General features: G+C 44.9%; 55 protein-coding genes and 1 riboswitch (1 of these 56 running past the window's edge). Of the genes, 38 read left to right on the top strand and 17 right to left on the bottom strand.

What is annotated here, in order from left to right:
- The coding region (gene thrB, locus JGK20_RS14450; RefSeq protein WP_293231005.1) for a homoserine kinase at positions 1 to 657 on the top strand (657 nt) is incomplete at its 5' end.
- A 297-nt stretch (positions 658 to 954) separates the two neighbouring features.
- Here the strand turns inward: thrB and JGK20_RS14455 are convergent.
- Complete coding sequence (locus JGK20_RS14455; RefSeq protein WP_293231008.1) at positions 955 to 2,337, bottom strand: NB-ARC domain-containing protein; 1,383 nt, start codon at positions 2,335 to 2,337, stop codon at positions 955 to 957.
- A gap of 177 nt (positions 2,338 to 2,514) precedes the next feature.
- On the opposite strand from JGK20_RS14455, the gene JGK20_RS14460 reads away from it, so the two are divergent.
- From JGK20_RS14460 to JGK20_RS14565, 22 genes are all read left to right on the top strand, one after another.
- Complete coding sequence (locus tag JGK20_RS14460) at positions 2,515 to 2,730, top strand: hypothetical protein (RefSeq protein ID WP_293231010.1); 216 nt, start codon at positions 2,515 to 2,517, stop codon at positions 2,728 to 2,730.
- Positions 2,731 to 2,842: 112 nt separating this feature from the next.
- The gene (locus JGK20_RS14465) at positions 2,843 to 4,024 is read left to right on the top strand and encodes an FxsB family cyclophane-forming radical SAM/SPASM peptide maturase (protein WP_293231013.1); all 1,182 of its coding nucleotides are present in this window, start codon (positions 2,843 to 2,845) and stop codon (positions 4,022 to 4,024) included.
- Between the two features lie 19 nt (positions 4,025 to 4,043).
- Positions 4,044 to 5,888 carry an HEXXH motif-containing putative peptide modification protein gene (locus JGK20_RS14470; RefSeq protein WP_293231016.1) on the top strand — a complete coding sequence of 615 codons (1,845 nt, stop codon included), beginning with the start codon at positions 4,044 to 4,046 and terminating at the stop codon, positions 5,886 to 5,888.
- A gap of 74 nt (positions 5,889 to 5,962) precedes the next feature.
- The gene (locus JGK20_RS14475; RefSeq protein ID WP_293231019.1) at positions 5,963 to 6,481 is read left to right on the top strand and encodes a phosphoglycerate mutase family protein; all 519 of its coding nucleotides are present in this window, start codon (positions 5,963 to 5,965) and stop codon (positions 6,479 to 6,481) included.
- 75 nt (positions 6,482 to 6,556) lie between these two features.
- Entirely contained in the window at positions 6,557 to 7,360 is an 804-nt protein-coding gene (locus JGK20_RS14480) for a hypothetical protein (RefSeq protein ID WP_293231022.1), read from the top strand.
- A gap of 325 nt (positions 7,361 to 7,685) precedes the next feature.
- The gene (gene fbp / locus JGK20_RS14485; RefSeq protein WP_293174592.1) at positions 7,686 to 8,759 is read left to right on the top strand and encodes a class 1 fructose-bisphosphatase; all 1,074 of its coding nucleotides are present in this window, start codon (positions 7,686 to 7,688) and stop codon (positions 8,757 to 8,759) included.
- Between the two features lie 182 nt (positions 8,760 to 8,941).
- Entirely contained in the window at positions 8,942 to 10,063 is a 1,122-nt protein-coding gene (tal, locus tag JGK20_RS14490; protein WP_293231025.1) for a transaldolase, read from the top strand.
- Positions 10,064 to 10,315: 252 nt separating this feature from the next.
- The gene (locus tag JGK20_RS14495) at positions 10,316 to 11,146 is read left to right on the top strand and encodes a hypothetical protein (protein WP_293195681.1); all 831 of its coding nucleotides are present in this window, start codon (positions 10,316 to 10,318) and stop codon (positions 11,144 to 11,146) included.
- Entirely contained in the window at positions 11,147 to 12,676 is a 1,530-nt protein-coding gene (zwf, locus tag JGK20_RS14500) for a glucose-6-phosphate dehydrogenase (protein ID WP_293174584.1), read from the top strand.
- Positions 12,677 to 12,975: 299 nt separating this feature from the next.
- The gene (opcA, locus tag JGK20_RS14505; RefSeq protein ID WP_293174581.1) at positions 12,976 to 14,340 is read left to right on the top strand and encodes a glucose-6-phosphate dehydrogenase assembly protein OpcA; all 1,365 of its coding nucleotides are present in this window, start codon (positions 12,976 to 12,978) and stop codon (positions 14,338 to 14,340) included.
- 244 nt (positions 14,341 to 14,584) lie between these two features.
- Entirely contained in the window at positions 14,585 to 16,102 is a 1,518-nt protein-coding gene (locus tag JGK20_RS14510; RefSeq protein ID WP_293189725.1) for a cobyrinate a,c-diamide synthase, read from the top strand.
- A 100-nt stretch (positions 16,103 to 16,202) separates the two neighbouring features.
- Complete coding sequence (locus JGK20_RS14515) at positions 16,203 to 16,694, top strand: ureidoglycolate lyase (protein ID WP_293174575.1); 492 nt, start codon at positions 16,203 to 16,205, stop codon at positions 16,692 to 16,694.
- Positions 16,695 to 16,864: 170 nt separating this feature from the next.
- The gene (locus JGK20_RS14520) at positions 16,865 to 17,074 is read left to right on the top strand and encodes a hypothetical protein (protein WP_293231027.1); all 210 of its coding nucleotides are present in this window, start codon (positions 16,865 to 16,867) and stop codon (positions 17,072 to 17,074) included.
- Entirely contained in the window at positions 17,029 to 18,042 is a 1,014-nt protein-coding gene (codA, locus tag JGK20_RS14525) for a cytosine deaminase (protein WP_293231029.1), read from the top strand. The genes JGK20_RS14520 and codA overlap by 46 nt, the downstream gene beginning before the upstream one ends.
- A 148-nt stretch (positions 18,043 to 18,190) precedes the next feature.
- On the top strand, positions 18,191 to 18,631 hold the full coding sequence (locus JGK20_RS14530) for a KGK domain-containing protein (RefSeq protein WP_293174572.1): 441 nt from the start codon (positions 18,191 to 18,193) through the stop codon (positions 18,629 to 18,631).
- A 19-nt stretch (positions 18,632 to 18,650) separates the two neighbouring features.
- A complete protein-coding gene (locus JGK20_RS14535; protein WP_293174569.1) occupies positions 18,651 to 18,959 on the top strand; it encodes a hypothetical protein in 309 nt (102 codons plus the stop codon).
- A gap of 17 nt (positions 18,960 to 18,976) precedes the next feature.
- The gene (locus JGK20_RS14540; protein WP_293174565.1) at positions 18,977 to 19,429 is read left to right on the top strand and encodes a hypothetical protein; all 453 of its coding nucleotides are present in this window, start codon (positions 18,977 to 18,979) and stop codon (positions 19,427 to 19,429) included.
- An 84-nt stretch (positions 19,430 to 19,513) separates the two neighbouring features.
- Positions 19,514 to 19,822, top strand: coding sequence for a hypothetical protein (locus tag JGK20_RS14545; RefSeq protein ID WP_293174562.1), 309 nt, complete (start codon positions 19,514 to 19,516; stop codon positions 19,820 to 19,822).
- Positions 19,823 to 19,833: 11 nt separating this feature from the next.
- Positions 19,834 to 20,286, top strand: a complete 453-nt coding sequence (locus JGK20_RS14550) for a hypothetical protein (protein ID WP_293174559.1) — start codon at positions 19,834 to 19,836, stop codon at positions 20,284 to 20,286.
- A gap of 100 nt (positions 20,287 to 20,386) precedes the next feature.
- Complete coding sequence (locus JGK20_RS14555; protein WP_293189727.1) at positions 20,387 to 20,848, top strand: KGK domain-containing protein; 462 nt, start codon at positions 20,387 to 20,389, stop codon at positions 20,846 to 20,848.
- Between the two features lie 68 nt (positions 20,849 to 20,916).
- Complete coding sequence (locus JGK20_RS14560; RefSeq protein WP_293174553.1) at positions 20,917 to 21,093, top strand: DUF4089 domain-containing protein; 177 nt, start codon at positions 20,917 to 20,919, stop codon at positions 21,091 to 21,093.
- Between the two features lie 14 nt (positions 21,094 to 21,107).
- Positions 21,108 to 22,571, top strand: coding sequence for an AtzE family amidohydrolase (locus JGK20_RS14565; RefSeq protein ID WP_293174550.1), 1,464 nt, complete (start codon positions 21,108 to 21,110; stop codon positions 22,569 to 22,571).
- Between the two features lie 8 nt (positions 22,572 to 22,579).
- Here JGK20_RS14565 and rpsU read toward each other — a convergent pair whose 3' ends face one another.
- From rpsU to JGK20_RS14580, 3 genes are all read right to left on the bottom strand, one after another.
- Positions 22,580 to 22,774 carry a 30S ribosomal protein S21 gene (gene rpsU, locus JGK20_RS14570; protein WP_006632476.1) on the bottom strand — a complete coding sequence of 65 codons (195 nt, stop codon included), beginning with the start codon at positions 22,772 to 22,774 and terminating at the stop codon, positions 22,580 to 22,582.
- Positions 22,775 to 23,103: 329 nt separating this feature from the next.
- Positions 23,104 to 24,214 (bottom strand): peptide chain release factor 2 gene (gene prfB, locus JGK20_RS14575; RefSeq protein WP_293174547.1). Its coding sequence is split into 2 segments (ribosomal slippage): positions 23,104 to 24,141 and positions 24,143 to 24,214, totalling 1,110 coding nucleotides; the frame shifts between segments, so codons are not numbered across the junction.
- Between the two features lie 66 nt (positions 24,215 to 24,280).
- Positions 24,281 to 25,225, bottom strand: coding sequence for a PCRF domain-containing protein (locus JGK20_RS14580; protein WP_293231064.1), 945 nt, complete (start codon positions 25,223 to 25,225; stop codon positions 24,281 to 24,283).
- Between the two features lie 20 nt (positions 25,226 to 25,245).
- Here JGK20_RS14580 and JGK20_RS14585 point away from each other — a divergent pair, with 20 nt between their 5' ends.
- Positions 25,246 to 25,470: a hypothetical protein gene (locus tag JGK20_RS14585; protein ID WP_293231031.1), complete on the top strand. Its 225-nt coding sequence runs from the start codon at positions 25,246 to 25,248 to the stop codon at positions 25,468 to 25,470.
- Here JGK20_RS14585 and JGK20_RS14590 read toward each other — a convergent pair whose 3' ends face one another.
- Positions 25,471 to 26,199, bottom strand: coding sequence for a Bax inhibitor-1 family protein (locus JGK20_RS14590; protein WP_293174544.1), 729 nt, complete (start codon positions 26,197 to 26,199; stop codon positions 25,471 to 25,473).
- Positions 26,200 to 26,767: 568 nt separating this feature from the next.
- Between JGK20_RS14590 and JGK20_RS14595 the strand changes: the two genes are divergently transcribed.
- Complete coding sequence (locus JGK20_RS14595) at positions 26,768 to 27,121, top strand: PEP-CTERM sorting domain-containing protein (RefSeq protein ID WP_293189731.1); 354 nt, start codon at positions 26,768 to 26,770, stop codon at positions 27,119 to 27,121.
- Positions 27,122 to 27,240: 119 nt separating this feature from the next.
- On the opposite strand, the gene JGK20_RS14600 is transcribed toward JGK20_RS14595, so the two are convergent.
- From JGK20_RS14600 to JGK20_RS14610, 3 genes are all read right to left on the bottom strand, one after another.
- The gene (locus tag JGK20_RS14600) at positions 27,241 to 28,437 is read right to left on the bottom strand and encodes an RNA-guided endonuclease TnpB family protein (protein WP_293174981.1); all 1,197 of its coding nucleotides are present in this window, start codon (positions 28,435 to 28,437) and stop codon (positions 27,241 to 27,243) included.
- 210 nt (positions 28,438 to 28,647) lie between these two features.
- Positions 28,648 to 30,747, bottom strand: a complete 2,100-nt coding sequence (bchD, locus tag JGK20_RS14605; RefSeq protein WP_293174534.1) for a magnesium chelatase ATPase subunit D — start codon at positions 30,745 to 30,747, stop codon at positions 28,648 to 28,650.
- A gap of 42 nt (positions 30,748 to 30,789) precedes the next feature.
- Positions 30,790 to 32,142, bottom strand: a complete 1,353-nt coding sequence (locus JGK20_RS14610; protein ID WP_366038949.1) for a HAMP domain-containing sensor histidine kinase — start codon at positions 32,140 to 32,142, stop codon at positions 30,790 to 30,792.
- A gap of 137 nt (positions 32,143 to 32,279) precedes the next feature.
- Between JGK20_RS14610 and JGK20_RS14615 the strand changes: the two genes are divergently transcribed.
- From JGK20_RS14615 to JGK20_RS14635, 5 genes are all read left to right on the top strand, one after another.
- Positions 32,280 to 33,617, top strand: a complete 1,338-nt coding sequence (locus tag JGK20_RS14615; RefSeq protein WP_293174531.1) for an SLC13 family permease — start codon at positions 32,280 to 32,282, stop codon at positions 33,615 to 33,617.
- 259 nt (positions 33,618 to 33,876) lie between these two features.
- Positions 33,877 to 34,088, top strand: a riboswitch (cyclic di-AMP (ydaO/yuaA leader).
- 99 nt (positions 34,089 to 34,187) lie between these two features.
- Complete coding sequence (gene ntrB, locus JGK20_RS14620; protein WP_293231033.1) at positions 34,188 to 35,036, top strand: nitrate ABC transporter permease; 849 nt, start codon at positions 34,188 to 34,190, stop codon at positions 35,034 to 35,036.
- A 256-nt stretch (positions 35,037 to 35,292) separates the two neighbouring features.
- Positions 35,293 to 36,720, top strand: a complete 1,428-nt coding sequence (locus JGK20_RS14625) for an ABC transporter substrate-binding protein (RefSeq protein ID WP_293174526.1) — start codon at positions 35,293 to 35,295, stop codon at positions 36,718 to 36,720.
- A 235-nt stretch (positions 36,721 to 36,955) separates the two neighbouring features.
- Positions 36,956 to 37,798, top strand: coding sequence for a nitrate ABC transporter ATP-binding protein (locus JGK20_RS14630; protein WP_293174523.1), 843 nt, complete (start codon positions 36,956 to 36,958; stop codon positions 37,796 to 37,798).
- Positions 37,799 to 37,853: 55 nt separating this feature from the next.
- A complete protein-coding gene (locus tag JGK20_RS14635) occupies positions 37,854 to 38,645 on the top strand; it encodes a universal stress protein (RefSeq protein ID WP_293174520.1) in 792 nt (263 codons plus the stop codon).
- 129 nt (positions 38,646 to 38,774) lie between these two features.
- Here the strand turns inward: JGK20_RS14635 and JGK20_RS14640 are convergent, their stop codons facing one another.
- A complete protein-coding gene (locus tag JGK20_RS14640) occupies positions 38,775 to 38,993 on the bottom strand; it encodes a hypothetical protein (protein WP_293156610.1) in 219 nt (72 codons plus the stop codon).
- A 354-nt stretch (positions 38,994 to 39,347) separates the two neighbouring features.
- Positions 39,348 to 41,324: a S9 family peptidase gene (locus JGK20_RS14645; RefSeq protein WP_293231036.1), complete on the bottom strand. Its 1,977-nt coding sequence runs from the start codon at positions 41,322 to 41,324 to the stop codon at positions 39,348 to 39,350.
- Here JGK20_RS14645 and JGK20_RS14650 point away from each other — a divergent pair.
- The 3 genes from JGK20_RS14650 to JGK20_RS14660 all read left to right on the top strand — a co-directional run bounded on the left by JGK20_RS14650 (position 41,314) and on the right by JGK20_RS14660 (position 43,073).
- Positions 41,314 to 41,466, top strand: coding sequence for a hypothetical protein (locus JGK20_RS14650; RefSeq protein WP_293174511.1), 153 nt, complete (start codon positions 41,314 to 41,316; stop codon positions 41,464 to 41,466). The genes JGK20_RS14645 and JGK20_RS14650 overlap by 11 nt on opposite strands.
- Before the next feature lie 70 nt (positions 41,467 to 41,536).
- Positions 41,537 to 42,460, top strand: coding sequence for a nucleoside hydrolase (locus JGK20_RS14655; RefSeq protein ID WP_293231039.1), 924 nt, complete (start codon positions 41,537 to 41,539; stop codon positions 42,458 to 42,460).
- 217 nt (positions 42,461 to 42,677) lie between these two features.
- Complete coding sequence (locus JGK20_RS14660) at positions 42,678 to 43,073, top strand: VanZ family protein (protein ID WP_293174505.1); 396 nt, start codon at positions 42,678 to 42,680, stop codon at positions 43,071 to 43,073.
- A gap of 329 nt (positions 43,074 to 43,402) precedes the next feature.
- Here the strand turns inward: JGK20_RS14660 and JGK20_RS14665 are convergent, their stop codons facing one another.
- Together JGK20_RS14665 and JGK20_RS14670 are read right to left on the bottom strand one after the other, a co-directional pair.
- A complete protein-coding gene (locus JGK20_RS14665) occupies positions 43,403 to 45,007 on the bottom strand; it encodes a DUF4335 domain-containing protein (RefSeq protein ID WP_293231042.1) in 1,605 nt (534 codons plus the stop codon).
- Between the two features lie 93 nt (positions 45,008 to 45,100).
- Entirely contained in the window at positions 45,101 to 45,706 is a 606-nt protein-coding gene (locus tag JGK20_RS14670; RefSeq protein WP_293122723.1) for a DUF3038 domain-containing protein, read from the bottom strand.
- Between the two features lie 379 nt (positions 45,707 to 46,085).
- Here JGK20_RS14670 and JGK20_RS14675 point away from each other — a divergent pair, with 379 nt between their 5' ends.
- Positions 46,086 to 46,295, top strand: coding sequence for a helix-turn-helix transcriptional regulator (locus JGK20_RS14675; RefSeq protein ID WP_293204579.1), 210 nt, complete (start codon positions 46,086 to 46,088; stop codon positions 46,293 to 46,295).
- Positions 46,288 to 46,836: a hypothetical protein gene (locus tag JGK20_RS14680; protein ID WP_293231045.1), complete on the top strand. Its 549-nt coding sequence runs from the start codon at positions 46,288 to 46,290 to the stop codon at positions 46,834 to 46,836. Before JGK20_RS14675 ends, JGK20_RS14680 begins: the two co-directional genes overlap by 8 nt.
- Here the strand turns inward: JGK20_RS14680 and JGK20_RS14685 are convergent.
- Entirely contained in the window at positions 46,799 to 47,740 is a 942-nt protein-coding gene (locus JGK20_RS14685; protein ID WP_293231047.1) for a DNA methyltransferase, read from the bottom strand. The two genes, JGK20_RS14680 and JGK20_RS14685, sit on opposite strands and share 38 nt — an antisense overlap.
- Before the next feature lie 210 nt (positions 47,741 to 47,950).
- Complete coding sequence (locus tag JGK20_RS14690) at positions 47,951 to 50,545, bottom strand: endonuclease MutS2 (RefSeq protein ID WP_366038958.1); 2,595 nt, start codon at positions 50,543 to 50,545, stop codon at positions 47,951 to 47,953.
- Between the two features lie 557 nt (positions 50,546 to 51,102).
- Between JGK20_RS14690 and JGK20_RS14695 the strand changes: the two genes are divergently transcribed.
- From JGK20_RS14695 to JGK20_RS14705, 3 genes are all read left to right on the top strand, one after another.
- The gene (locus tag JGK20_RS14695; RefSeq protein ID WP_293231050.1) at positions 51,103 to 52,347 is read left to right on the top strand and encodes a response regulator; all 1,245 of its coding nucleotides are present in this window, start codon (positions 51,103 to 51,105) and stop codon (positions 52,345 to 52,347) included.
- A gap of 505 nt (positions 52,348 to 52,852) precedes the next feature.
- A complete protein-coding gene (locus JGK20_RS14700) occupies positions 52,853 to 54,373 on the top strand; it encodes an aldehyde dehydrogenase family protein (protein ID WP_293231052.1) in 1,521 nt (506 codons plus the stop codon).
- A gap of 430 nt (positions 54,374 to 54,803) precedes the next feature.
- Positions 54,804 to 55,151 (top strand): DUF779 domain-containing protein, encoded by a 348-nt coding sequence (locus JGK20_RS14705; RefSeq protein ID WP_293231055.1) that lies wholly within the window; start codon positions 54,804 to 54,806, stop codon positions 55,149 to 55,151.
- Between the two features lie 254 nt (positions 55,152 to 55,405).
- Here JGK20_RS14705 and JGK20_RS14710 read toward each other — a convergent pair whose 3' ends face one another.
- The 3 genes from JGK20_RS14710 to JGK20_RS14720 all read right to left on the bottom strand — a co-directional run.
- Positions 55,406 to 55,900, bottom strand: a complete 495-nt coding sequence (locus JGK20_RS14710; protein WP_293216394.1) for a hypothetical protein — start codon at positions 55,898 to 55,900, stop codon at positions 55,406 to 55,408.
- 189 nt (positions 55,901 to 56,089) lie between these two features.
- On the bottom strand, positions 56,090 to 57,160 hold the full coding sequence (locus tag JGK20_RS14715; RefSeq protein WP_293174487.1) for an FAD-dependent monooxygenase: 1,071 nt from the start codon (positions 57,158 to 57,160) through the stop codon (positions 56,090 to 56,092).
- A 356-nt stretch (positions 57,161 to 57,516) separates the two neighbouring features.
- Positions 57,517 to 57,671, bottom strand: the final stretch of a protein-coding gene (locus tag JGK20_RS14720; protein WP_293174484.1) for a DUF2854 domain-containing protein. The gene runs 397 nt beyond the window's last position; 155 of the gene's 552 nt are visible here — the last part of the coding sequence; the start codon falls outside the window, past its right edge — the gene reads right to left on this strand; it ends in the stop codon at positions 57,517 to 57,519.

Consider the following 57,671-nt stretch of genomic DNA (forward strand, 5'->3'; position numbering starts at 1 on the left):
GATGTGATGCAGTTGGCGATCGAACTTGAGGGACATCCCGACAACGTTGTCCCCGCTTTACTCGGAGGATGTCGCCTTGCTGCTAGCAATACACCCCCCCAACCCCCCCTTAGTAAGGGGGGGCTAAGAGAACAACTCCCCCTTAGCGAAGCGGGGCTAAGAGAATCACCCCCCCTTAGCAAGGGGGGGCAGGGGGGGGGTTCCTGGCAAATTTGCGACATTCCGTGGCATCCCGATCTCGTGCCCGTGGTAGCGATTCCCGATTTTGAACTTTCTACAGCCGAGGCGCGCCGAGTTTTGCCAACAGATTACAGCAGGGCTGACGCGATTTTCAATGCTGCACATCTCGGTTTGTTGGTGCGGGCTTTGGCTACGGGCGATCGCAATTGGCTGCGTTGCGCCCTCCAAGACAAAATTCACCAGCCTTACCGCCGATCTCTGATTCGGGGATATGAAGCGGTGCAAGAAGCAGCGTTGAATGCAGGGGCTTGTGGGATGGTAATTAGCGGTGCGGGGCCGACGCTTTTGGCTTTAACGGATGTTACTAATGCTGATGCGGTTGTGAGGGAAATGGCGGCGGCTTGGGGGGAATTTGGGGTGAAGGCTGATGTCAGGGCGATCGGGCTTGATACTGAAGGAGCACAAGTCTCCAGTTAGTTGAGTAGGACTTACATGGGAGTCCAGAAACCGGGTTTTTACGAAAATACCTGATTACAGCCCTCAGATTCGGTAAAAAACCCGGTTTCTTTGGTGGCGTGCGTGACTCCTGTTAGGTTAGCTTGATAAAAAATCTATTGTACGATCGAACTCCGATACTGCACAAATTGATAAATTAGTCAATAAAAAACTCGATGCACTGGAAACTGGGTTGTTTTGCGAAAATATATACTTGCTCAATACCTGAAATCTCAGTAAAAACCCAGTCTCTTGAGTATGAACGCGCAAGTCTCAAATTTAGGGTTGTAAATTTAAACAACAATTCTTTACATATTCCTGAAAAACAGAAGACAATTTAAACAAAATTTTATCCTCTTTTATCTTCCTTACTACATACCTTTGTTGTAAAGATTGTAAACCATTAATTAAATCCATTGATGATAAATCTAAACTCTGTCTTAAATATTCTCTGGATACAGGCTGCTCGAACTTACTTAATTCTAAAACAAGTTGCTGTTCAATAGGTGATATTCTCTTAAATAACTGGTGAAAGTTATATTGCATATCCTTGGTAATAATCAAGCTATTCTCGGCTAAAAACTCAGCAACCTCACCATCAAAAATCTTTTTAATTAAAATAGCAATACTTTTTAAATAAACCGGATTACCCTCATATAAATTAATTAATTTTAACCAACAGTCCTCATCTTTTAGTCCTGTACTTTTCAGAATTGCCACATCATCTAAATCTGATAACTCTAAACATTTAATCGGATATAATTCCTCATCTAAACACTCCATTTCCGCACATTGCTCTTGACTGATTAGAATCACATTACTTTGATGCTCAGTTTCTGCAATCATGGCGAACAAGTTTTGATAATCTTGATATTCAGATTTATATTGTCCGGCAAATTGACCGGGAATAAAGATATTATGAACATCATCAAGAATAATCAAACATTTTTTGTCTCTAAAAATATCTAATAATTGTTTTAACTTATCATCTATAGTTTGTTTAGCTTCTTGTTTACAAGCATTCAATAAATCATTAACCAATAACTCTAAAGATTTAGGGAATTTTAGGCTTGTCCAGATAATTACTTCAAATTCTTGTAGATTGAGATCGACAAACCTTTTAACTAGAGTAGTTTTACCAATTCCACTCAATCCCAATACTGAGATTAAACGAGTATTGTCATTGCTAATCGAATTATAAAGGGTTTTAACTTCAGATTCTCTTGCGTAAAAGTTGATTATTTGAGGTGCTACTGTTAAATCGTGATAATGTGATGTAGATTGAGTATTTATCTCACTTTCCTTGAGCTTATTTATTGGGCAGAGTTGATTTGATATTTGTGTAGGACAAAAATTATTATTACTGCCATTTATATTGTAAATATTAGAATTGTCAGATGATTCAATATATACTCTTTCTAAGCTAGAACAAAAATTAGATTTTTTTATATCCTCACCCAATATTTCAGATAAAAGTTGCCATAATTCAGCACCTACATCACCTACATAATTTTTAGTGACATGGCACTTCTGGGCGATATCATCATAGGTTTGTCTTTGCCAAGTCCCCTCAACTACAGCCCTTTGAACATCATCTAGGTGCTTTCCAGTTCGTTCAACCACTAGCCGATCGACAAATTGTAACAGTTGGCTTACATTCACAAAAGCTATAGAGGGTAAAGGTTTTACCCATTATAGCTTAACCTGATTCCTATTTTTTCCTATCTTTTCCTATTTTTTGCTTAATATTGTGTCACAAAACTCCAGTTGAAATCCGGCTTTTTCCGATCGCACTCCCATTTTTTCCGTTACCTATAATTTATTAGGATCATTTCTAAAATGACACAAGCAAAAGAAGAATTACTAACTGATACTCACTCACAAAATGATTGTATTGTTCTGGATCTTGAAGAATTTGACTTAAGTGACATAGGTTTACTCAAAAACACAGCACTTGGTAATGTTTTGGAAAAAAACTTTTCTTCCCGTTCATCGGGTCATCCCAAACATTCTAGCTATAGTTCTTATACAAAGCATAGTAAAGGTGCTTGGTAATATTTAACAATTATAACAAGGTCAAGTAGTATTAAATAGCTACAATTTGCCCCGAATAGTAGCTATTCAATCTAGACAAAAGTTAAATATTTTATGAAGACACGATAGAGTTATGACTGAATTTGTACCTAAACCCTTACATTCACTGGTTTGTAAAGTAGTATCCCGTTGCAATCTTAACTGTGATTATTGCTATATGTATCAGCATAGCGATCGAAGTTGGCAACAGCAACCTTTTAAAATGTCAGAAGCAACTATTACACAATTAGGTAAGAGAATTGATGAACATACCCAAAAACATCAATTATCAGAATTTGCTGTAATAATGCACGGTGGAGAACCTCTCTTAGCGGGATTAGAATATATTAAAACTTTTAAAGATATTATAACCACAAATATTCTCAACATAAAGTTAGAATTTGGTATACAAACTAACGGAGTTTTGTTAAACAATGAAATTTTAGATTTTTGTGTTTCTAATAATATCAGTATCGGCTTAAGTATGGATGGGAATCGAGAAGCTAACGATCTGCATCGCTTAGACCATCAAGGTAAATCTTCATTTTCCAGTTTGGAAAAAACTCTTGAATTATTAAGTAGCGATCGAGGACGTAAAATATGGACTGGTTTTTTATGTGTGATCGATCTCAACAACGATCCTGAAACAGTATATTCGTACTTATCACAACATAAGCCTCCTTTTATTGATTTTTTATTCCCTTTACATCACCACGATCTAAGACCTTTTGGTAAAGAACAATCTCTTGATGTAAGCCCTTATGCAGATTGGTTACTTAAGATTTTTAACATTTGGTATCATCAAAAACCTCAAACAATCAAAATCAGGAAATTTGAAGAAATTATTTCGCTAATGCTAGGATTGCAAGGGAATTCAGAAGAATGGGGTTTAGACCCTGTTGATTTTGCCGTTATTGAAACCAACGGTGATATTGAAGCAGTTGATTCTTTGAAAGTTACTTATCCCGAAGCTACCAAGTTAGGAATGAATATATTTACCCACAGTTTTGATGATATTTTTAACTCGCCAAAAGTTATTGAGCGTCAAGAAAAGTGGCAATATTTGAGTAAAAATTGTCAAGAATGTAACTTAGTTAAAGTTTGTGGTGGTGGTTATCTTCCCCATAGATACTCTCGCGAAAATTACTTTCATAATCCATCAGTGTATTGTTCCGATCTCAAAAAACTGATTACTACAATTCGCCGACAAGTAATTGAAGATATGCAAACAATAAAGAGGAAAAAAAATACGGAAGTTAAGTCAAACTTCCTTTGATTAAATTAGGGTTAATGCAATGAAAATCGAGCTGAATAGTAATACGATAAAAAAATTAGTTTCTCCTACAGGGGCTTCCGATCCATTAGTTCAAGTAATTTACTTGGCAGAATATCATAGAACTTTGCTAAGGTTAAGCAATCTCTATCAAAAACTGCGATCTGAATCACCTCCGTTAATTGACGATGATACCAACTTTCGTCAATCTTTTGAGTTGGTAAAATCTTTTTCTAAAAAAGCCCAAAGAAAGATTTTACGCTATCCATCCTTTAGTATTTGGTTAGATACCGCTTGGCAATTGGTGAACCGAAAAGCTCATATTCTTTTTCCAGAAATGCACATTAAGTTTCATCTGGAATCTTTCATAAACTTTATTTTAGCAATGGCAACATATGACAAGATAGAAAATTTTGAGTGTTATTTATATACCGATAGTGCTGGAATTATTGCCATACCCGGAACTGGAATTTATTTACAGCACCCTCAACATATTGCCTTTAAAAGATTGCGTTTTACTACCACAAATAATGACAAATTTAATATTTATACAGATGACAATCAAAAGTTGGAAATGATTCAAAATGAAATACCTCATCTCAATAATGGAATTGAATTAAATGGTTTTGATAGTGACTTACATTTAGGAGGTCGCTATGATTTAAGATTTGAAGAATTAACACCAAATACCACTATTAAATGGTTATCTAGTTTAGAGGAAGCTTGGTTTTGGATAGATAGTTGTTCAAGTTTATTAGCAAGTGAAATTCTCATGGGTGTCCAATCTTTAGTCCCCGTACATTCCCATGCTATTGATGTTCATATAAGCCAGACATTTCGTGAAATACCCGGACTTCTCATTTTATCTTGGATGTCAGATACCTCAGTAATAGTAGAAGCTTTAGTCCATGAATATCATCATCACAAACTTCATGCTTTATTAAATTTAGATCCAATCCTTGTAGAAGGTAGTCCAGAAGAAATTTATTATTCTCCTTGGCGTGATGATCCCCGGCCTCTCGGTGGTATTTTGCAGGGAACTTATGTATTTCAAGCTGTTTTAGAATTTGGGAATAAACTTCTGAAAACAGATATGCCTATTTTACAGGAAAAGCGTTTGCAACAAAGAGTATATACTGTTAAAAAACAACTGCAAACAGCACTTAAAGTTTTAAGAACAAATGCAGGATTTTCTTCGATTGGTCGAGGCTTGATTGAAGGAATAGAAGAAAATATCGATCGAGTTGAACCTGAAATTCCTCAAATAGAACAACAACTGATTGACTTGAGACTAAAAGAACATCAGCGGCAATGGGAAGCAGAAAATCCTAATTTAGTGGAAACTAAAATATTTCCCATTAAACTCTCTGTTGATTTGGAAAATAAGGACATCAATACAATATTAAGTCAATCGTGTCAATGGTTAGGAATTGCCCCAAATATTGATTTACGTCCCTTAACTTATCTAAGACAACCCTTGGATCCAATTCTTGAGACTTTAGTAGCTATTTACCACGATCGAGGCTTAAAAGAATTAGAAGAGATCTTAAAATCAACTCAGTTGGGAGATTCAATTTTATTGGACTTAATATGCGGACATACTGCTTATCTCGATCGAGACTATCAGAAAGCGGCAGAATTTTATCAAAGTTGTATCGAGCAATATCCTAATGCTCCTTATTTTTGGCAATGCTTTATGTTTGCATTGAGACATTTAAACCTGCTGGAAGATTGCGAGCTAATCTTACTTAACCTCGATAAACTTGTTGCTAATAGTTTAGCAATTCAAGAAATATTACGGCAAGATTTAAGCTCTGACAACAAAGTTCAATTGCTGGTTAAATCTGTGAAAAAATTAGTCAAGTAAAAAAAATATGAATTTAGCAAATTTGAACACGCATTTAGTAATAGGCAGACAAATATTTAGCGGAGGAAAACAAAATGTATACTTTAGTTTTAATTAGACATGGTGAGTGCGTATCTAATCAACCTAAAACACTCCTTGAAAATCATGAAGAAGATGTACTTACTTTAAAAGGATGTACTCAAGCAGAACGTACTGGACAAGCCTTAAAACCATTTCTTGTAGAAAGAAGTTTTAAGTTATATTCTTCTACTCTTGTTAGAGCAAAGTTATCAGCAGAGATTATCAAAAATGAGGTTAATTCTTTGATGGAAGTTAACTATGATGAGCGGTTAATTGAAAAAAATCTAGAAGAGTCCTATGAAGAGGCTTTTAGAAGATTTAATGATTTTGTGGGCGATGTAATATCAAAAGATAACGACCAAAACTTATTTTTGATAGTTACACATGGCAACTTAATTCAATCGGTAATTGGGAACATTTTAGAAGCTAAAGATTGTTCAATAATTGAAGTAACTAACTGCGGAATTTCTGTAGTAACAGATCGACGCCTTTGGGCTTGCAATATGATACTTCATTTAGTGGGAGTTCTGTGAATCAAGTATAAAATATTGCTCATTTTTAGGTGGGGATTACCATATTGAGTTAATTTGTAGGAGCGGATTAATATAATGAGTTTGGTAGAAAAAGTCATTAACAATATTCAAAGAAAAGACTTACAATATGTTATTGATTTAGAAAAAAAGATTTTGACTTCTAAATTAACTTTAGGTTGTCAAAATTTGTTAATAGATGTGGAGGATCGAGAAACCGCCCAACAATATTTCTATCTTCACACACTACCTATGTTAGAAGGACTAGGATTATTAGAGCAGCAGGAAAATGCTATTTTTTGGGGAACTGTACAACTATGTTTAGATTTACATCTAAGATATGTCGATTACATAATAGATGATGATAAAATAGACATAAGTAGATTATTAATTACGCAAAAATCTTATGATTATTTATTCCGAGCGCAAATGCTACTAAATCAAAGAGGCTATTTGTGGCGTTCCGAGCAAATAGCTATTTATACCCAATATTTTGACTATGAGAAAGAGGTTAATTCCGATCGATTTCATGATTTTGGTAGTTTGTGGAGAAGAGTATCTCCTCTATTTGTTATTTCTGGAAGTTACTTAAAATCTTGCAATCAAATAGTTGATTTTGATTTTTATTACAAACGGTATATAAGTTATTTGTTGCTCAAAGCAGATTGCTTGGATATTATTAAGGATATTTATAAACAAAAAACTCCGATTACCAATTTAGTATATAACTACGATAGTCAAATTGATAAGAATGTAATGTTGATGGCTGACACTATTAAGTCTATTGAGGTTAAATTAGATCGAGTTTTAACTCAAATCAAAAACCACATATTTAACAAACTTCCAATTTGGGCAATAATTATTGAAAGTTTGTTGTCTTAAAGTTTCGCGATCGGGTTCGTTCTGCAAAGTATGATTTATAACTTAATTATAACATTCGTTTCGCTCGCCGATGAGATATTCCAAAAATTAAGCGTCCTCTGCGGTTAAATAAAAAATTTAGTGATTTTGAATACAATTCCCGACTAAATAGCCGATCGCACTCTTCAATTTTGTCTGGGGATCTAAAGTTCACCTAAAGTTCCATGCCCGATCGCAAAACCCTCCCTAAAATAGAAGTTGCAGGACTATCGGTCTCATCGCCGATTCAGGAACACCTGAAAAATCCCAAACTAGCGAGCCACAAGACAGGGAGAACATCAAAATCATGGTAAACGCGCCGACAGGGGAAGCCCGCCTAGGCCAAACCGAGCAGGTACAAGCCTTAGACCGCGATTGTACGACTCTATCCCGTCATGTACTCCAGCAACTGCACAGCTTTTCAGCAGATGCTCAGGATTTGAGTGCCCTAATGAGTCGCATCGGATTGGCTGCAAAGTTGATCGCAAGGCGACTCAGCAGAGCCGGGTTAATGGAAGATGCTTTAGGGTTTACAGGGGCTGTAAACGTGCAGGGAGAATCTGTCAAAAAGATGGATATCTATGCTAATGAAGTGTTTATCTCGGTATTCCAGCAAAGTGGACTTGTCTGCCGCTTGGCTTCGGAGGAAATGGAAAAACCCTATTACATTCCTGAAAATTGTCCGATCGGGCGTTACAGTCTGCTCTACGATCCCATAGACGGTTCTTCCAATCTTGACATCAATCTCAATGTCGGCTCCATATTCAGCATCCGCAAGCAAGAGGGGGATGATGAAGACGGTTCTGCTGCCGATTTGCTCCAACACGGGCACAAACAAATCGCTGCCGGCTACGTGCTGTATGGGCCCAGTACAATGCTGGTTTATTCGATCGGGCAGGGCGTTCATTCATTTACCCTCGACCCCAGTTTAGGCGAGTTTATTCTATCAACCGAAAACATCAAGATTCCAGATAACGGCCCGATCTACAGTGTCAATGAAGGTAGCTTTTGGCAGTGGGAAGAATCTTATCGGGATTACATTCGCTACGTACATCGAAATCAAGGCTACACTGCTCGGTACGGCGGGGCTTTGGTGGGAGATTTTCACCGGATTTTATTTCAGGGAGGCGTGTTTTTGTATCCCGGAACCGTGAAAAACCCCGATGGCAAATTGCGTTTACTCTACGAGTCGGCTCCTTTGGCGTTTTTGATGGAGCAAGCCGGAGGGCGCGCTAGTACGGGTATTCAAGACATCTTGGACGTGGTGCCGACTAAAATTCACGAGCGCACGCCTTTGATTATTGGCAGTAAAGAAAATGTAGCGTTGGTTGAGTCTTTTATTAAAGAGCGATCGCGCAATCCCATAACACTTGAAGAGTGAAGTTAGTTGACAGTTGACAGTTGACAGTTGACAGTTGTCAATTGATAGTTGTTAGTTGTTAGTTATTAGACCGAAGTTGGAAGATAGTAAGAGGAAAAAAGGAAGAAGGAAGAAAGTTTTCACTGCCCATTACCAATTACCCATTACCCATTACCAATTATCCAAGTTTAGGAGTTAAATCAATGACGGACCAGACAAAGAATCACCTGTTAGAAATCAAAGAAATTGGCCAGAGTATCTGGATGGACAATTTGACTCGCAATCTGATCGAGTCCGGCGAACTCAAGCAGATGATTGAAAGTCGGGGACTGCGGGGGATCACATCTAATCCGGCGATTTTCGAGAAGGCGATCGCGGGTAATGTGATTTACGATGCTGATATTGAAGCGGGCATCCGGGCTGGTAAATCTGTACTCGAAATTTACGAATCTCTGGTATTTGCAGATATCCGCAATGCTTGTGACATCTTCGCCCCAGTTTACGCAGAGTCCAAGGGTTTGGACGGTTACATCAGTATCGAAGTGCCACCGACGATCGCGAATGACACAGAAAGTACAATTAGCGAAGCCTTGCGCTATTATCAGGCGATCGGAACTGCTCAAGGTTTGCCCGCCGTAGAGCGAGTCATCAGTGAAGGGATTAACGTTAACGTGACTTTGCTGTTCTCGGTTGACAGCTACGTCGAAACTTTCTGGGCGTACATTCGCGGTTTGGAAGCGCGGGCAGCTAAGGGTTTGGATGTGAGCAACATCGCTTCTGTTGCCAGTTTCTTCTTGAGCCGGATCGACATCAATATTGACGGCAAGATTGACGAGAAACTCAAAAACGTCACAGATATTTCCACCAAAGCCAAACTGGAAGCAGTGAAGGGGAAAATTGCGATCGCCAATGCCAAGGTAGCTTACCAGAAGTATAAAGAGATCGTCGCGAGCGATCGTTGGCAAGCATTAGCAGCAAAGGGAGCCGAAGTGCAGCGACTGCTGTGGGCGAGTACCAGCACTAAAAACCCCAACTACAGCGATGTGATGTATGTGGATGAGCTAATCGGCCCCGATACGGTGAACACTTTGCCACCGAACACCGTTGAAGCTTGTTTCGATCACTGCGATGTCGCGCCCCGGATTGAGAATAACGTTGCAGAAGCTTACAGTCTGATCGAAAGTCTCAAAGATCCCGACATCGACATCAACTTGGACAAAGTGATGGAAGACTTGCTCCTGGACGGGATCGAGAAATTCGTCAGCCCCTTCCAATCCCTGATGGATTCCTTGGAAGAGAAAGTTAAGAGGCTCGCACCCGTATAGTTCGCCGATTTGGTATCGGTAAGGGCAGAAACTCTCAGGAGTCTGAACACATAATCGTTTTGGCTCCTGAATCCTGATTAAATGCTCGTCCCCAATTATTGACGCGACTGAGATTATGGAAAATTTGTGTACGAACGTACACAATTCCCTTGTCAAAGAATATTTTGTGTACGAACGTACACAATTCCCTTGTCAAAGAATATCAAGTCCGCAAATTCCTGATTTTTCATACCTGACTGCTAAAGAAGTGTTATGTTAACTCCCCATACCATTCAACAAAGCGAGGAAGTCAACGCCCAACTGGATATCGCTGAACGGGCGAGGCTTCAACAACTCGAATCGATCGTAGAACAAGGACTTCATACTTTTTACGAAGTTGGCAAAGCCCTTGAGGAAATTCGGGAACAAAAACTGTACCGGGAAACCCACAAGAATTTTGAGGCTTATTGCCACGAAAAGTGGGGAATCACGAAACGAAGAGCTTATCAGTTCATTGACGCGGCTGAGATTATGGAAAATTTGTGTACGAACGTACACAATTCCCTTGTTAAAGAATATCAAATCCGCCCATTAAAGGGATTGCCCCCCGAGGTACAGCTAGAAATTTGGCAAGAAGCAGTAGAGTCATCGCCCAACGGGATTCCTACTGGTGCAGCAGTTCAGCGTTTGGTTGAACAGCGATTTCCATCGCTAGGAAGCGGGCGAACTCCCAAGGATACTGCTTCAGAATTGGAAAAATTGCGATCGGACAATCAACGCCTCAGACAGCAAATCCGAGAGCAAAACAGAGAGAGGGATCGGCGTGCTGCTGCTGTGGCGTTGGAAATGGAGCAACTTCGAGCCGAAAACAGGCAGCTAAAAGCTGAACTGCGACAACGAGATAAAGATTGGGAAGTTCGACTAGCTGCTGAAAGGGTTAAAATCCGGGCGGAAGTTATAGCGGAACTCAGAGAGGAAATCCGGGCGGAAGTCAAAGCCGAATATGAAGGGCAGATCAACTCTCTGACCCAGCAATTAGCAGAAATGACGGCAAATTATCATGCTGTACTGGCAAGATTAACAGCACTAGAACAAGGAAAATAAATGGTAACGATACTTGAAAATCCACTGCGGGTTGGTTTGCGAAAAGAACGGATGCCGGAACCGCAAATTCTGGTGATATTTGGAGCTTCCGGCGATCTCACCCAGCGCAAACTGGTACCAGCAATTTATCAGATGAAGCTCGATCGGCGTTTACCACCAGAAACTACCGTCGTGGGTGTGGCCCGCCGTCCCTGGAGTCACGATTACTTCCGAGAACAAATGCGGGAAGGCATCGAAGAATTTGGCGGCGGTATTAGCAATGAGGAATTGTGGCAAGATTTCGCCAAAGGTTTGTACTACTGTCCGGGCGACATTGACAACCCCGAAAGCTATCAAAAACTCAAAGCTTTCTTAGCCGAACTCGATGAAGAAAGGAGAACTCGCGGCAATCACATATTTTATCTGTCGGTTTCCCCGAACTTTTTCCCCGAAGCAATTCGGCAACTCGGCGCCGCTCAACTGCTGGCAGATCCAGTCAAACACCGCTTGGTAATTGAAAAACCCTTCGGCCGCGATTTGAGTTCGGCAAAAGCTCTCAACCGTGTGGTGCAGCAGGTTTGCCAAGAACAGCAAGTTTACCGGATCGACCACTATTTGGGTAAAGAAACTGTTCAGAATTTAATGGTGTTCCGGTTTGCTAATGCGATTTTTGAACCGCTGTGGAACCGCCAATTTGTGGATCACGTACAAATTACCGTTGCAGAAACTGTGGGCGTAGAAGACCGGGCCGGTTACTACGAATCCTCTGGGGCGTTGCGGGATATGCTGCAAAACCACTTGATGCAGATTTTCTGTCTGACGGCGATGGAACCGCCAAACTCCCTCGATGCTGACAGCATCCGCACCGAAAAGATGAAAGTTCTGCAAGCAACTCGCTTGGCGGATTTGAATAACTTAGAGTTTTCCGCGATTCGCGGTCAATATTCCGCAGGGTGGATGAAAGGCAAACCCGTGCCGGGTTATCACGAAGAACCGGGGGTTGCTCCCAACTCGACAACGCCGACTTTTGTGGCGATGAAGTTTATGATTGACAACTGGCGATGGCAGGGAGTGCCTTTCTACCTGCGGACTGGTAAGCGGTTGCCGAAAAAAGTTAGCGAAATTGCAATTCAGTTTCGGGAAGTGCCGCTGTTAATTTTTCAGTCGGCGGCCCAACAAACTACTCCTAACGTTTTGACGATGCGGGTGCATCCCAATGAGGGGATTTCGCTGAGGTTTGAGGCGAAAATGCCGGGGCCAGATTTGCGGACGCGGACGGTGGATATGGATTTTAGTTATGGTGCTTCGTTTGGGGTGACATCTTCGGATGCTTACGATCGCCTGTTGATTGATTGTATGCTGGGCGACCAAACTTTGTTTACCCGTTCTGATGAAGTGGAAGAAGCTTGGCGGGTGGTAACTCCGGCGCTGATGGCTTGGGAATCTTCCAACGACCAAAGTTTGGTTCCTAAATATGAAGCTGGTACTTGGGAACCGGCAGAAGCAGAATTAATGATTAACAGAGACGGCCGCAAGTGGCGACGACTTTAAAAGTCAATTGTCAGTTGTCAGTTGTCAGTTGTCAGTTGTCAGTTGTTAGTTGTTAGTTGTTAGTTGTTAGTTGTCATTAGGTAAGAGTTGCTAACTTAAGAATCATCAAGGACTAATTTAGTAATCCTAATGTTCGGGAACTCTTGCGTGATAGCAGTTGTGACCAATGACCAATGACCAATGACCAATGACCAATGACCAATGACCAATGTCCGATGCCCGATGCCCGATGCCCGATGCCCAATGACCAATAACCAATAACCAATAACCAATAACCAATAAGAAAGGAGAAAAAACCGATGACGATGACACCGATGAAAGCTCCGCCTCTGGTTTCGCTGCAAAACCCTAAAGATGTGTCGATCGACCAAATAGAGGCAGAACTGAGTAAAATCTGGGAAAGTTACAGAGAATCAGGATCGAAGGGCGATTTTCCGATCGCGACTAGGGCAGCAACTTTTACTTTTGTCGTGTACGAACCGGAAGAAACCCAGCAATTATTGGCGGATCTGGGATTTTATGACGGGCCTGTCGATGGTATTAGCGGGCCGATGACGGCATCTAGCATCAGGGCTGCTCAAAAAGCTTACGGAATGCCCAGAAGTGGCAAACCTAGCGCTGAATTGTTGGCGATGTTGCGCGAAGAAGTGGCTCGCAAAAATGCCAAGGGAGAGCTTTTGGGTTCGAGTGGCTTGGGTTCCGGGGGTTCGGGGGTGGCTGATGCGATCGTAGCTGCGAATCCCTGCCGGATTATTGCTCTGTGCCCGACGGCGGGAGAAGATACGGGCGTGCAGGCTCAAGTGGCTGCTTACTGTCCGGTGCACAAGCGCGGCAGCGGCAATCTGATCTGCTGCGAGTATATTACGCTGCGGGGTACGGAAGCTGCTCTGGAACGGGTGAGCGCGATCGTGACAGCGCTGACGATCGCGGATTTGCCGACTTTGTTATGGTGGAAAGCGAATCCCGATGCCGATCGAGGTTTGTTCCAGCGGCTGGCGGCAACTAGCAGTTCTGTGATTATCGACTCTAGCAGTTTTGCCGAGTCTGAAGCGGAATTGCTGTTGATGCAAAGTCTGATCGAGGAAGGAATTCCGATCGCGGATTTGAATTGGCGCAGGCTGGCGGCGTGGCAGGAGTTGGCTGCCGAGGCCTTCGATCCGCCGGAACGTAGGGCGGCAATTCGGGAGATCGATCGAGTGACGATCGATTACGAACAAGGCAATTCTACTCAAGCGCTGATGTATTTGGGCTGGCTGGCGAGCCGGCTTCAGTGGCGTCCGGTTGCTTTCAAGCAAGAAGAGGGCGATTACCAAATTAAGCGCATTAAATTCGCAGGTGCGGACGAACGGGTTGTAGAAGCCGAGTTAGCTGCGATTCCGATTGCCGATACGGGCGATGTCCCCGGCGATTTAATTGCTCTGCGTTTAAATTCTACGAACGAGAAAGCGGCCTGCGGTACGGTTCTGTGTTCGGAAACGGGGGGCTGTATGCGGATGGAAATGAAGGGAGGCGCTCAAACCGATCGATTTAACCAGGTGACTCCTCTGTTCGATCAGGTGACGGAACAGTTGCTGGGCCAGCACTTGCAGAGTTGGGGCCGGGATATGCTGTACGAGGAAAGTTTGGCGGTGACGGCTCAAATGCTGAAGTTGGCTAAGAGGTAAAGAGAAGTTCGGCAACGGATGCAAGTAACGGATGTAACGGATGTAACGGATAGAATAAGGAAGAAGGAATTGAGTTAATATAAAGTAGAGCAGGCAATGTCTGCTCTACTTTATATTCTTCTTTCTTTCTTCGCGTTCTTCGTGTCTTCGCGGTTCGTTAAAGCATTATTTAATAGATGAGAGAGCTACACTCATAACTTTATCAACTATCTGTTTTCAGTATTTATTGTAACTAACTAGAACTATGGCTTTAGTAATTGCTGGCGAACGAAGCGGGGCAGGAAAGACTACTGTAACGATCGCCCTTTTAGCTTATTTAATCCGCCGCGGCTTGAACGTGCAATCTTTTAAGGTCGGCCCTGACTACATTGACCCGATGTTTCATGCTTTTGTGACTGGCCGCCCCTGTCGGAATTTAGACCCGGTTTTAACGTCTGAATCTTATGTAAAAAAGTGTTTTTCCCGCCACATTCAAGATGTCGATTGTGCTTTGGTTGAAGGGGTAATGGGTTTATTTGATGGGGTTTCTCCAAAGAAGGAAGAAGGAAGAAGGAAGAGGGAAGAGGGAAGAGAGAAGAGGGAAGAAGAACAAAATTATCCTATTTCCTTTGCTTCTACGGCTCATGTTGCTTATTTGTTGAATTTGCCGATATTGTTTGTGATAGATTGCAGCCGGCTTTCTGGTTCTGTGGCTGCGATCGCCCACGGTTTTCGTTCTTTTAACCCAAATCTTAAGTTCGCGGGTTTGGTGCTCAATCGGGTGGCGAGCGATCGACATTTGGATCTGCTGACAGATGCTCTGGAACCGCTCAATTTACCGATTTTAGGAGTTTTGCGTAGGGATGAGGCTGTGACGATTCCCGATCGGCATTTGGGTTTGATTCCGGCCGAGGAGTTGCCGCATCTTCACGGTGCGATCGATAAATTGGCTGATTTGGCTGCTGTTAGTTTTGACTGGGAGCAACTTTTACCTTTATTGGCTGCAACTCCTCATGGGGGGGGTGAGGGGTCTGAGCAACTTTTGGGTAGATACAGTCTCCCTTACTCAATTGTAACTAAAAAAGATGATGTTGTCAACTGTTTGGAAAAAAAGTTTTCGGTGAGGATTGCAGTTGCGCGCGATCGGGCTTTTAATTTTTACTATCAGGACAATCTTGATTTGCTGGAAGAGTTGGGCGCCGAGTTGGTATTTTGGAGTCCGTTGGATGACTCGGTTTTTCCTGAGAATGTGCAGGGGTTGTATTTTGGCGGTGGTTTTCCCGAAGTGTTTGCTGGGGAATTAAGCGGTAATGTTTTAATTCGGGATGCTGTCAGAAGTGCGATTTTTTCGGGAATGCCGACTTATGCGGAGTGCGGCGGTTTGATGTACTTGTGCGATTCGATTGTAGACTTCGACGGGAATTCTTGGCAAGGAGTGGGAGTTTTGCCGGCTGTGGCTGCGATGGGAAAGCGTTTGACTCTGGGATATCGAGAAGCTGTGGCGGTGGGAGATAGTTTGGTGTTAACTGCGGGGGATGTGGTTTGGGGACATGAGTTTCATCGATCGCATTTAACAGTGGAACCAACTAATCCAATTTATCACAGTTGGAGGTACGGCAAACGGGGAGAAGTTGAGGCGGTTGCTGAAGGTTGGGGGGTTTATGGGGTGCACGCTGCTTATTTGCATTTGCACTGGGGTGCGAACCCTGATATTGCGGTTCGTTTTTTGCAGCAGTGTTCTAATTTTGATTGTAAGGGTGTTTTGGGCGATCGAGTGAATTAGATTTTTTTAACCGCAGAGGGCGCAGAGGGCGCAGAGAAGAGAGATAGAGGAGTATTTGTATTATGTTTTTGATGAAATGAGTGAGGAGGTGTTGGGATTTATGAGTACATCAGTTTCAATGAAGCAATTGCCGGCACAATGGATAACATCGGAGAATTTTCGGAGTTACGGTCAAGTTATTTCTGCGAGTTTTGATGGCAAGTCTTTTGATGATGAGGATGCTAAGTTAAATTTGCAAAATGGCATTCCTAGATTTTACATTATGCGGTTGCACGAGAAGGGTCGCAAGTTTGGTAAAATTACGCGGCACGTTGAATGTACTCAGTGTTTGGGTTCTCTGGAAGGGAAGGATTGGTTGATGGCTGTTGCGCCTCCTGGGGATAGCGATCGACCTAGTTTGGAGGATATTGTTGCTTTTCGGATTCCGGGTGATTGTTTTATTAAGTTAGATGTGGGGACTTGGCACGCGGGGCCTTATTTTGATGCTGATTTTGTGGATTTTTATAATCTGGAGTTGAGCGATACTAATGTGGTTGACCATTTTAGCTTTGATTTGGTGAAGCATCACAATCTGGAGTTTGAGATTGTCTAATGTTGGTGATTTGTCGTTGCGCTTTCTTCCTGGTGATTATTTTTCGTTATGGGTTGTTTTTTTGAGTAAGATTTTTTGACCGCAGAGGGCGCAGAGGGCACAGAGGAAGAGATGGAAGAGAAAGAAATAAATAGGATGTGTGAACAAAAGTATAGCATGGTTCTGCGCCGATGTCGTTTGTTGGGTGCGGGCGATCGCGAAACCGCATATCAGGAATGGGCGAACAGGAAATCGACATTCAAGGCAATTTAGTTAGTCCTCCGTTTGTGGAGTCGCACATTCATCTCGATTCTGCTTTGACTGCGGGGAACCGCGATGGAATCAAAGCGGCACTTTGTTTGAGGGAATTCAAATTTGGGGTGAACGCAAGCAAGGTTTAACTCTGGATGATGTCAAAAAACGGGCGATTGAAACTTTAAGGTTGCAAGCATCTCAAGGGATTTTGTTTGTCAGGAGTCACGCTGATGTTAGCGAACCGACGCTGACTGCTTTGCAAGGACTTTTGGAAGTACGAGAAGAAGTCAAAGATTGGATGACTTTGCAAGTTGTGGCTTTTCCCCAAGACGGGATTTATGGGAGTCCTGGAAACGACAAACTTTTAGATAAATCTCTGGATATGGGTGCGGATGCTGTGGGCGGGATTCCGCATTACGAGTTGACACGGGAAGATGGAGTAAAATCGGTTCACCGCATATTTGAACTTGCAGAAAAATACAATAAATTAATTGATATCCACTGCGATGAAATCGATGACGAACAGTCGAGATTTTTGGAAGTTGTAGCAGCTTGTGCGATTAGAAGCGGTGCGGGTTCGCGGGTGACAGCCAGTCACACGACAGCTTTCGGTTCCTACAACAATGCCTATGCTTTTAAGCTGATGGGAATTTTGCAAAAATCCCACATCAATTTCATCGCTAATCCTTTGATTAATATCACTCTGCAAGGGCGTGCGGATAGTTATCCCAAACGTCGCGGAGTGACGCGGGTTAAGGAGTTGTGGCAGCATGGATTGAATGTGAGTTTGGGGCACGACTGCGTGCAAGATCCGTGGTACAGTTTGGGTACGGGAAATATGTTAGATGTGGCTCACATGGCGGTTCATGTTTGTCAGATGACGGGAATGGCTGAGATTGCAGCTTGTTTTAATATGGTCACTGTCAACGGTGCTAAAACTCTCTATCTGGGAGATGATAATTATGGGATAGATGCGGGGAAACCTGCAAATTTGATTGTGTTGGATGCTGAGGATTGTTATGATGCAATTAGGAGGCGCGCTGCGGTTCGGTATGTGATTTCGCGGGGTAAGTTGCTAGCGGAAACTGTCCCAGCAAAAACTTGTTTTTTCTGACTGTCAACTTGCGGTTTTTTTTAGTAGTGCGCTGTACAAACAACAACTTTATCGATATAAAATATCAAGGGTTTTAGCTGGAAAAGCAACCTTGACTAATATCGTAAAAAATGATAGCTTTTAGATAAAATTAATCCTTCAAACACATATGAACGCTAAGTTTCAAGACCTAGAGTGCGATACAGATATTTTGCTTATAGAGAAAGATACTTTTACAGTTGAAAGATTTAAAGACCTAATGCGACAGAAGCTTGCTAAAAACCTTAATGAAATAATACCCAACTCGCGAGAGGTAAGAATGTTTTTTAAATTGTTTTATGATTGCTCTATTGGTGAACTAGATCTAAAAGTAGATAAAGGTCAATGGATTTTTCCTCCTGCAGGAATGACCTGTCAGCTTCTCAAAATCGGTTCCCAAGCTTGGCAAAAAGGTAAGCTAAGAGTAAAAGCCTATTTAAAATTTAATTTCTCTAGCGTGGAAGTGCAAATAAGTTGTGATTTTTGTCCTGATGAACCTGCCGAACCAGAATCTATTCTAGATGACATCCGCCAATCTGAAGAGTACAAAAAACTCGCTAATAACAACTGACCTCTGAAACTGCTAAACTATGAGTCAAGGTGCTATTCCCGATGAGAGTCCGAGAAACTTGCCAGAGCAACTGCTTCTGCAAGATGCAGTTGCTGGAAATAGCAAAGGTATTCAAGGCGGAGTGAATAATATGCTGGGAGATGCTCCCAGACTTGTGGCAATCTATGGTGGATATCCTGAACATTGGTATAAAATGACCAGCATTCAGTCTTTTATGATTGATGGAGCGTCTGTACAAGTTCATTGGTTTCGGAATAGTCAGACTCAGGAAAATGTAGAGTACAAGTTCAAACGTCAGTACCCGAAAATAGCTCCCAAGAATCTGTAATTAGGAAAGAAAAAAATATGATAATTCGCTGTATCGCTAATACAGGTGCATTGCTTCCTGATGATTACATAGAACCTACTATAGGTTACACAAGACAACTACAGTTCTCATTAACGGTAGGTCGTGAATATGTTGTTTATGCTTTTAGAGAATGGCGGGGAACTATTTGGTATTATATCTGCGATGATAATTACAGCTATTATCCCATGCAGAATCCGGCGCCACTGTTTGAAGTGGTTGATGACAGAGTTTCTAAGTATTGGCGGTTTAAACTTTCGCCCAATGGATTCTTGATGATAGCATTTGAACAGTGGTTTACCGATCCTTATTTTTATGATAAGCTGACGGATCAGGAAGAGGCGGAGGTTGAGATTTTTGATAAGGTTAAGGAATTGATGGATGCTGAGGATTTTGATTTGCCTCCCTTAGATGTCGCCGTTGAAAAATTGCGGGAAGCTGTCAGTGTTTGAGTTGAGAAAGAGAGAAGTTCAATTTAGTCTTTTTCGTGTGATTCACATACTTTTTCAACAAATGACATCGGAAACTGTTAAACTATGAAGCAAGGTGCTATTCCCGATGAGAGTCCGAGAAATTTACTAGAGCAACTGCTACTGCAAGATGCTAAAGCTGGTAATTGTAGAGCCATTCAGGGCGGATCTGACGATATACTAGGGGATGTTTCCAGACTGGTTGCCCTCTATGGAGGTAATCCCGAAGACTGGTACAAAATAACCAGCATTCAGGCTTTTGTAATTAATGGAGCTTCCGTACAAGTGCACTGGTTTGAAAACAGGGAAATTTTGCAACAAGTTGAATTAAAGTTTAAACGACAATATCCTAAAATAGCCCCTAAGAATTTATAGGTATACAAGTTATGATTGTTCGCTGTATTGCTAATACTGGAGAACTTCTACCGGAAAATTATATTGATCCTGCCCGAGGTTATACTAAAAAGGTTGAATTGCCGTTGACAGTTGGCAAGGAATATGTTGTTTATGCAATCCGATCGTGGCAGGGAAGAGTTTGGTACTATATTTGTGATGATAATTACACCTATTATCCCATACAGACTCCGGCACCGCTGTTTGAAGTAGTTGATAACCGAGTTTCTAAGTATTGGCAGTTTATGCTTGAGCCGAATGGGGTGTTAAGGTTTGCTTTTGAGCAGTGGTTTACTGACGCTTATTTTTATGATAAGCTGACAGACCAAGAAGAGGCGGAGGTGGAAATTTTTGATAAGGTTAAGGAATTGATGGATGCTGAGGTTTTTGATTTGCCTCCCTTAGATGTCGCCGTTGAGAAGTTGCGGGAAACTGTCAGTGTTTGAGTTGGGGAAAGTACGAGAGTAAATTGATTTTGTTAACCAGATTGACTAAGATAGCTTGAAATGGTATAAAATATCAAAGAGCAGAAATTGGTAAAATAAAATGGAAGAAAAAGTTAAAATCAATACAAGCTATGAGACACTAGACGGCGAAGATGATGTTTTGTTATTGGGGAAAGCTACTTTTACTGTTCGTCACTTGAAAGAGCTAACAGCTAGCAAGTTTTACAAGATAATGGTTCAGACTTATGTAGCAGAAACTAACAAGCGTGAGCAGTCGATAATTCAGTGGATACAATATCTGTCGATTAACGAAGAAACAAAAATTATGGGAGGGGATATAAACTGGAAATCGCCTCAAGAAGGAATTGATTGTCAAATTCTAAAAATTGGTTCTAAGGGTTGGCAAAAAGGAAAGCTTAAGATAGAAGTCAATGCAACTTTGCAGTCTTGGAAAACGCAGACATCCATAAAGTTTTGTCCTGATGAACCACCAGAGCCAAAATCACCTTTAGATGATATCCGACAATCCGAGGAATACAAAAAACTGAGCGATAATAAATGACAGCCCGATCGCCATTACAATAAAATAATCGATCGCACCCCGCCGCACTGATAAGGGAAAATAGAAAAATGACAAATATAGAAGAATATGTCGATCGCACCGCTGAACTGATAAACTTACCCATCAAACCGGAACATCGCCCCGGCGTTGTGGTAAACTTCGAGAGGATAGTGCAGATCGCCCGACTCGTTACAGAATTCCCCTTACCCCCAGAAATCGAAGCTGCACCAGTGTTTGAACCTTAGATTTTTTACCGCCGATGAACGCAGATGAAGCCAAATTTTTAGCAGGAGCGGATGCAGTCGCTACAGCATCCGCTGTTAAAAGTGGTAAAATTGCAGCGACAGCGGTTGTAAATGCTGCTTTAGAACGAATTGCCGATCGAGATAAAACACTCAATTGCTTTACTGCCATCACCGCAGAAAGTGCGATCGCAGCAGCCGAAAAGATAGATAATGCGATCGCGCGCAACGAAAACCCAGGCCCTTTAGCAGGCGTTCCCTTCGCGGTCAAAAACTTGTTCGATGTCAGCGGAATTACCACTCTAGCAGGGTCAAAAATCAACGCTGACAACCCTCCGGCGAGCCAAGACGCGGCGGGGGTCGCCCGACTCAGACAAGCCGGGGCTGTGCTTGTAGGCACGCTCAACATGGATGAGTACGCCTACGGTTTCGTCACGGAAAACAGCCACTACGGGCCAACTCGCAATCCCCGCGATACTGCGCGCATCGCCGGCGGTTCTAGCGGCGGTTCCGCAGCAGCAGTCGCCGCCGGTTTAGTTCCCTTCACCCTCGGTTCCGATACTAACGGTTCCATCCGCGTACCCGCTGCTTTGTGCGGTGTGTTTGGCTTTAAGCCTACTTACGGCCGTTTGTCAAGGGCCGGTGCTTTTTTGTTTTCGAGTAGTTTGGATTGCGTGGGGCCGTTCGGGCGATCGCTCCGAGACATCGCGCTACTGTATGATATCCTGCAAGGCCCAGATTCTCGCGATCCAGTTTGCACTCAACGCCCGCCAGAACTTACCTCGCCACAGTTAAATACAGGAATTGAAGGATTGCGAATTGCTGTTGCTGACGGCTATTTCGCTACTGGGGCCGAACCGGAAGCTATGGATGCTGTAGAAATAGTTGCCCGAACCTTGACAAATGTCTTGAATTGTGGTATTGAGACGGAAACAACAACAACAAACCCCCGAAAAATCGGGGGGCTTGCAACTGTCAGCATACCGGAATCCGATCGCGCGAGGGCGGCAGCGTTTATAATAACTGCTTGCGAGGGTGGAAACTTGCATTTGGAGAATTTGCGGACGCGCCCTCAAGACTTCGATCCCGCCACGCGCGATCGTTTTTTGGCTGGAACCCTGATTCCTGCGACATGGTACGTGCAAGCACAGAGATTCAGACAGTGGTATCGGTCTCAAATTCGTGCAATATTCCAACATACAGATATCATTCTCGCACCCGCCACGCCGATCGCAGCTCCTGAAATTGGCGTCGAGAAAATGGTCATCGCCGGACAAGAAACAAGAGTGCGTCCCAATCTGGGACTGTTCACCCAACCCCTATCATTTATAGGCTTGCCGGTGCTTTGCGTGCCCGTACAGCGGCCCGGCGCTTTGCCCTTGGGGGTACAAATTATTGGTGCTCCCTACAGCGAAGCGGTGATTCTCCGAGTCGCTGCGGTACTAGAATCGCAAGGCATTATATGTGCCGAATCAATTTAGTCCTAGTTCTAGGGTTTGTTGTTGCGGTGGAAGCGTCTCTTAGTCCTTCTAGCAATAGCTTTGCGCTTCTGCTTTTCGAGGGGGGTTTCAAAGTGGCGGTGCTTTCTCATGTCGGGGAAAATTCCCGCTTTGGAAACTTGTCGCTTAAACCGTCGTAGGGCTGACTCAATCCCTTCATTTTCGCCGATTACAACTTGGGTCATTCTTTCTCCTTTGGTTCGTTAGATCAAGTTTTATCATATCAAGGTTTCTGGCGGCGCGACCTGTTGGATGTCGGGCGATCGACCAAAACCCCAAAATTATACCAGAAAATAGGTTCTTCATTCAGTTGATAGTTGACAATTGACAGTTGACAGTTAATTGACAGTTGACTACTGACCAACTGACCAACTGACCAACGTATCCGCTCAATAAATCGGGGTAAATCGCTCAATGATGAGCGTTAAATATCGCAAAATCGTTCCAAACGCAGTACTCTACCCCGAGCTATTGAGCGGATACTGACCAACTGTCAACTGTCAACTGTCAACTGTCAACTGACCAACTGATTTTCCTGGCGCAGGTAAGCTTGAATAAACGGCTCTAATTCGCCGTTCATCACATCTAAGACGGCAGTTGTTTCCACTCCAGTCCGCAAATCCTTGACCATTTGATAGGGGTGAAACACGTAGTTGCGAATTTGGTTGCCCCAAGCCGCCTCTACCATATCGCCGCGAATCTCGGCAATTTCGGCGGCGCGCTGTTCCCTAGCAACCACCAACAGCCTAGCTTTGAGTAAGGCGAGAGCTTTTTCTTTATTTTGCAACTGACTGCGTTCTTCGGTACAGCGGACGGCTAAACCAGTCGGAAGGTGAACGATGCGGACAGCCGTTTCTACCTTGTTAACATTTTGTCCGCCCTTGCCGCCTGCGCGAGAAGTCGTGACTTCCAAATCTTTTTCTGGAATATCCAGTTTAACGGATCGATCGAGCACCGGCATCACTTCCACGCCCGCAAAACTTGTTTGACGCTTGTCATTAGCGTTAAACGGCGAAATTCTCACCAAACGGTGAGTACCTTTTTCCGACCTCATGTAGCCGTAAGCGTAGCGGCCGACAATTTCCAAAGAGGCAGATTTAACACCTGCTTCCTCTCCCTCAGAAATCTCGGTTAAATGTACCTTGTAACCCTGACTTTCACCCCAGCGGGTGTACATCCGCAGCAGCATTTCGGCCCAATCTTGAGCATCTGTACCGCCGGCCCCGGCGTTAATTGTCAAAACCGCGCCGCCTTCGTCGTAGGGCCCAGAGAGTAATTGTTGCAGTTCCCACTGGTCAAGTTCGCGGGTTAATTGGGAAAGACTCGATGAGGCTTCTTGGAACAGGGACTCGTCTGCGTCTAACTCCAGCAGTTCTAAAATAGCTCTAGCGTCTTCTAGGCTAGTCTGCCAGCCGTGGTATTGGTCTAAATGAGATTTGAAGTCATTCAGTTCTTGGAGGGTTCCTTGAGCTTGTTCTTGGTCGTCCCAGAATGCCGGTTGGGCGCAGATTTGCTCTAAATCTTGGATTTTGGCTGTGAGTGCGGGGATGTCAAAGATAGTCCTGGGTGGTACCCAGTCGATCGGACAATGTTTCAATATCGTGTTTGATGTCTAGAACTTCCACTGTGAGTTCTCCTAGTTTTGTGGTGTCTTGTCGATTTTAGCTGAAATTGGGTTCAATCTGTGCAAATCAATTTTTCAGCAGCAGACCAGCTTTGATGAATGGGTCAATCTTGCCGTCGAGTACCTCGGCGACGGCTGTTGTTTCGATTCCTGTACGGAAATCCAGAACTTTGTCCTGGTTTGCGCTGTCGCTGGCAAATTGATATTCTCGAATTGGTTGGTTGAGGAATGTTTTTAGCCGATCGCACTGAATGTCTGCAAGCTGCTGAACTCCTTGCCTTTGCATAATAGCAAACAGTTTGCTCTTGAGAACCGCCAAAGCCTTGTCTTTATTTTGCATTTGAGTGCGACATCCGTCACAAATGGCAGAAATACCAGTAGGAATATGCACAATTTTCACCCATGCTTTGGTTCCGTTAGTATTCTGATTGAGATTGGGTAATATGGCTCTTAAATCCTGCTGTGCAATCTCCAATTGCACGTACATTGGCAAAATTTCCACCGTCGCTGTAGAAGAGAGTCGCATTATGGTAATATTAAAAGGCGATTTCCGTTTAAGTCGGTGTATTCCGGTTTCTGACTTGAGATAGCCGCAAGCGTAACGTCCGTCTATTTCCAAGGTTGTAGAAATAATTCCTATTTCAGGCGCTGGGGAAGATTCAACGTCCGCAACTTGGTAGCCTCGGCTTAGTCCCCACATAATATACATTCTGAGCAACATTTCTGCCCAGTATTGAGCATCGATACCGTTTGTTCCGGCCTTAATTATGAGGTAGGCTCCATTTTTGTCGCAAGGCCCGCTCAAGGATTGCTCTATTTCATACTCTTGGAGAGAGTGGTTTAGTTGAGCTAAATTAGTTTGAAGTTCTTGCTCTAGTTCGTCGTCTGCTTGAAATTCGAGTAACTCCAGTGCTGCTGTAGCATCTGCCAAAATTGTTTGGCACTGGTTGAGTTTTGCCTGATAGGATTGGAGTGCGTCTAGTTCTTGGAGTGGTCGTTCAACTCTGTTGATGCTGTTGCCAGATTCCGGCTGTGCTGCTAGCTGTTGTAACTTTTGGCTTTCGGCGGTTAAGGCTGAGTCAAAGACAGTCTTGTAGGTTGGTTAGTCGATCGCACAAAATTTCGATATTGTGTTTGGTCTCTAGAATTTCCACTGTGATTTCTCCAGCGGATGCAAGCGGGAATTGTCAAGGTAATAAAAAACCGCAGCCGGATGTCGATCGCGCTGCGGTTGTTTTTAAGCTAAACTTTCAATGATTAATCGCGACCGTTGAGAGCAATCATCAGGCGCAGAATGAAGATGAACAAGTTGATGTAAGTCAAGTACATCGACAGGGCGGCGGGCAAATACTGGTCGTCGTGGTAGGTGCGAGGTAAGATGTAAAAATCGACGATCGCAGCACCAGCAAATATAAACACGCCGATGCCAGAAATGCCAATTTCCAACCAAGTTGGGGTGTAAACGCCAAACAGCGACAGCAGAAATTGACCGCCAACGACTACTAACAAAGCAATGACACCTAAACTGATAGTCTTGGTGAGGGCCATGCCGTCTGCTTCCGACAAGTTGGAGCCTATTTGGCGGGCGGCGATGAAAGTAATGCCGCAGCCGAGGGCTGCAAAACCGATGCCGCCGATACCGACGCCTTGGGTTCTGAGGGCTGTAAATACCAATCCGCTGAGGGTGTAGCCGGAAAGCAGGCTGTAGGTAGCCAGCAGGGGCAAGGCGGTGTTTTTGTTGTTTTGTTCGGCGGCGGCGCTGGCGACGAAGAACAGAATTAATTCTAGGACGATCGCAGCAATAAACGTGGGAAAGAAGATACCGGGATAGTTGCGGATGACTCCGAGGCCGCCGTAGGTGCCGACAGCAGTTAAGACAAGTCCGCCGCCCACGAAGGGGAGAGCGTTAGCGATGACGTTGGGGCCAACCAGCGCGTGGTTTTTGGCCTCGCGCACGGCTTCGCGGAAGTTGCTGGTGTTACTCACGAGGATGTTACCTAATTTTGGCTGAGATTTGCTATCTATATTTTGACAGCTTTACAGTTTGTTGACAAAACATGAAGTAGTTTAAAGATTTGATAAAGAACGGGGGTGAGATCACTTCCTACCTGGAAGTGATTGTTTATAATCAACGCCGTACCAGTAAATCTCCACCCTGCGGTCGTTGTCGGGGAACGATGTCTGAGACCGTTGTCAGTCGTCGTAGAGCTATAATTGAGGTTAAAGTACCGGTGCTATTGCCGGCGATGGGCAACCTAAAAGTCGATCGCATTGCAAATATATAGCTGAAGTTAATCAATTTGGAATTTGGGATTTACGATTTGGGATTGAGCAGTTTATGATTGAGTCAGGGACTCCCATTGATTTTAGGTTTTTGATTGGTGACTTAGTTGAAACTACAGCCCGGAAATCTGAATCATCTCAACTATAAAATAAATCTTAAATTTTTAAGCGGTTGGGTGGGTTGCGAAAGTGGTCGAGACAGGGTATGTAAAGCAAATTAATCGTGAAAGTATTTAGTTCGATCGACAAAATGCCAAACAGGTAATATCTAATGCCCACCTTTTTTGCTCGCACATTATTCCCACCTGCCGCCGGAATTCTATTGGCGGCAACTACCCTTATTTCCGGCGGTCAAGCTGCCCTTGCAGCTAATGTCAGTGCCGTTTCTACTGCCACTTCATCGCAGGGTTCAGAACATTTGCTGCTGGCTCTGACTGGTCAATCCGCCCAAGGTACAATTTTACCGAGCCCGAACTCGGGAACGGTAAACCGGGCGGCTGGGCCGGTGAAAATTCCTGAGCCTTCAATGCTGGCGGGGTTGGTTTTAGTCGCCGGTTCGCTGGTGATGACTCGCCGGAGAGGGAGAGTTAAACAGGAGAGTTTTGGCAAAAATCAAAGTTTTTAGATTGTTAAGAGTAGATGCAACACAGGGAAGATGCCTGTGCCACAATTCAGGACACAGGGAAGATGCCTGTGCCACGATCCAGGCTAGTGAATCTCGATGTGAACTACCCGACTCTCACCCTATCGGGTAGAGAGCGGGCTTCCAGCTTCAAGGGGAACCGCGTTCGACAAGACCGAAATCTTGCCACCACGACTTACATTCCCTCCACTGGCAGCAGCACTCGTTCCTAATGCCAAAAACCGCAAGGCTTCATCTCTGATATTTTTTGCCGCATTTACGTCGCGATCGTTTCGAGATTTACATTTAGGACAATCCCAATGACGAACATCCAATGGCATCTCAAATACTTTGTGCAGACAATTATTGCAAGTTTTGGAGCTAGGGAAAAATCGCTCAACCTCAATATAGGTTTTCCCATCTTTCTCAGCTTTGTACTTGAGCATTGTTCCGAACATCCCCCAGCCAGCATCGCTAATTGCTTTGGCTAGACAGTGGTTGCGTACCATGCCTTTGACATTTAGATCTTCTACTGCAATGACTTGGTTTTCGTCTACTATCTTGCGGGACAGTTTGTGCAGAAAATCCTCGCGAACACGTTTGATTTTAGAGTGGACTTTAGCCACTAATCTTCTAGCTTTGTTTCTAGTGCTACTTCCTTTCTGTTTACGACTGAGTTTTTGCTGTTTGCGCTTGAGGTTTTTGCTATGTTTCTTGAGGTGACGAGGGTTTTTATACTTACTGCCATCGCTAGTTACACAGAAGTCAATCAAACCTACATCTAAACCAATTGCCTTGCCTTTCGCAGTAGTTTCTACGCTCTTGATGCCATCATCAACCAAGATAGAAGCAAAATACTTTCCATCTGGGTTTTTAGATACGGTAACAGTCTTAACTGTGCCATCAAAAGTGCGATGAACTTTGCAATTCACTTCACCAATGATAGGTAGCTTGATCGACTTTTCGCCAACCTTGACATTCTGAGGATAGCTGACAGATTGCCGACCGTGCTTTGATTTGAAGCTAGGGAATCCAGCTTTTTTCTCAAAGAAGTTTTGGTAGGCAACAGACAGATTTAGCGCAACAACCTGTAGAGATTGCGAGTAAGCCCCTTTCTTCAGCCAAGGATATTCTATTTTTAGCTGAGGTAATAAACCTTGGATCGCACCTCGACTTAGCCCCTTACCCGTAGCCTTGTATGTTTCCTGACTCATATTTAGGCTGTAATTCCACAACCAACGCGAACAGCCGAAAGCACCAGCAAAATACTGCTGCTGTTCGGCTGTCGGATATAGTCGGAACTTGTAAGCCTGATACATTATCATTAACCAAGGTTGCTGATAATATTATAGCTGATATACAAAGAAAATGCAAGGAGTTTGCTCATCTCGTCGCCGAGGAGCCCATCTCTCTATGGCTTACGCCTAGTAGCTTGTGGGCAAATGGGACTCCTCACCTCGCTCGGCTTTCATCCCGACGCTCACGCCCTGCGTTAGAGCGCGGGACTTCCCGCGTGTCCGTTAAGGATTTTAGCCGATCGCGTCGCGCAGAGCATTTTTAGTCATAGCTGCGATCGACTGTTCGGTAGCTTTCGGCAAATGATAGTATTTCCCGCCAGAAGTCTTGGCCAACTCCTTCGCAAAGCCGGTCGAAATAAACTTGCTCTCGGTATCAATCACCAGCAACTGCATTCCCAAACCGCGAATTTTGGCAGCAATTTCTAGCAACTCCTTCTTAATATCCGGCTTTTCGCCATCTAAAATCGGTTCGCCCAAAGAACGAGCCAAAGGAATATTACCGCGTCCGTCAGTAATCGCGACAATCGCCACTTGACCGATATCTCCAGACTGCCGCGCATTAACTCCCACGCGCACCGCCTGAGTCAAACCGTGGGCCAGGGGGGAACCGCCGCCGCAGGGCAATCGTTCCAAACGCTTGCGGGCCAAGGCTATCGATCGAGTCGGCGGTAACAATACTTCTGCTTGTTCTCCGCGAAAGGGAATCAGCGCAACTTGGTCGCGACTTTGATAAGCTTCGGTGAGTAGCTGCATGACAGCACCTTTGGCCGACTGCATCCGGTTGAGCGCCATGGAACCCGAAGCATCCACGACAAATACGACTAAAGCTCCAGCTTTTCGGGCTAAGCGCTTCGCCCGAATGTCTCCCTGTTCCACAAATACCCGCTTATCTCGATTTGGGCTGGAACTCGCCGCGGGTTCCTGGTCTGAATTCCTTTGGCGGCGGGCTTTTTGGTAAGGTGCGGCGGCCCTAAGAGTCGCGTCAACGGCGATGCGACGGACTGGGCCTTTGGGCAATATTGGCTTGACGTAACGGCCTCTATCTTCGGAGAAAATGGTGGTTCTGCTGCCGGATTTGCCTTGTTTGTTGGCGGATTGTTGGGCGAATAAAAGCACGCTGGGGTCGAGAATTACGCCTTCGGGGTCAAACAGAAATTCTTCGGGAATGGTATCTTGCTCTGGTTCTTCTTGAGGTTCGGGGTTGTCTTCATCCTCTTGATTTTCTTCGTCTTCTTGCTCGTTTTCTGGTTCGTCTTGTTCTTGTTCTGACTGCTTTTGGGGTGGTGGCGGCGGGGGAGGAGGAGAGTTTTCGTCTGGGGGAGATTGGATGACGGTGGCGCGGGGTACGATGACTAATTCTACGGCGCGGCGCAAGTCTTCGGCGTTAACTTCTGTACGTCCTTCGATGGCGGCGCAGGCGCGGGCGACGCGCACTGCGAATATTTCGGCGCGGTGTCCTTGAACTGCGCCGCGGATGGCTTCTTCTACTAAGTAGGCAACTTGTTCGCGTTTAATGGTGACATCTTTGAGCCATTCTCTGGCGAGGATGATTTGGGTTTTGAGGTTGTCGGTGTCTTCGGCGTATTGGTTGAGAAATTCTTGGGGCGAGCTGGAGTAGGATAAAGCTTGTTCTACTGCGTAGACTCTTTCTTGTAGTTCGAGGGCTGCGTCGGCGGAAAGGACGATCGCGATGCGATCGAGCAAATGTTCTCTGAGGGGGCCTTCTTCGGGGTTGTAGGTGGCAATGAACAGAGGTTTGCAGGGATGTTGGAAGCTAATTCCTTCGCGCTCTATTTGGTTGCGGCCTTCGGTTAATACTGTGAGCAATTGGTTGGAAATATTGTCATCGAGGAGGTTAATTTCGTCTACATAAAGTACGCCTCGATTTGCTTGGGCTAAGAGTCCGGGTTGAAATACAGTTTGACCGAATTTTACTGATTGTTCGACATCGACTGAACCTAAGAGTCTGTCTTCGGTGACACCGAGAGGAATTTGAATGAATGGTGTGGGAATTATTTCGGTGGCTGGATTTGTATTTGTGGAACGGGCATCTTGCCCGTTTTCTTCTGACAGGTCAGAGGCATTTTCTGCAATAATCTCATCAGGTTCAGCGTTGCAAAAAGAGTCTTTGACAATTTCAATTGGTGGCAGTAGGGAATGCAAGGCGCGGGCCATTACTGATTTTGCTGTACCGCGGCGTCCGGCGATCGCAACTCCTCCCAATCCGGGATCTACTGCTGCCAACAGCAGGGCTAATTTGATTGCTTCTTGCCCAACTACGGCGGTGAGGGGAAAGGATGCTGTGGAAGGGCTAAGGCTGGCTGCGGGCATAGGATTTTCTGATTTTCGGATCTAAAAATTTGAACTTAATGTTTAGGTTACTGCTTGAAGTATTTTAACTTCTAAGGGGAGAATCACGGTAAAAGTTGAGCCGACTCCGATTTCTGATGCGAGCTCGATTTTGCCTTGCATCAGGGTAACGAGCCGCGATACTATAGCTAATCCCAAACCGGTGCTGTCGGGGGGAAAGTGCTGTTGGCCGGCTTCTGAGGCTTGAAAGAATGGCTCAAAGATGCGGTTGGTATGTGCGGGAGCGATGCCGATGCCGGTATCTGTAATGGCGATCGACCAATTTGCATCGACCGCACGGCAGCAACTTAATTCAATGCTACCAGCTTCTGTGTAGCGAATGGCATTGCTCAGCAGGTTAGTGAGAATTTGTTGCAGCCGCTGTGCGTCGGCGATTACTTGTGTGGGGGCGCAGTCGCTGGTAACAGCGAGCTTTAATCCTTTAGCATCAGCTATTGGCTGCATCATTTCTACTACGGTACTAATTATAGATCGTACATTAGTTTGCCGCAGGTTAAGTTTAATTTTGCCGGCATCGGCGCGAGAAAGTTCTAGGGTATCGTTAATCAGGCGCAGCAACTGTCTGCCGTTGCGCAATACTCGCTCGATGTGTTCGATGCCGGGGAGAGTATCTTTGATTTCGGCTTGCCATTTTTCTTGGCGCAAAAATAGTTCGGAATAACCGATAATTGAGTTGAGGGGAGTTTTGAGTTCGTGAGCTAAATGGTAGAGGTTTTCTTGGTTGACGCTGACCAGGCGAGAGAGTTCTTGATTGTTCAGTTCTAACTGAGTTTGGATTTGTTGAAGTTCCTGGAGCCTCTGAGCGACGTAGCTATCGAAACACTGGGCAATTGCTTCGTCTACTACGGCATCTATGAGCCGAAAAGCTCTGAATACGTCGGCGGTGGTTCCTGCTAGCAATGGTGCTTCTAAGTGGGAGAATATTACTTGACGCAATAAATGGTATTCCCGAGCTACTTCTGCGGCATCGTAGCCTTGTTCTGCTCGCAGAAACCCGTGGTCTAAACTGGCTTCAATTATTGCTTTTATGTCGCTGTTTTGAGATTGTGAAAGCACTGTGACCATCGCCCCCAACAGGTGAGGTATGTGATTTTCGATCGCAGAGTGTGGCAAGGTGTCAGCGCTTTCTATTTTCCGATCCAAGCGTACTGCTTCAATCCAGTTTTTGAGGATGGTATCGGTTTTGTCGGCGAGCAGTTGGCTGTAGTCCATAATGTCTGCGTGGGGGCGAAGTTTGGCAGATATTCCCCATGTTTCATTGTAGTTGAGCGATCGCCCGATCGCCATACCAAATTTTGGGAGCTCGCGAGCCTGCCAAAAGAAGTAGTTTCGCTCTAATTTTTCCCTGTGCTGCAACTCTCACTATGAATACATTCCAGCTTGGTGCTGCCAAAAAGAGCACTTAAACTTATTGACCTAATAGCCATAAAGTAGTATAATCCCTCAATCCGAGAGGTTTGAATTTTTAATTTTTAATTTTGTCAGGGGACTAAATGGAAAACGTGCAAGCTGCGATCGCTGCGGCCACATTTATCGGTGTAGTTTTCTTAATAATTACAGAATGGATACACCTCACAATTGCCGCATTTCTGGGAGCGCTGATTCTGGTTTTCACCCACGTAATGACGTTAAAGGATGCGATCGAATATATTAGTCGCAGTCACGGAACGCTGGGCTTGTTTTTTGGAGTCATGGTCATGGTGAGAGCCTTTGAGCCTACCAAGATATTCGACTACTTGGCAACTCAAATGGTGCTGTTGGCGAAAGGCAAAGGCAAAAATCTCTTGCTTGGTATTGTCGGAATTACTACCCCAATTTGTGCAGTTTTGCCAAATGCCACGACTGTCATGCTGCTAGCACCGTTAATACCGCCAATGGCAGAAGAAGTCGGTGTAGATTTTGTGCCGCTGCTGATTTTAATGGTATTTGTGGCTAACAGTTCGGGACTGCTGACAATCGTGGGAGATCCGGCGACATTCATAGTCGGCGATGCGATTAACATGAGCTTTACAGATTACCTGTTAAAGTTAAGTTTAGGTGGGGCGATCGCCGTAGCAGTCATCTTAGTTATTCTGCCGTGGATGTTCCCCGAAATCTGGCACAAAGAATTGGATGATTTGGAACATTTGCCACACCCAAAAATCAATCATCCGCGAGTGTTAGCGGTGGGCGGTTTAATTATAGCTTTCGTGCTGACATTTTTTGTAGTGGGAGAGTCGCTGCCCGTGCCAATTTCACCAGCAGCCGTGGCTTTGTTGGGGGCGGCTTTGGCAATGCTCTTGGCTCACCATTCCAAAATAGATTCTTTGAACAATATTTTACGGGATTTAGATTGGAGTACGCTGCTATTTTTCATGTCGATATTTGTGCTAATTGGCGGTTTGGAAAAAACCGGAGTCATCGCTGGGATGTCGGGAATTTTAGCAGCTATTTTAGGTAAAAATATTTTTCTTGGTTCTTTAACGCTGTTATTTTTCGTGGGTTTGATGTCGAGCGTGGTGCCAAATATTCCGCTTGTTGTGGCGATGGTGCCACTGTTAAAACAGTATGTTGTGAATGTCGGACTCGCACCGACGGAGGTGCTGGCACCCGATTTTGCAGGGCAGTTTCCACCTGCTGTGCTGCCACTGTTTTATGCGATGATGTACGGGGCAACTTTAGGAGGAAATGGCACTTTGGTAGGAGCTTCTTCTAATATTGTGGCTGCGGGAATTTCTGAGCTGCACGGGCGCCGGATTTCTTTTCAAACTTTTCTGCGTTACGGGCTTCCTGTGATGGCTTTGCAATTGGTGGCTGCGGCTGTTTATGTAACTATCCGGTTTCTGATTTGAAGAAGTCATTAGTCATTAGTCATTAGTCATTGGTCATTAGTCAGCATTTATTATACTCCTTCAAAAAAAGCAACTGTAGGCCAGCGATCCAAACCCTTAAGTCATCAGTCATTGCCTAATCTCAAATCGAAAAATGGAAAATCTCAAATTGTATTAGTTCTGTTTCTCAACTTTTGGGCTTCGCCGATCATCGCCCCTACCTACTCCTAAAGACGTATTGACAGGATGAGAAGGTCGTGCTAGGTTAATTTAAATTGGCTTAAAAGTCAAGCCTAATCCAGCACTGCGCCCTTAAACAAAGCCTGTGGCTGGAGCGGAGGAACCAATTTTCGGGGCGAATCCCTACAGAATTAAAAACCAAAGTTAAAAATTGCCAAATTTGAGTGTAATTTTGAGTTTGAAATCTTTAGAGAAGGACATCTCTCAGTCCTAGCCCGTCAGCTAACTTCGCAGGCATTGAGAAGAGACTGAAGAGTCAACTTGTCTTCAATAGATAGTTTGGCTTCGTCAGTGTCTCCGGTTGGTATTGTTCAAGATTCTTGTACCGCCCCTGACTCTGAGGAGATTTAAATGTCAATTCAACTTAATTTATCTGCGATCGCAATTGCCGGACAAGCTGCCTGGAAACGAGCAAAACCCGTCATCATCCGAGATAATGTATTGTTGCCGGCGGTTGGTTTTTTGGGAATTCTTGGCCTGTGGTGGATTGTTGCCAGCTTCAAAAGCGATTTAATTCCCACTCCGTATCAAGCGTTAATCGCTAATTTAGATTACATATTGCATCCATTTTACCAGCGCGGGCCGGGAGATTTAGGCATTGGCTGGCTGCTGCTGGCGAGTTTGCGGCGGGTGTTGCTAGGATTTTTGCTGGGTGCCGTTGTGGCGATTCCCGTGGGATTTCTGATCGGGATGTCGAAACCGGCGATGATGGCGCTCAATCCGCTGATTCAAATCTTCAAACCGGTGTCGCCGCTGGCTTGGCTGCCGATCGCTCTATCAATCTTTAATTTAGCAGATCCGTCGGCAATTTTTGTGATATTTATTACGTCTTTGTGGCCGACAATGATCAATACAGCTTTGGGAGTCTCTAGCGTTTCCAAGGATTATCTGGATGTGGCGCGAGTGTTGGAGATGCCGCGCTGGAGGCGGATTACTAAGATAATTTTGCCGGCGAGTTTGCCTTACATTTTTACTGGTTTGCGGATTAGTTTGGGGATTGCTTGGCTGGTGATTGTGGCGGTGGAAATGCTGACTGGTGGTGTAGGAATTGGCTTTTTTGTGTGGGATGAGTGGAGCCGTTTGAATCTAAGTTCGGTATTTTTAGCGGTGTTTGTAATTGGCATAACTGGTTTGCTGCTCGATTGGGCTGTTGGCAAAGTTCAAGAAATGGTAACGCATCGATCGATCGAGAGTCATTAGTTATTAGTCATTAGTCAGTAGTCATTAGTCAGCAGTCATTAGTCATTAGCTAAAAACTCAGGTTTGAGATGGCGGATAGTTAGCGATTAACGATGGAGAATTATATCATAGTGAACTCCAAATAAAATGCAATTGATTTGCTAGAGCCAAACCCTTAACTCATCAGTAATTGCCAATTCTTCAATTCTTCAATTCTTCAATTCTTCAATTCTTCAATTCTAAAATCTAAAATCTAAAATCTAAAATCTAAAATGGTATGAGTGATAACTTTTCCAATGAATGGAATCGGCGGGAGTTTTTGCAAGGAATGGGTGCGGCGGCGGGAATGGCTTTATCTGGTTGTGGGATTAACGCCGATCGATCGGCAAAAGGACTCACAGAAGAAGCCGAAGCGGTAAAGCCGATCGTCAATTCCCAAACCTTAGAGAAACCCAATCTAACCATAGGGTACGTACCCGTTAACGATTGTGCACCATTTGCGATCGCCTGGAAGAAAGGATTTTTCCGCAAATACGGCTTAAACGTCAAACTCAACCGCGAAGCAAGCTGGGCAACCTCCCGCGACGGCCTGATTTTCGGGCGCCTCGACGCCTCCCCAGTCGTATCCGGCGCCATCACAAACGCCCGCATTGGTGCCGAAGGAGCGCGTCACGCACCCATGTGCGCGGCAATGACAATTCACCGCCACGGCAACGCGATGACGATGAGCAAAGCAATGTGGGATTTTGGTTTGCGCCCGTGGCACGAATACAACGGCAATTTAGAAGAATTTGGCAAGCAATTTCGAGGTTTTTTTGAGAGTCAACCAGTAGAAAATAAAGTCTGGGCAGTTGTACTAAGTTCTGCTATTTACGAATACTTTGTGCGTTATATATCTGCCGCTGCCGGTATCGATCCGTTCAAAGAATTTAGGATAATTATTGTGCCGCCGCCTCAAATGGTAACGAATATGAGAATCGGGGCGATGCAGGCTTACATGGTGGCAGAACCTTGGAATACGCGGGCAATTAAAGGTAATTTGGGCGTGGGGTTTACCTTCGCGCAAGGTAAGGAAGTTTGGCAGGGACATCCCGATCGCGTTTTGGGAGTAATGCAATCATTCATTGACGAAAACCCGAAGACTTATTACTCGCTGGTGAAGGCAATGGTGGAAGCTTGTCAGTTTTGCAGCAAACCGGAAAATCGCAGTCAAATAGCAGCATTGTTGACCGATCGATCTTTTACGGGGGCTAAACCTAAAAACGGGGCGATCGACAAATTTACGCGACCGGGAATAGTTGGGGAATACAATTATGGTGGGTTTGATGAAAAAGACCGCACTATAATATCTGAAGATACCACAATTTTCTATGACATTCCTAAGAACTTGCCCCAAATACCGGGAAATCATTCAACATTTTTGTGGCAGTCTCACAGTATTTGGTTGATGACTCAAGCGGCCCGCTGGGGACACATTAAGGAGGTGCCGAAAAATGCTGATGAATTAGCTAAACAAGCTTGGAGAACCGACCTTTACCGCAAGATTGTTGCCGAAATGGCGATCGATTGTCCCCAGGAGGATTACAAAGTCGAACCTGCGGAAGTTTTCATTGACAAAAAATCATTTGACCCCAGCGATCCGGTGGGTTATTTGAATAGTTTTGAAATTCGAGCCAATCGCCCTCAATCTTTTTTTCAGTCTTAATATTTGACTGCTTTCGCTGTTCCTATGACATCTTGCACCATTTTCAACAACCTGTATGGGCGGGGAAAGCCAACAGCCTAAAAGGTAGCAGACAGGTTAAATAAACCCGCCCCACCCCACGAAAAAGCCCCAATTGACATTGATGCAAGAGCTCAGTTGAAACCGACTGCTAAATTTGAGGCTTTAGGCAGTGGCAGTTAAATTAAATTACTTTACTACTTGTTAGGAGAATACCGTGACTCAATTTACTTCTACATCTACCCCCACCAACGACAAAGTTAACAGCAAATCTGCTAATTTTCTGGAAATAAACAATTTGTTCAAGTCGTATAAAAATGCTGATGGCAGCGAATTTAGCGTTTTGGAAAATATCAACTTAAGTATTGGATCTGACGAATTTATTTCAGTAATCGGTCACTCGGGTTGTGGCAAATCGACGCTGCTGAAAATAGTAGCAGGTTTGGAAAAACAAAGCGGCGGAATTGTGACACTAGAAGGCAAGGAAATTCGCAAACCTGGAGCCGATCGCATGATGGTATTCCAGCACTACGGATTGCTGCCTTGGTTGACGGTGCGGGAAAACATTCGCCTAGCAGTTGATGAAGTTTTGCAAAATCTCAACCGCGCTGAGAAGATTAGCCTTGTCAATGAACACCTAGCAATGGTAAACTTAACAGCAGCAGCAGATAAATATCCCGATCAAATTTCAGGGGGCATGAAGCAACGGGTTGGGATTGCGCGAGCTTTGGCACTTCGGCCGAAGATGTTATTAATGGACGAACCATTTGGAGCGCTGGATGCTCTGACTCGTGGCAAGTTGCAAAAACAGGTGCTCGATATCTGGGAAAATCACAGACAAGCTGCAATGATGATTACCCACGACGTGGACGAGGCTATCTATATGTCCGATCGCATTGTGTTGATGACAAACGGCCCGGCGGCGACAATCGGCGAGATTTTGGCAGTGCCGTTTTCGCATCCGCGCGATCGCCAGGAGTTGCGGGAATCTCAGGAATATTACGAACTGCGAAACTACGCTTTGAATTTTCTCGATCGCTACTTTACTCAAGACGAATAACCCAAGGGCGACTAGAAGAACCGACAAAAAAATTCACTTAAGAGAGGTCTAGCCTGTGAATCTCAAAACAATTTTAGCGCGTTTTGAAAGTGCATTAGGATGCCAAAACTTAGCGGAAGAAATGGTGTTGCTGCCGGAGTCAAAAGTCCCTGTTTCTAAGAAAAAGTCAAAACCGACAAAACCGACAAAATCTATCAATTTTATTGTGGGTTACAACAGTTCTCCTCAAAGTCAAACAGCTCTCGATATTACCCTTTGGATTGCTCATCAAACTCGTTTAGTAACAACTCAAGAAGTCACGGTGCAAGTCGTCTACGTACTCGACGAAACTCCCAACATTTACGATGAAAATACTTGTAGTTTGGGTGTGGAAAATGCCTGGGCTACGAAGCCCCAACTGTCGGATTTAGAGGAAAAATCGGCTCTTTACTGTGCAGCGCCTGCGATCGCATTACCTACAGCCGAAATCCAATCGGTATCCCAGCGAGCGACCTGGATCGATCCGCCTTATTTTCGAGCAATTTTCTGTCAAAATAATGAGTACGAGGTAGCAGATAAGTTGCTGTGGCAAGCCCGCTGTTTGGCTGAGGAATGGCGCGGTTTATTCAAAGCTCATTTACGCATCGGTAAAGTTGCGACAGAATTGAGAAATGTGGTAGAATTAGAATCGGCAAATTTACTATTTTTAGGCTGCAATTCTCGCAACCACCCGCTGGTTAGGCAACTCGGCAAGAATTTTCCCTGCTGCGTGTTGGGGATTCCTGCCGCACTCAGCTATCCGATGGATTTGGGGCCCGAAGAAAGTTTGAGCAACTTGCAGTTGGCTACAGCTATGCCTGCACGTTAAACTTGTGGGAAATGGAAGCCTCTGAGGTGAGATTTTATAGCGCGAGCGAGTTAAGATCCCTGCGCGGTTGGTGCTTCTCTTGCTTCAAAAACGCTAGATTGATGAGTGTTATTAAGGGTTGTTGAATGCTTATCGGATCGCAGAAAGTTCATCAACTAATTTTATCCTGCCCCGGCAGACAGAGCGCAGGAGGCGATCGATAGAGCGTTTGTCATCCTCAGTCAAAGTCTCGTCAAAAATAGCCGCCAGCAAACCGTAGCGATCGGCTACAGTAATGTAGCCTCTATGATTCACTTCGGCAAACAACTCGCCCAAAGCAGATGGAATTAGGTTGACAGGGGTTTGCATAGAGATTGACTCTCAACTCGACATCGCGCGATCGATCTTTTCTGCGGTAACAGAGATCGATCGGACTATTTTATTCTCTCGGTATATTGCCTGAAAAGATGTGATAATAAACAGCAAAATTTGTGATAATAAACATCAGAATTTGTGAACGAAATCACATTTAATCTTGGCGAATTATGATTCAATTTTACAGTTGCGTTGGGATCATCTCAGTTTTGCAAGAAGCATTTTTAAAGAGCGGACTGAAGTCCGTACTACGAAGCATTTTTTGAGCGGGGCAGCACTGTAAATGCAAAACTGAGATGCTCCCGTTGCGTTCGATCGCAAACAGAGCAACTGCAACGTTAATTTTTGTTAAAGATTGTAAATCGGCACTGGTTCCACCGGTTCAGCTAACTCAAACCCAAACACGCGGGAATAGAAATAGAATTCCCCATCAAGAGTTCTTTTGATATTTTCAGCGCGACGAAAACCGTGCTGTTCCCCTTCATAAGCAACGTAAGCAACCGGCAAACCTTTAGCTTTCAATATCTCTACCATCATTTCGGCTTGATTGGGCGGCACGACTTTATCTTCCAATCCTTGAAAGAAGATAACGGGACAAGATAAACCTTCGGCTGCATGAATGGGCGATCGAGCTACATACAAATCTTTTCGTGCAGGATAAGGCCCGATCAATCCATCCAGATACCGCGCTTCAAACTTGTGAGTATCATTTGTCAAAGCCTCCAAATCGCTAACTCCATAATAGCTCGCACCGGCCTTAAACACATCGCGGAAAGTCAGAGCGCACAGAGTTGTGTAGCCCCCTGCACTGCCTCCGGCGATCGCCATTCTTTCGCCGTCTACCAAACCCTGTTCGGCTAAATATTTAGCACCATTAGCGCAGTCATCAACATCAACAATACCCCAACTATCTTGCAGCCTTCTTCTGTATTCCCGGCCGTAACCAGTGCTACCACCGTAGTTGACATCAAGCACCGCAAAACCGCGACTCGTCCAATATTGAATTTTCAAATTCATGCTGCTAGAAGTAGCAGCAGTCGGGCCGCCGTGGCTTTTGACAACTAACGGCGGTTTTTCAGATTCAGGTGCAGCGAAGTCTTGGTTTTTCGGAGGATAGAAGAAGCCAAAAGCAGTCAAACCATTTTCGGTTGGAAATTCCAGCGGTTCCGGTACAGAAAGATAACCAGAATCGATGTTTAAATCGCTCGACTTTCGCAAAATTTTCCGTTGACTTGTGGCTAAATTTAGCTGTACAATAGCAGTAGATGCGATCGGCGAACCTGCCAGAAAAACTACCGTTTCTCCCCGCGCTTTCACCGACGAAATATCAGTGTAACCTGTCTCAATATTTGTCAACTGCTTTGTCGCTAAATCGAGACTTCCTAGATGCCACTTACCTTGCTGAGTGTAGGTGCAAATAATTTTGCTTTCCGAGACAAAGGCATAGGTTGACATTCCAAAAACCCATTGGGGAAGGCCGAATTCAGCGGACATTTCGCAGACTGGTTCAATTTCTGGTTGTTCGCGCAAGCTTTTTTCTATCTTTGCTTCCCCCCTTGCTAAGGGGGGATTGAGGGGGGTTCTGTAAAAATTCCACCAGTTCGACTTATCAGAAACAAAATACAAAACTCCATCGGGCGACCATTCCGGCTGAAAAATTGACTCATCAACCCCGCCCGCAACTAAATATTTTTCGCCTAAAGAACCATCAGCATTAATTTCTGCCACCCACAATTCTGTGCCATCCCAGGGCATATTTGGGTGGTTCCAACAAATCCAGGAAAGTTGAACACCGTCAGGACTCAAACGAGGGGAAGCATAAAAATCGTTGCCCTGAGTTAAAATTTGAATATCTTCGCCGTTATCTAGATTAATACTAACAATTGTATTCACAGATTCGCCTCTTCCTGCATTGTCTTCGCGCACACAAATCAGGCGATTTCTTGGTTTGTCAACGATCGCATCTGCGTAGCAACATTTAGCAGCAGGTGTCAAGGGTTCTGGTGGAGAATTTAATGTTTGACAATAAATTCTTTGGTCGGCAAAATGAGAGAAATAAACCACGCTATCAGAAACTGCAAAAGCAGCGCCGCCGTATTCGTGGACGCGAGTGCGAACGTTGAACGGAGGCGGTGTTACGTCAGTTATTTTACCGTCGGGAGTCCGCCGCACGAGGACGCTTCTTCCTGCTTCCGATGGTCTTCCTTCTACCCAGTAAATATCATCGCCGTCAATGGCAATTTGTCCGAGTCCGACAGTTCCTGAAACAATTAAATCTGAGGTAATGGGAGATTTCCAAGAGCCGTAAGGTGATATGGTATTCATAATAAATTATTTAGTGAGTGAGGGACAGATTGGGAATTGGGAATTGGGAATTGGGAATTGGGAATTGGGAATTGGGAATTGGGAATTGGGAATTGGGAATTGGGAATTGGCGAGTACCTCACTTGAGAACGGCTATAGTTGAATCAGTTGTGTTTTTAGAACAAATAAATTTATATTTGTACTTTACACTAATTCAATGATGGGGAAGCAGAATGTCGAAAAAGCTGGTACTAATCGATCACGACGGTGCAGTTGACGACTATCTCTCAGTCGTGTTGCTGATGACAATGGAGGAAGTGCAAACTCTGGGAGTAATTGTCACTCCGGCGGATTGCTACATTCAGCCAGCCGTGAGTGCAACCCGCAAAATCCTCGATTTGATGGGGTGTTCAGAGGTGCCAGTGGCGGCGAGTACGGTGCGGGGATTGAATCCATTTCCGGTGTTGTTTAGGCGAGATTCCTTTGCGTGCGATCGACTTCCCATTCTAAATGAAAAAGCAACCATTGACACACCGTTAATATCAGAACCCGGACAAAACTTTATGGTGGGAGTTTTGCGGGATGCAAAGGAACCGGTCACATTAATGGTAACGGGGCCGCTAACAACAGTGGCACAAGCCTTAGATATTGCACCAGAAATTGAAAGCAAAATCAAAGAAATTGTGTGGATGGGAGGGGCGCTCAACGCTATAGGCAATGTTAGCAAAGATATGAAACCGGGACAAGATATGTCGGCGGAATGGAATGCTTACTGGGATCCGATAGCCATTGAGAGAATTTGGCAAACACAAATTCCCGTTGTGATGTGTCCTTTAGATATCACCAATAATGTACCGCTGACTGTGGATTTTTCTAATCGCTTAGCCAGACAGCGCAAATATTCAATCTCCGATTTAGCAGGACAGTGTTATGCTTTAGCAATATCTCAAGATTACTATTTTTGGGATATTTTGGCAACGGCTTATTTGGTACATCCAGAATTTTACGAACTGCGAGAATGGGAAACCGAAATAGTTACCGAAGGTGTCAGTCAAGGGCGTACAAAAGTTGAAACAGGAGGGCGAAAAATTCAAGCAATGGATCGAGTAGATACGGAAAAGTTTTACAATTACATATTGCAACAGTGGGCGCGTTAAGCATAACAATATCTGGTAGAGGCGGGTTGTTAGCCAAAAATATCCCTACAAAACCCGCCCTAACTCAAATATTTACGCTATCTTCTCTTTCCTCTCTTTCTCTGCGCCCTCTGCGCCCTCTGCGGTTAATCAAAAAAAATCTCATTCACAAATCCAACAAAATTGCGGTAAGCGGCGTGGACTCGGTTCGTCAATTGTCGATAGTGGAAAAAATCCGATGAAATTATCCTCAAAAAAATTCTGGATTGTTGCGTGTGTTTTGTACTTGTTAATTATTCTCAGTATCATGCTGGTAGCAGATATGGGAAAGTTAACTAACTTTCCTCTGGCTCATCCGCCTTATGACAAACTCGGACATTTTATTTTGTACGGAATAGCATCTTTTTTGTGCCATAGAGCAACGGGCAAAAAAATGATGATGGTGTTGAATTATCCAATTCCTTTCGGGCCAGCACTGTTTACTATTTTCACTGCTGGGGAAGAAATGCTGCAAGCTATTTTGCCAAATCGTACTGCTAGTATTGAAGATTTTTTAGCGAGTTTTGCGGGTATTGTAGTTTTTTATTGGATTGGAGAAGCTTGGGATAAAGAAAAAGGAAAGTTCGGCAACTGATTGTGTAACGGATGTAACGGATGTAACGGATGCAAGGAAGAAATAAGAATAAGGAAGAAGGAAGGAAAGAAGGAAGAAAGAAAGAAGAAGGAAGAAGGAAGAAGGAAGAAGGAAGAAGTTGAGTTTGTAGGGTGATATTCGGCGCATCGGTTGATGGGGGCGATCGACTAATGTTGTGTTTATGTATTATCCAACCATTGCGATCGGGTGCGTAGCTATTAAATTAGCTAGGGATTGTTGGTGGATCCACACCCTAGGACTTTTTTGGTATAAGGATATTTTGGCAGCATAAAATGGAGCAAATGTCAATAAAATGTGTTTGCGAGGGATCAATTAGTCTCTTCCAAAAAGGTTTGTACTCGACCGTTTGGTCTTAAGACTACTCGAATTTTCGGGTTTTTTCCATGAGTAACGGCAGAAACAAACGGCTCGCCGACTAAGGGCATACTAGCCCGATCGATATAATCGGCGGCTGCTTTGCCCATCGGGACAATAGTTTGAATTGAGCCGTTTTCATCGATCTGGAGGCTGTATTCCAAGGTTTGTTCCATTCCTTCTGGTGGCTTCCAGCGTTCCTCAAAGTAGGTTCTAGCTTCTGAAACTTGAGGAATTGTATCAAATAAAGTGCGGTTTTTTTTGCTGGCGGTAGCCCGGTTGTTGTCCTCTGACTCGGCTTGCGGTTTAGTGTCCTCAAGGGGTGGGAGTTCGGTGCTGGGGGGGGAAATCGGCTGGGGGAGGGGGGGGAATGATTGCGGTGGGGGAACTGGGAATCGCGATGCAGATAGGGATGGTGGCAGGGGGGGCGGTACGGCGGGAGCTAGTCTCGGCGGTATGGGGGGCAGCAGGTAGGGTGCTTGGGGGGCGGCAATTGGGGGCCCTGCGGGATCGGGAATTGTGATGATTTGCCCTTGGGGGAAGGCTGGGGCGCTCTGTGATACTGCGGGTGCGCTGCTGTTGGGGGGGAATAGCAGGGGTGGCTGCTGGATGGGGCTGGGTTTGTTGGTGCTTGGGCTTGGGGCTAGGGCGATAGGGGGCAAGCTGGGGCTGGGGGTGGCGGCGGCGGTGTTGATGGGCGGGGGCGGTAGGGGGGGTAAGCCTGGTGTGGCTGCGGCTGTTGGTGTTGCTGTTGGGGATGTGGTGGGGGATGTGGTGGGGGCGGGAACTGGGCTGGGGGTGGCGCCGGCAAGTATTTGGGGCTGCGGGAGTGCGGGGGTAAATTGTGGGTTGGTGGGGGCTGTGACGGGGGCTGTGGCGGTTGTTGGGGAGGTGTTGGAGGACGATCGATCGAGCATTTTAACAATTCCCGTGGTCATTCCGACGCTGGCGACTAGGATTGCTGCGATATTCAACCATGGTAATGCTTTCGCTTCTGGGCGATCGCGGTTGAGGTTAGGGACTGCCATGACTTCGGCGGCGCAGTCATCTAGTGCGGTGGCCAAGTCAAAGAGTTGGAGGGTACTCAAGTGTACTTCCGGCCCGGATTCGGCGGCGCTCAATGAGCCTAAGAACAAGTTGTGGGCTAGCAAGCCGCGGGGTTCTAGGCGGGGGGGGACTGGCAGGTAGGTAGTGTTTGGGGCGGCGGTTGCTAGTTCGGATGCGTTGGGGGGTCGATCGAATGTAACGACATTGCGCGCGACTTCTGGCGAGTCTGGGGCTATGGTAAAACCTGTTTGGGAGTTGAGGTTGTTGTCCCAATCGCGGGCTTCGCCGAGGAAGTTTTGGACGTAGTTGGTGACTGCTTCGTGGAGGGTTTCGAGTTGATTGCGATCGCCCCTGAGAGTAACGTGTTCGGTATCTGGTAGCCTGGGGTCATCTAGTCGCAACTCAAAATTTAAAGATTTAAACACGGGTTTGCCCGCCCAACGAGATAGAGGCGAACTTTTGGCTGTAATTTCCAGCGTGCAAGTGGGGGGCGTGTAGCGTTTGAGAGCCATAGCAAGAAGACTGTATGTTATTTGTTATTTGTTATTTGTTATTTGTTATTTGTTTGTTCTAATAACCAATAACCAATAACTAATGACTGGTGACTAATTCTTAGCACGATCTAGGAGGGCGAGCCAGAGGCGCCGGTGGCCGCCGGGACTGCTGTAAAACAGCAAATCGATCAGGAGTTTCAGGGCCAAATTAGTTAGTTCTTTTGCCGATAAAGTTTCTGCATCTTCCATGCGATCGGCATAAGTGTTGCTGAACCTATCAATATAGTCTCCCAACAAAGCGACTGTGTGAGGTTCGCGGTTTTGCTCAGCCATTTGTTCGAGCAAGGCCACGGCGCGGCGGATTAAAGCTTGATGCTGTTTTGCCAAATTACAGCTTATCAAAACGAGCGATCGAGCTTCCTCCACATCCAGTTTTTTCCGTCCTCCCTGGCCTTTTCGCAGCGGGTTCGATTGGCGCAGCCGCCACAAAGCTACGCGATCGGCTACCATTGGCTCTAAATTCAGTTCGGCTGCTACCTTGAGCATCGCCTCTGAGCCAATTTCTGCCAGGGCTTCTAGGGCTAACAGCACTAAATCCAGTTGGGCTTTAATGTTGTCCAACTGGGTAGGTTCTGGTGCTTTTTGGGTCAATTCTTCCCAGTTGGGAGATGGGCCCGTTTCGTTTGTGGGAGCGGAGGGCTTTACAGTCGAGCGCATGGCTTGGGCACGGGAAATAAGACAGGTTGATGCAGGATATCGACAGTATGCAGTAATGCAAGCTTTGTGGCCGGACAAAAGCTGATCTGTTAATTTTTCTCCATAACTCGTGGCTTTGATTCCGGCAATCCTAGTTGCTGGACGGATTTGCGAGTTGAAAGTTGCGGTTGCAAGTTCGATCGCCCAACCGCAGCAAAACCCAAAAATTTTCACCCCCAACCATCCTACGCCGCAGAGTGACCGAAATCAAATCAGTGCTTTGAAACTCTCGGAACTTATATCAAGGCCAAACTCTTAGCATTCTCGAATGCTACTTATAGTCTGTCGCTACTTATAGTCTGTCAGATTATAGTTGTCATTGCTTAATCTGGCGCAATCTATGGATATTACGGAGCAATTTGGCAAAAAAGTTAGACATTTCAGAAAGCTCAGAAATCTTTCCCAAGATCAGCTTGCAGAACTATCTGAATTACATCGTACTTATATTGGCTCTGTTGAACGAGGAGAAAGGAATATAACGCTGCTGAATGCAAACAAAATAGCCAAAGCATTATCCGTTAGTTTAGCTGAACTGGTAACTGATGACTGAAAGAAAACTAGAGCAAATTTTAGCAAAATACCAAAACTCATTTACCGAGAAAGTTTACGCAGAAGAGAATGAAGAACACGATATTTTAATGGATGTGTTTGGTATTTCTCCCATAATAAAAAGAGAAAATAGGCAATATTGGGGGCGCGAGTTAGGTATGTGTTGGCAATTGTTAGTTATTGAAACGTGCAAAACATATTGCAGTAGTTTTCAGCCAGCATTTAAAGTGGGAAGCGATGAGCCGTGCGATCTAATTGTTGATGGGTATGCGATAGATACAAAATATCGTATTGGCTCAGGAGATTCTGGAACACTGAAAAAGTTTAAATCCTATGGCCAACTACTTCGTACCTATAATTATGAGCCAGTTTTTTTAATACTTAGACAAGATAATTTGTCCGCAGCTATTACAGCGTGCCAAGTAGGGACTTGGAGAGTTTATACTGGCGATGCTTCGTTTGAGTTCATACAAACAATAAGTGGCTTTGATTTAAAGTCATTTCTTACTGAAAGAGTGGGAGAATTCCCTGTACACCGATGAAACTATCAAGGCGCTTGTTGATAATCTCTATGTAGTCAGGTACTATTTCAATGCCAACATACTTAATCCCAAATTCTTGCGCCGCCAGTAATGTAGTTCCCGATCCTGCGAAAGGATCGATTAGAATAGAATTTTCCAAACGCGGTACAAATATTTCAACCAACTTTCTCATTAGAGCGATCGGTTTTACTGTGCAATGAACGTTAAACTCCTCGGTTTTCTCACGCTGTATACCTTCTAAAATATTTGACTGAAAACCACCGCACCGATCTTTAGTATAAAATAGACCAGTACCATACTCCTGTAGAGTTTCCAAGTAATTATTGACCAGTGGTTTTTGAAGTACGCAGATTGCTTCCCATTCGTTCCTCAGACAACTGTGCCAACCCTCCCATTTTTCAGGATTTTCATATCCTTTCTTCTCGAACTGTTGTTTGATATTGACGCCTTTGGGGATACCACTGGATCTTTTATAAACAAGCATATCTCTCGCATAGAATCCAGCATTTTCAAGTGCTACTTGTACGTGAGCAACAGTTCGTGTGCTGTTGAAAACTAAAACTGTCGCACCCGGTTTGCAGATCCGAAAAAGCTGCTCACCCCAATCAAAACACCACTTCTCATACTCTAGAGTGTTGTTACGATTCCTTTGATACCATTTTTCGTTTCTGACTCCACCTGCTAAACCACTACCATAGGGAATATTTTTAACAAGGGTTTTACTTCCTTTGTCATTGACTTTTTCAATACGTCTTTGAATTTCTGAGTCATCCCATTTATGCCCAATAAATTCATAATTGTAAGGTGGGTCAGTGATACACGCAGAAATATAATTTTCTGGCAATGTCTTCATCACTTCACGACAGTCGCCAACCAAAACTTCATTTGAGGGAGTTTTTTTCATTAGTCAGGCAGTTAGTTACTCAATATGATACTTTATGGTGTTTATATCATATCAATTCCGGCTGCGCCGGAATGATATAGAGGAGACGGCAGTGCCGTGTCCCTACGCCAGATTAATTGTAGGGACACGGCACTGCCGTCTCCTAATTTCGACTACTAATAATTCCGATGGTACCGGATTTGATATCAACCGGAAATGTGTAAATCCTGACTATTTCAAATAAACCAAGGTCACACCTCCACCTCCTTCTTTTTGACTGGCGAGCTCGAAGCGGGAAACCTGCGGATGAGTAGCGAGGAACTCGTGAACCCCGCGCCGCAACTGTCCCGTACCTTTGCCGTGAATTATCCACAGCGCACCGTATTCGACTGCTTTGGACAGAGCTCTGTCGATTTCGATTTCGGCATCGGAGACTCTGGCGCCCCGAAGGTCGATCGAATTATTAGCAGTGCGGATGGCAATTTCGGGATTGGGTTTTGCTGGTTCCGACGCTGCTTGTTTAGCTTTGGCGGTAGCGGCTGCTTGAGCTGCAACCTTGGCTAATTGAGCCTTAGTTTCCGGTTTTTGACCGTCGAGGGATTCAATTTCTGTTAGTTTGACGGTCATTTTCATAATCCCAAACCGCACGCTCAACTCTTCGTTAGCATCTGGCCCGCTGAGAACTTCGGCGGTTTGGCCCAGGCTGGGAATGCGGATACGATCGCCCGTTTTTGGCATAAAACCCGGTTTCGGTTTCGCCGGTTGTTTCCGAGAGGGCAGGTGTTTTTGGGAAATTTGATTTAAGGTTTCTGTTGCCATTTGGGCATTTTGAGCCGTTTGGTCGCCCGCCTGCAAGCGACGAATAATTTGAGCAATTTCTGATTTTGCCGATCCTATTGCCTCATTTACTGCCACTTCCTGAGCTATTTTTAGGTCTCGCTCCCGCTCTTGCAAAGCCGCTGCTTTTTGAGAAACTTCCTTGTGCAGTTTTTCGGTTTGGTGCAGCAGTTGAGTTGCTTCTCTGGCCTTGGTTTCCTGTCTCCGGCGCTGGGCTTCGAGTCCAGCAATCACTTGATTGACATCTTGAGATGCTCCGCCGACATAGGTTTGAGCTTCATCGACTATCGATGCTAGCAAACCGAGTCTTTTAGCAATAGTTAGGGCGTTGGAACGTCCGGGAATTCCCCACAGCAAGCGATAGGTTGGCTGCATCGAACTGTCGTCAAATTCTACTGAGGCATTTTCAAAGCGGGCGTCTTGATATTTGAGGGCTTTGAGTTCGCCAAAGTGGGTAGTTGCGACTGTTAGCAGCGAATGTTGGGCGAGATATTGCAATAGGGCGATCGCCAATGCACTACCTTCAGATGGGTCTGTCCCCGCTCCTACTTCGTCTAACAAAACTAAAGATTTGGGAATTGGGAATTGGGAATTGGGAATTGGGAATTGGGAATTGGGAATTGGGAATTGGGAATTGGGAATTGGGAATTGGGAATTGGGAATTGGGATGCGGCGGATGTGGCCGGAAAAAGTAGACAAACTTTGCTGCAAAGATTGTTCGTCACCAATATCAGCAAGAATATTGTCGAACCAAGGCAATTCTACGGGTTCGCGGGCGGCGACAAACATTCCGGCTTTCGCCATTAAAGCAGCCAATCCCAAGGTTTTGAGGGTGACAGTTTTGCCGCCGGTGTTGGGGCCGGTGATGGCGACGACGCGGATCTGGGGGCTGATTGTTAAATCGACGGGAACGACTGCAAAGCCTTGTTCGTGCTGTTGCTGCCAAACTAATAAAGGATGGCGCAATTGACGGAGGGTAATTGGCGATCGCAGATTCCGAATTAATACTTGGCTTTTTTCTGGTTGTTCCTCATCTAAATTTTCATCACTCGAATTTTCATCATCTAATTTTTCTGTATTTTTTGGTGCTAATTCTGGCTCTCCCAAGTCGATAAATTTCGGCGGGTTTGCTTGGAGCCAATAACCGTAGCGCGCTTTAGCCACAGCTAAATCTATAGTTGTTACTACCACCACCAATCTATCTAAATCTGGTTTGACTGCTGCGACTTGCTCGGTGAGGGCGCGGCGGACTGCTTCTTCTTCGGCTTGTTCTTGCCGGAGCAACTGCCGCATTTGGTTGTTAAGATTGACTGTGTTGTGGGGTTCTACGTACAGTGTCGCGCCGCTGGCGGAGGAGTCGTGAACGATGCCGGGAATAGCATCTTTTTGGGGAGCTTTTACCGGAATCACAAAGCGCGAACTTCTTTGAGTAATTACCTGTTCTTGGACGGCGTTGGATTGGCGCTGTAAAATTCCTTGCAATATTTGATAAATGCGATCGCGCAACTGTCGCATTTGCACTCGAATTCCTGCTAATTTAGGAGTGGCGCGATCGGCTACTTGAGCGCGATCGTCTATACAGCGATGGATTTCTTGCTCGATTTCGGGATAAGTCCGCAGTTGCGATGCCAGTTCTTTGAGCGTCGGGACATCGGGCGCCGAGTCAATTATCCGGCGCAATTGCCTTGCTCCTGCGAGTGTAGTAGCAATCGCGAGCAATTCTTCGCCACCGAGCAAACCTTGAAGTTCGGCTCGTTGCAGGGTAGAGCCGATGTCTTGGATGCCCTCAAAACTCAAAGCACCCCCAGCGCGGCTTTCTAACTGATAAGCTTCCTGAGTTTGGGCTAGGAGTTCGGCTGTTTGAGCTTGAGTTGCTGGGATTTGGAGGTCGAGGGCGGCCGCGACGCCGAGTTTAGTAGCAGCGAAGGTAGCCAAGTGCTGACACAGGCGCGGCCATTCTAATAGTTCTAGTGTTTCGGATTGAATCAAAGTTGAGGTGGTGTTGGTGATTGGCATTCCCAGGCGCTGACCGAGAAGGTTCATTTGACGATACTATTAATTAATTTTAAAGTTTTTTATGGTTTCCGGGCGCAACTTGAGAAAGTATCTGGGATAACCGTCAGTCTATTTTCCATGTTTGGATTTGAGATTTGAGATTTATTGCAAAAATGAATCTGCGAGCTTGAACAGGGTCTAAAATTGTAGGATCTCCACGACTCCTGTCGGGGGCTGGTATCTGTTTGCGGGCGGGTGACAAATTAGCAAGGCGAGAATTTGTATTTTTGGGTTCGCCGTCTCAAATTATACATTCTACTGATACCTGTTTGGCAAAACGATGCAACTGTAGGCCCGCAATCCAAATCATTATCCAGTAACTCCTGCCCAATCTAAAATCTCCAATCTAAAATCTCAAATGGTATGAGCATTTTTGCTGTTGAGGGAGCTAGCATCTACTGTTTTTTGCTGGGATTAAACTATTTTGTTTTAAATATGTCCGGGTAATTGTGGCGGTTGTATCCTAAAGAGAAAGTTGTGGAGCTGGTGTTATGGCAAAGATTCTGACGATCGCAGATAGTGTGACTTGGGAAGTCGTCCAAGAGTTACTGGAAAAGGAGGGACATCAGGTAAAAGTCGCTTCCGACGGCAAAGATGGTTTTGACATGGCGAGGGAATTATCTCCGGATGTGATAATTTGCGATGGGACTTTGCCTCAAATTCACTGGTTGGAGGTGTGCCGGCTGGTGAAAGCCGATAGAGAATTGAGTACAGGGTATTTTCTGCTGCTGACAACACCCGAGCAATTTGCCGAAGTTCAAGAATTGGACGGGCTGGTGGACGATTTTCTGTTGAAACCGATAGTGAAGCAAGAATTGTTGGGGAGGCTGCGGGCGGGATTGCGCGAGCGCGAGTTGAGGCTGGAGTTGGCACGAACTCAGCAAGAATTGCAACTGTCGCGCGATCGATCGCTGGAAAGTGAAAAGATGTCCAACTTGGGGGAATTAGTGTCTGGTATTGCCCACGAAATTAACAACCCAATTACTTTTATTTACAGCAATCTCACCCACGTCCAAAGTTACGCTACCGATTTAATTGAACTACTGCGATTGTATCAAAAACAGCTCGTCAATCCTGACGCGGAAATTATGCAAAAACAGCAAGATATGGATGTGGAATTCCTGCTCGACGACTTGTTGAAAATTGTGAGTTCCATGCGTACCGGGAGCGATCGCATCCGCCAAATAATCTTGTCGGTACAGGATTTTTCCCGCAGCGATCGCTCTGGCTGGCAGTTATTCGATATTTCCGACGGTTTAGAAAACACTTTGTTGTTGTTGCAGCACCGCTTGCCGGCCCGCGATGGCAGGCGGGATATCAAGGTGATGAAGGAATACGGAAATTTGCCGCAAGTTGAGTGTTACGCGGGTCAGCTCAATCAAGCTTTTCTGAATATTATTAATCAGGCGATCGATGCTTTAGAAGAGTCGAGTCAAGAGTTGGATGAGTCGGAATCGGTCAAATTTAGACCTGTAATTTTGATTAGCACTCAGGTAATCGATGCTCAGCGGATTGCTATTGAGATTGCTGATAACGGCATGGCAATCAGCGAAGAGATTGCAGCGGAAAATTCGGACAATTTTTTGATGGGGAAACCTGCGGAATACAGCAGCACCTTGGGGATTGCTGTCAGCTATCGGATAATTGTAGAGCAGCATAAAGGAGAGTTAAAGTATTTTTCGGAACCGGGTAAAGGTACTAAGTTTCGGATAGAAATCCCGCTCAGGCACAGTTAATTAATGGGAGGTTAATCTTTAGGTACGTAGTTGCGCTTCAGCGCTCTTTGTTTATATAGATAAGAGCGCTAAAGCGCAACAACGTACCTTATTTTTCGTGAGATATTGTGGCGAATCCGCCCCAAGCGATGGGTGCATCTCACCGTTGAAGAGGGCGAAGCATGACCGCATATAAGTTATTAGTTATAATCCCATATTGACTGCGGTCATGCTTCGCCCCTACAAACATATTTGCCAAAACCAGATGCACCATTTATATTTATATAATAGTAGATTTAAATGATTTGTAAGATGCTGTTTCTCTGGATCAAGAGCCTGCTCTGCGGTTAGTTGTAAAAACTCCGATCAACCGCCAGACCCGGAAATTGAGAAACTACTTCGATATCAAATATTGGAAAATGTAAAATTTTGTATAGAAATTACCCAAGTTTCCGAAAGATAGACGATAGTTGATATTCAAGAGACTTCAATCGTCAACAAAAACAAGTTTAAATCAGGTAATAAAATGGTAGTAGCAGCACCTGTTCAATCCGGCAGTAAGTCGATTTTTCAAGCTCGTTACGACAACTTTATTGGCGGTAAGTGGGTAGCACCGGTGAAGGGGAAATACTCGGAAAACCTTTCTCCAATTACCGGAAAATCAATTTGTCAAATTCCCCGATCGAGCGCGGAGGATGTAGAATTGGCACTAGATGCTGCCCACGCCGCGAAAGACAAGTGGGGTAAGACTTCCCCCGCAGACAGGGCACGGGTGTTGCACAAAATTGCCGATCGCATCGAAGAAAACCTCGATCGCCTCGCCATCGCCGAAACCTGGGACAACGGTAAACCAATTCGCGAAACCAGACTAGCAGACATCCCACTGGCGATCGACCATTTCCGCTACTTCGCAAGCTGCATTCGGGCCCAAGAAGGGTCGATCGGCGAACTCGACGAAAACACCGTCGCCTACCACTTCCACGAACCCCTAGGCGTCATCGGACAAATCATCCCCTGGAACTTCCCAATCCTCATGGCTGCGTGGAAACTCGCCCCAGCCCTCGCCGCCGGAAACTGCGTAGTCCTCAAACCAGCAGGGCCAACCCCCGCATCCATCCTAGTATTGATGGAAATCATCGCCGACTTAGTACCGGATGGCGTCATCAACGTCGTCAACGGGCCCGGCGCCGAAATCGGCAAAACCCTCGCCACCAGCCCCCGGATTGCGAAAGTAGCCTTCACCGGTGAAACAACCACGGGCCGGCTGATCATGCAGTACGCCTCCCAAAACGTCATCCCCGTCACCCTAGAATTAGGCGGAAAATCGCCCAACATTTTCTTTGAGGATGTCTGCGCCCAAGATGACGATTTTCTGGACAAAGCAGTGGAAGGCTTTGTGATGTTTGCTTTCAACCAAGGCGAAGTTTGCACTTGTCCCTCGCGGGCGTTAATTCAAGAGTCAATTTACGATCGATTCATGGAAAAGGCGATCGATCGCATCCGCCAAATCAAACAAGACAACCCCCTAGATCCAACAACCGCCCTCGGCGCGCAAGTCTCCGTCAACCAGATGGAAAAAATCGCCGAATACGTCAAAATCGGGCGTGAAGAAGGCGCAGAATGTCTGATTGGCGGCGAAAGAAAAATCTTATCCGGCGACTTACAAGACGGCTATTATTTCCAGCCGACAGTCTTCAAAGGAAACAACAAAATGCGAATTTTCCAAGAAGAAATCTTCGGCCCAGTATTAGCAGTCACCACCTTCAAAGACGAAGCCCAAGCCTTAGAAATTGCCAACGATACGTTGTACGGTTTAGGCGCCGGAGTTTGGACGCGCGACATCAACACCGCCTACCGCATGGGCCGCGCCATTCAAGCAGGCCGCGTGTGGACAAACTGCTATCATTTGTATCCCGCCCACGCAGCCTTCGGCGGCTACAAATCATCGGGTATCGGCCGCGAAAACCACAAAATGATGTTGGATCACTACCAACAAACCAAGAACTTATTAGTCAGTTACAGCCCGAAAGCATTAGGCTTCTTCTAAAAAGGTACGTAGTTGCGCTTCAGCGCTCTTAGACTATCTAAAAAAAAGAGCGCCAAATCGCAACAACCAAACCAATAACTTCTTACAAAAAGGTACGTAGTTGCGCTTGGGCGCTCTTAGATTATCTAAAAAAAAGAGCGCCAAATCGCAACAACCAAGAACTTCTTATAAAAAGGTACGTAGTTGCGCTTCAGCGCTCTTAGATTATCTAAAAAAAGAGCGCCAAATCGCAACAACCAAGAACTTCTTCTAAAAGGTACGTAGTTGCGCTTCAGCGCTCTTAGATTATCTAAAAAAAAGAGCGCCAAATCGCAACAACCAAGAACTTCTTCTAAAAGGTACGTAGTTGCGCTTCAGCGCTCTTATCCATATACAAACAAGAGCGCTAAAGCGCAACAACGTACTTAATTACCATACAATAATTTCTCCCATGGAAACAATCCCCAAAGTCACAGCCACAGAAGCCGCCTTAAAACTAATAGACTACCTCAAAACCCAGCACGGAGAATTGATGTTTCACCAATCGGGCGGCTGCTGCGATGGTAGTTCTCCCATGTGCTATCCCAACGGGGAATTAATCGTCGGCGATGGCGATGTATTGCTGGGAAAACTAGACGGTTGTCCCTTTTATATTGCAGCACAGCAATACGAACATTGGCAGCACACGCAGTTAATCCTAGACGTAGTACAGGGGCCCGGAGGCAGCGATTTTTCCCTGGAAGGGCCGGAGGGAGAGCGTTTTATTACTCGTTCTCGCTTGTTTATCAATGTTGATTAATTGTATTTTGCCTCTTGTTTGGACTAAAGAAATTTTATTTGTATTGAACCGCAGAAGGCGCAGAAAACGCAGAGATAGGACTTACGAGAGCAGTCAGAAACCGGGTTTTTTACGAATATCCTTCGCCGCAGCTACAAAATTTAGGAAAAAACCCGGTTTCTTGGGCCTTGATGCGTAAGTCCTAAGAGAAAGAGAACAGAGATATATCTTATTGATGTTGACAATCTAGGCGTTTTTTGCTAGATGTACTTTGTCTAAGGCAAGCGCGTTTCTTCAATAAATGAGATGCCATCAAAAATACCGTTTTTAAAGGCTTGAGTGCTGCGAACTCGGTGATTTTCGCTGAGTAATGTCATTGTTTCCATAAAGGTAATAAGGACGTTATCTTCAGTTTTATTTGCCCGAAAGCATACTGTTTCCTGGCCTGCATCCCAGGCGATCGCCGAAAAATCAGAATAACTGCTAGAATACAGTTTCAAAATCCGTTCTTCAAACTCTCCTTGAAAATTAAGCTGAACGCGAGAACCGTCTGAAAATTCATAATTGTTAACTTGTTGGTAGTGACTTCCTTGAATCCAGATGGTAAAATTACCGAAAAAGCTGCGAGAAAAATGTCCGCGAGTATCGGTCTTGATGTATTCTCCTTGCCAAGTACCAATATGACGGGTAAAAATTTCAGGTACTTTCTCCAAATCTGGAGAACTTACAGGGGTTACTGTATTTTCACGAATTACAGGATTGTTACTCATTATTTCCTCTCCAGTTTTTCTCGACACCTGATTTGCTTAAGACTGACGGAAAAATCAAGTTAATTTCATCATTAAACCACCCAGAGTTTGTTGATCTGTACTGCATTTAATTAAATTGTAAATTTCAATTTCATCTCCCCCTCTCCCCCTCTCCCCCTCCCCCTCTCCCCCTCTCCCCCTCTCTCTTTCTTAACGACGGCCAACTTTCTGACTAATTTCTCGGCTGCTGCGTTGATATTCGTGGACAATTGGGAGTCTTTCAGTTTGGAAGTTTTCCAGGGCTTCGGGAATATTTGCACTATTTGCGAGATGTTTTGCTAAATACAAACCATCTTCCCAACCGGAAGTCATTCCTCTGGCGCGTGTGGAACTTTTGGCGTGGGCTGCATCTCCAATTAAGATAACACGACCATCGTAGATTTTCGGTAGGGGGTCAATGTCATAGGAAAAACGACAGACAATATTTTCTAAAGGCGTTGATTCTATAAGTTTTCGGGCATCTTCTGGGAGTTTTGCTAGTTCTTCGGGAGGAATGGTAATATTGGTAGGTTGCAGTTTCCCGATTTCAGATTCAGTGCGCTCTTTTTCAATAAAGAAGCCCCAATGAGTGCGACCTCCACCGATGTGAAAGAAGTTGGCATAAATTCCCCGACCCCGTACATAAACAAAAAAGTTTCCTTCGGGACAGAAGCTGTTATCTTCGACTATTCCCCGCCAGACGACATCGCCTAAATAAAATAGTTCTACGTTAGGAACTATAAATTGACGGACTTTTGAGACAATGCCATCGGCACCAATTAATAGATCGCCTTCCCATTTTGTGCCATCTTTAAAGTGGGCGATCGCGCTGTGGTCGGTTTGGGCGATCGATGCCAATTCTGCATTAAAATGAATACACTCGGGGGGTAACTCGTCAAGGATTGCTTCTAATATAGCTTTGCGGTGTACCAGCATTGCTGGGACTTCGTTTTCTTCGTAGGTGACTGGCTCGGAATTGATGACACCGCCGCGCAGGTTGCGAAACTCGAATAATTTAACTCGATCGCCCGAGTTGATGATTTTTTCGGTAATTTGAGCGTTGCCTTGATGCAGTGCTTCCATACCTGCTTGCACGATCAGAATACCACAGCCATCGGTACGCGGATAGGGTGCTTTTTCAAACAAGTCAACTTTAAACCCTTGTTGAATCAGCAAAATTGCCAGATAAGCTCCTGATGTTCCTGCGCCGATAATACCTATCCTGGTCTGGGACGGAACCATTTGTGCTGCTCCTGATTTTAAGATTGCGATCGCTCCTCAACCAATATTATTATTACATAAAATAAGATTTGGGCTAGGTCTGGATGGGCGATCCTCTTTGAGGGCTTTGCTAACGAGCTTTTGGTGATAGCGACTGGTTTCAAGCAGCAGTTAAAATCAGTATCGGAAGTGATGCAGGATTAATAATTAATATTATGTCAGATCTAACGACCATATTGGTTTGTAGTGAGGACTTTAGTCCGCATCAAAGAGAGGACTGAAGTCCTCACTACGAACCGTTACTGATTGTGGTCAATTGACCGGACATAATATAATGGGTGAGTTGAAAATTATCGCACTCACAACTTAAGGCTGGTTTAAGCTTTAGGAGTGGTAATTAAAGCCAATTCAATTTTGTCATCAGGCTTTTGAGTGACTTTTGCGTCCAAACCAGGACCAAAAAATTTAGCTATTTTTTCTTGCTTTTCTTCCCAAAGTGCGATCGGCAGCAGCGGCGAATAAAACTCTAGAA

The organism is Microcoleus sp. PH2017_05_CCC_O_A (genome assembly GCF_020738785.1).
GTDB lineage: Bacteria > Cyanobacteriota > Cyanobacteriia > Cyanobacteriales > Microcoleaceae > Microcoleus.

Coding starts and splice junctions, on each gene's coding strand:
- JGK20_RS14460 (WP_293231010.1), top strand. CDS start 2,515: ATGACACAAGCAAAAGAAGAATTACTAACTGATACTCACTCACAAAAT.
- JGK20_RS14465 (WP_293231013.1), top strand. CDS start 2,843: ATGACTGAATTTGTACCTAAACCCTTACATTCACTGGTTTGTAAAGTA.
- JGK20_RS14470 (WP_293231016.1), top strand. CDS start 4,044: ATGAAAATCGAGCTGAATAGTAATACGATAAAAAAATTAGTTTCTCCT.
- JGK20_RS14475 (WP_293231019.1), top strand. CDS start 5,963: ATGTATACTTTAGTTTTAATTAGACATGGTGAGTGCGTATCTAATCAA.
- JGK20_RS14480 (WP_293231022.1), top strand. CDS start 6,557: ATGAGTTTGGTAGAAAAAGTCATTAACAATATTCAAAGAAAAGACTTA.
- fbp (WP_293174592.1), top strand. CDS start 7,686: ATGGTAAACGCGCCGACAGGGGAAGCCCGCCTAGGCCAAACCGAGCAG.
- tal (WP_293231025.1), top strand. CDS start 8,942: ATGACGGACCAGACAAAGAATCACCTGTTAGAAATCAAAGAAATTGGC.
- JGK20_RS14495 (WP_293195681.1), top strand. CDS start 10,316: ATGTTAACTCCCCATACCATTCAACAAAGCGAGGAAGTCAACGCCCAA.
- zwf (WP_293174584.1), top strand. CDS start 11,147: ATGGTAACGATACTTGAAAATCCACTGCGGGTTGGTTTGCGAAAAGAA.
- opcA (WP_293174581.1), top strand. CDS start 12,976: ATGACGATGACACCGATGAAAGCTCCGCCTCTGGTTTCGCTGCAAAAC.
- JGK20_RS14510 (WP_293189725.1), top strand. CDS start 14,585: ATGGCTTTAGTAATTGCTGGCGAACGAAGCGGGGCAGGAAAGACTACT.
- JGK20_RS14515 (WP_293174575.1), top strand. CDS start 16,203: ATGAGTACATCAGTTTCAATGAAGCAATTGCCGGCACAATGGATAACA.
- JGK20_RS14520 (WP_293231027.1), top strand. CDS start 16,865: ATGTCGTTTGTTGGGTGCGGGCGATCGCGAAACCGCATATCAGGAATG.
- JGK20_RS14530 (WP_293174572.1), top strand. CDS start 18,191: ATGAACGCTAAGTTTCAAGACCTAGAGTGCGATACAGATATTTTGCTT.
- JGK20_RS14535 (WP_293174569.1), top strand. CDS start 18,651: ATGAGTCAAGGTGCTATTCCCGATGAGAGTCCGAGAAACTTGCCAGAG.
- JGK20_RS14540 (WP_293174565.1), top strand. CDS start 18,977: ATGATAATTCGCTGTATCGCTAATACAGGTGCATTGCTTCCTGATGAT.
- JGK20_RS14545 (WP_293174562.1), top strand. CDS start 19,514: ATGAAGCAAGGTGCTATTCCCGATGAGAGTCCGAGAAATTTACTAGAG.
- JGK20_RS14550 (WP_293174559.1), top strand. CDS start 19,834: ATGATTGTTCGCTGTATTGCTAATACTGGAGAACTTCTACCGGAAAAT.
- JGK20_RS14555 (WP_293189727.1), top strand. CDS start 20,387: ATGGAAGAAAAAGTTAAAATCAATACAAGCTATGAGACACTAGACGGC.
- JGK20_RS14560 (WP_293174553.1), top strand. CDS start 20,917: ATGACAAATATAGAAGAATATGTCGATCGCACCGCTGAACTGATAAAC.
- JGK20_RS14565 (WP_293174550.1), top strand. CDS start 21,108: ATGAACGCAGATGAAGCCAAATTTTTAGCAGGAGCGGATGCAGTCGCT.
- rpsU (WP_006632476.1), bottom strand. CDS start 22,774: ATGACCCAAGTTGTAATCGGCGAAAATGAAGGGATTGAGTCAGCCCTA.
- JGK20_RS14595 (WP_293189731.1), top strand. CDS start 26,768: ATGCCCACCTTTTTTGCTCGCACATTATTCCCACCTGCCGCCGGAATT.
- JGK20_RS14600 (WP_293174981.1), bottom strand. CDS start 28,437: ATGTATCAGGCTTACAAGTTCCGACTATATCCGACAGCCGAACAGCAG.
- bchD (WP_293174534.1), bottom strand. CDS start 30,747: ATGCCCGCAGCCAGCCTTAGCCCTTCCACAGCATCCTTTCCCCTCACC.
- JGK20_RS14615 (WP_293174531.1), top strand. CDS start 32,280: ATGGAAAACGTGCAAGCTGCGATCGCTGCGGCCACATTTATCGGTGTA.
- ntrB (WP_293231033.1), top strand. CDS start 34,188: ATGTCAATTCAACTTAATTTATCTGCGATCGCAATTGCCGGACAAGCT.
- JGK20_RS14625 (WP_293174526.1), top strand. CDS start 35,293: ATGAGTGATAACTTTTCCAATGAATGGAATCGGCGGGAGTTTTTGCAA.
- JGK20_RS14640 (WP_293156610.1), bottom strand. CDS start 38,993: ATGCAAACCCCTGTCAACCTAATTCCATCTGCTTTGGGCGAGTTGTTT.
- JGK20_RS14650 (WP_293174511.1), top strand. CDS start 41,314: ATGGTATTCATAATAAATTATTTAGTGAGTGAGGGACAGATTGGGAAT.
- JGK20_RS14645 (WP_293231036.1), bottom strand. CDS start 41,324: ATGAATACCATATCACCTTACGGCTCTTGGAAATCTCCCATTACCTCA.
- JGK20_RS14655 (WP_293231039.1), top strand. CDS start 41,537: ATGTCGAAAAAGCTGGTACTAATCGATCACGACGGTGCAGTTGACGAC.
- JGK20_RS14660 (WP_293174505.1), top strand. CDS start 42,678: ATGAAATTATCCTCAAAAAAATTCTGGATTGTTGCGTGTGTTTTGTAC.
- JGK20_RS14665 (WP_293231042.1), bottom strand. CDS start 45,007: ATGGCTCTCAAACGCTACACGCCCCCCACTTGCACGCTGGAAATTACA.
- JGK20_RS14670 (WP_293122723.1), bottom strand. CDS start 45,706: ATGCGCTCGACTGTAAAGCCCTCCGCTCCCACAAACGAAACGGGCCCA.
- JGK20_RS14675 (WP_293204579.1), top strand. CDS start 46,086: ATGGATATTACGGAGCAATTTGGCAAAAAAGTTAGACATTTCAGAAAG.
- JGK20_RS14680 (WP_293231045.1), top strand. CDS start 46,288: ATGACTGAAAGAAAACTAGAGCAAATTTTAGCAAAATACCAAAACTCA.
- JGK20_RS14685 (WP_293231047.1), bottom strand. CDS start 47,740: ATGAAAAAAACTCCCTCAAATGAAGTTTTGGTTGGCGACTGTCGTGAA.
- JGK20_RS14695 (WP_293231050.1), top strand. CDS start 51,103: ATGGCAAAGATTCTGACGATCGCAGATAGTGTGACTTGGGAAGTCGTC.
- JGK20_RS14700 (WP_293231052.1), top strand. CDS start 52,853: ATGGTAGTAGCAGCACCTGTTCAATCCGGCAGTAAGTCGATTTTTCAA.
- JGK20_RS14705 (WP_293231055.1), top strand. CDS start 54,804: ATGGAAACAATCCCCAAAGTCACAGCCACAGAAGCCGCCTTAAAACTA.
- JGK20_RS14710 (WP_293216394.1), bottom strand. CDS start 55,900: ATGAGTAACAATCCTGTAATTCGTGAAAATACAGTAACCCCTGTAAGT.
- JGK20_RS14715 (WP_293174487.1), bottom strand. CDS start 57,160: ATGGTTCCGTCCCAGACCAGGATAGGTATTATCGGCGCAGGAACATCA.